The sequence below is a fragment of the Agromyces subbeticus DSM 16689 genome (assembly GCF_000421565.1).
Lineage (GTDB): Bacteria > Actinomycetota > Actinomycetes > Actinomycetales > Microbacteriaceae > Agromyces > Agromyces subbeticus.
In genome coordinates, this window is record NZ_ATXG01000020.1 from 1 (window position 1) to 56815 (window position 56815).

A 56815-nucleotide genomic window follows, 5' to 3' on the forward strand; every position below is an offset into this window, starting at 1 on the left:
CACCCGGTACGACAAGCTCGCCATCACCTACCGCGCCGCCGCCGTCCTCCACGCGGTCATCGCCTGGGCGAAGCACTTGTCAGACACGCCCTAGGTCCGATGCGGCGAACGGACCTCTTCAGGTGTAACTCGGCCTCTGCTCAGAGGTCGAAGCCGGGGTGCTCGGTGATGCGCCTGCGTGGCGGCGTCGGCGCGGTCGCCTTCCTGGCAGTGAGACCGGCGAGTGCGACGAGGAGGTGGGGATCGCCGGGCTCGGCGCCGAACCTGCGCCAGAGATACCGGTCGGTGAAACGTCTGCCGGAGATCGCCCTCGCGCCCGTGGGTCGGTAGAGGGCGAGGTTCAGCCTCGACCTCGCGTTCGAAGGGTGGACGACGAGAAGCGGGGTGTCGAGCGTAGCTTCGACGCCGGACTTCTTCAGCATCGCGGCTACGGCCTTCCTCGCGACGGGGAGGGTCTTCTTGTCGGCGAAGGCGAACTTCTCACGGCCGCGCCTGGTGTGTCCGCCGAAGGTCCAGTAGAGGCCCGGCTTCCATACCTTCGAGTCGATCAGGGTCACGGTCCGCCCGGTGACGACGGCGTGGTCGATGTTCGCGGTGAAGCCTGGAATCGGGATTCGAAGGTCGTGGAGCACCGACGGTCCGTTGGCATGCGCCATGCGGTCGAGCGCGGCAGCGGTTAGCTGCTCCCCGACCTGCCCGATCCGTGCGACGTTCTCATTCGCCGCCCACGAGGCATCGGTGAGGGAGGCCCCGGCGCGGCCGACGATGTGCCCGCGGCTCATGCGGTCGCGCCGGTGATCGTATTCCAGATGATGATGCCGACGATCACCGTGACGACAATGACGACGGTGACCTTCCCAGCTCGGCTGCCGAAGGCGTTCGCGAGCTCTTCGCTGGCCTCCTCACGGTTGCGCTGGAAGACGGACTTGGACTGCTTCGGCTGCTGGTTGCTCATGCTCTCTCCGATGCGGCGAAGGAATCGAGGATGAACGCCGTCTCGTCGAGGATCCGCACCGCCTTGATCTCGATGCGGTCTCGGTGCTCGCGGAAGTGGTGGCCGCAGAACAGGAGCTCGCTCGCGCGGTCCTCGGAATGTGCAGGGCCGGAGCCGGTAGGGAACCAGGCGACAGCGTACGCGCGAGCTTGGCACTGATCGCAGCGATCGGCGGCGGTCAGGGTCGGCATCTGCTCGCCCTGCTCAGTCGCCGGTGCGATGTCGGTGGGTGGTGCTTGGGTCATGCCGCGGATATGCGCGGCAGGTCAGCCTCGGACGTAGCTGTCGAGAGAGAGGCCTGCCCAGTGAGCGAGCGCGGCGAGCGAGTCGATCGATGCGCGCTCTCCCTGTCCGATTCGGGTGAGGAGTGCACCTCCGACGCCGGCTTCGACCGCTGCGCCCTTCCGTGTGATCGCGCGTTCAAGCCGCACCTGGTCGAGGTCAGCGGCGAATGCGGGCATGTCGAACGAGGCCACAGGTTTCAGCGGCATCCGTCACCTCCGGCCTGCTGGCCGTATCGGTGCTGGCATCGTCTCGCCCTCCAGTGCGCACGCCGGTCGTGCGACTCCGCGAGGGATATGCGCGGCAGCTTCAGACGGCTGCGAACTCGAGGATCGCCTGCTCTGCGCCGGCCTGAGCCGACGGGTGCTTCACTGCGAGCTTCCGGAGCTTTCCGACCGTCGATCCAGCCTGCACGGCACGGGCGATCTCGCCGACGGGGTCGTCGCGGTGTCGCTGCCGGCCGAGCCAGGCATCCAGAGAGGTCACCGTCCCATCGTCGCATCCGTCGCGCGGATTCGGAAGCAGCGCCCCCGCGCCGCCATGCCAAAGGCCGTCGAGGGAGCCTTCGTCATGGCGAGAGTTGCCGGGCCGATCAGCTCCCCGCGGCGGCGGGATCGAGGATGCTCGCGTTGCGAAGCTCGATCGCCCGACCGAGCATGTCGTGGAGTAGCTCGAGGTGCTCGGCGTCAACGATGATGGCCTCGTCGCAGTCTTGGTCGGAGATCGTCACCTCGCCGCCGCCATCGTGGTCGAAGGCGACCGTCACTTCCGGCGCGCCGTCCAGGGGTGCGGTCAGCGTCGTCTCGGTGATGTACTTGGCGTCTTCGACGAAGGCACGGTTGCTCATGCCGGGGATATGCGCGGCTGTCAAGGAGGACGTGCTCGCCCCGCCACCACGCCGAGGCGCGCCACCGCACCGGCAACGCAGAGGATCGCGAGGCAGCCGAACGGGAGCCAGTTCGCCGGCCGAACCCGTGATGAATCAGTCGTCTGGCTGAAGCCTCAGGAGTAGAGCCGGCGGATCGTGTTCCGCACCGTGCGGTGCATCGCCCGGAGCATCGCCTGGTGTTCGGGGGAGCCGAACGCCCCAGCCGAAGCGTCGAGCACGGCGTCCGCGCGCCGAGTCATCACCTCACCGCCCGGGTGTTCCCAGGAGCGGAAGGTCAGCGCCGTCGTCGCGATGCCCTCACCGTCGAGCACCGTCGTCGCGCCCGTCCTGTGAAGGTTCAGCCCGACGGTGAAGGAGAGGCGCGCGGAGTCGTCATCCATCTCGAGGATGAAGCCTTGCAAGTCGACCACGCCGGCGACCGTGCGGAGCTCGCCGTGGCGCTGGAGCTCCACGGACGGCGCAGCGTGCTGAATCGACATGCGTCCATCATGCCCGACGACTCCCGGACGAATGAGACCCCCGGCCGCAACTCGAAAGCGGCCGGGGGTCATAGCGGCGCCGGAACTCCCCAGCGACCAGGCCGAATGAAGTGGAATCATCAGGGCCGTACGCCGCGAATCTGGGGTGAAGGGGAGACGTGGCTCCCGATGAGACGTAATAGGGCGGTGGGCCCGCAGACTTTTCGCGTCGCGATCGATCGGCTACCGGAGCGGATGCGGACCTCGACAGCCGAAGCAGTCGGGGTCTGGTGGATCCCGATTCCCAAGAGGAGAGGTGACACCCAGCCGATCAGGCTGAGCGGATCACCCCCGACTTCGGTCTGCGCGGCACCGAGCACTGCTCGTGCGGGCGATGGCGATAACTACTCGACAGGGGGAGTCGGCCCGGCGAGGCACGCCCCGTCGAGCGGGACATCGACGACGGTCGTCAGCCCTCCGACGGCCGCGCCGTTCTGCCCGATCAGGCAATCGCCCTTCCAGAGGACTGAGAACGAGACGGAGTCGGCGGCGAGCCCGGTCGGGGTCTCGTCAGGTGTCACCTGCATCGCGGCGCGATCGAACCCGGCGGTGATGAGCGCGGACGTGAAGTCCCGGCTCGCCGTCGTGCCGGACGCGGAGACTCCGCTCGCGACCTGGGTGAAGAACGGCAGGTTCGCTTCTGCATCGCCGTCAGGCACGAGGACTGCCGGGGCTACGGGAGGGGTTGTCTCGGGAACTGGTGCCGGCTCAGGGTCGGCCGCGCATCCGGTGAGGGCGAGGGCAGCCGCGCCGAGCACGACGGGGACGATGATGTTGGCGGCCCTCATGGGCGACCTCCGATCTCGAGGTGGGAAGTGGACGCGTGTCGCACGCAGGTCGTCCGCTGCAGGGTGAAAGGAGAGGCCCAGGAGGTGCCATGAAAACCCCAGTCCGCCTTCGCCGTGTTGAATGCTGGTCCTCCTGAGTTTCGGCGTTGACGTGCGACACGCATGGTGGTCTCGTCCGGGATCGAACCGGCCGGTTCCGCCTGGATCGGCGGTGTGTTCCGTTGCAGCAACGAGACCAGCGGGTGTCCTCACGGCGGACGGGAATCGAACCCGCCACCCGGGACTCGCTAGCAGTCCCGGCCCGTACCCGTACGGAGTAGCGCCTTGCCACTTCCCCCGTGAGGAACCCTGGCGAGCCGCACTGGAGCAGCTCGCGTAGTGAAAGTCGGGCCTGTCCGGTCAGTTCTAGACCCCGATTCTTGCGACCTCGACCGGGCTTGAACCGGCCCCGCGATCTGGCGGGGGAGCACCATGGCTCCTCAAGGCCTCACCGATCAGATCGGTGAAGAAGATGTGTGTCGTTCCCGTGTGGAGTTCTACGTTCGCCCGGCTTCCCGGGCTCGACCTGCATATGCGCGGCACCGACCGGAGTTCGTGCGGGCAAGCAGCTCATTGAGCTGCGACGGCGAGCAACAGCCAGATTGCGATCGCCGACCAAGCGGCCAGAACACCCACGAGCAGCCCTGCGCGGACGAGCGCGCTCATCAGAACGGCACCTCATCGCAGGCGACTGCACCGGCGGAGAGCTCCGGCGCCGCAGCAGGGGCGAGGACTCTGAGGCTCTTCACGAACGGGTTCCGGTGACCGAGCTCGCCACGGACGACGAACCGGCCCTCTGGCGCATCGACACGGAGGCGGCTGCCGTCGAGGTAGACGAGCCCCGTCACCTCGTACTCCGGCTCGATGACGGAGGCGAAGGTGAACGCGACTCTGTCGCCGGTGCGGATGGCGGCAACGTCGTATCGGCCGTCGGTCAGGTGATCCATGTCTGTGCTCCCTTCACCCGACATATGCGCGGCGATGCCGGCGCGCACCTGGCTGCCCTTTGCGCCGAGATGCAACCGAAGCAGCTGAGCCGGACATCCGTGATTGAGCACGCCGCACAGCGAGCTCCGCAGTTCACCTGCACCGAGACGAAGGAGAATCCCTTGAAGGCTGTCCTCAAGAAGTTGGCGGCCGCAACTGCCATCGGTGCCGCGCTCTCCCTGACGATGATCGCGGCGCCAGCGCAGGCCGTCGTCCCCGTGCTCTCCAGCAACATCCAGCTCTGCCGGTACTTCCCGCACGACGGCTTCGGCGGGCAGCTCCAGTACAGCGACGGCGGCTCGAGGTGCGCCCAGGTGTACACGAACACGAACCTGAACGTCCGGACCGGACCCGGCGCTGGATACTCCTACGCCGGCTACACCCTGACCGCCGGCAAGGTCTACGAGTTCGATTGCTGGTCGACCGGCAGCTACGTCGACGGCGACAACATCTGGCTCAAGGTCTACACCGCTGGTGGCAGCCGTTGGGTCTCCGACCGGTACGTGTACACCGGAGCCAATGTGACGACCACGCTCCAGCCCTGCTGAGCTCCCCGATCACGCGCTCACCCTACGAACAGGGGCCCGGCATGCATTGCCGGGTCCCTGTTCGCTTGCCGCCTGCTGGTCAGCGGTTCATCCGCAGCCGCCGGGGCGCGCGCACGTCACCGGCAGCGCCGGTACCTTCCCCGAACGGCTTGAACGCCGATGACTCCGGTCGAGTCAGCGGCGGCACCGGGATCCGGTCGAATCCAGCCTCCGTGACCGCGATCGGCCACACCTCAGGTGACCTGCCCGCGCCGCGGCGCATCCAGAACGGCACCGAGCGGAGCGCCCCGACCTGGTCGAGCACGGCGGTGAACGCCGCATCGTCAGCCGGTTCGAACGGAACATCGAACACGTCTACGAGGCTTGCCCGCTCCCACGGCTCGATCGCAGGCCCCGATGGTCGATCGCAGGTGAGGGTGAGGAAGTCCTCCGACACCATGCCCTGCGACGGGAACCACTCGCGCCAGTCGGCGACGAACATCCGCGATGCGGTTCGGTCGAACGAGACGCCCGGGTAGTCGCGGACGGCGGAGGCGACGGCCTTCAGCACGCTCGACCGTGCGTCGCGGCCGCCGATCTTCTTGTCCGGGCGCTCGGCGACGACGAACACGACGACGAGGCCCGAGTCCCGCATCCGGCGGGTGTCCAGCAGCTCCGCCCACCGGCGCACCTTCCTGTCGAACGAAGCACCCGCCGAGGCAGTCACCTCCACCGCGATGCGGACACCGTCCGGGCGGATGAACGTCGCGTCGGCTGCGCGCTGCGATCCGATCGCGGGCGGCAGACCGAGACCGGAGTGCCCGAGGAGGTCGACGGAGGAGGTCTTCTCGCCGACGACCATGCCGAGGTCGCACCACTCGGCGGCGCGGAGGGCGAGCTCGGCGGTGAGGATGTTGTGCCGGTCGAACTGCCCGCCCGACTCGAACGGCGAACCGCCGGTGACGGACAGCCACTCCGCGTAGCTCAGCTGCGGCTCGACCCGGTCGCGGAACGCGTTCGTCCGGCTCGGCCGGTAGAGCGACGCGCGGTCGGCGTTCCGCCCGCCGAGTAGCGCGTTCGTGAAGATCCCCACGTCTGCGAGCCCGGTCTGGAAGAGCTCGGCCATGTCGATCGACCGGCCCGAGGCGACCTTCCCGTGCCCGGTGAACGCTGCGATCTGCTCGCTCGTGACCGTCCGCCACGAGTCGAGGACGCCGAGGAGGTCGAGCCTGCGCTCAAGGACGACCGGGTCGAACATCCGAGACCATGCCCGGTCGGCGTCCGCGGCCAGGTGCGCGGGGAGGTGACCGAGCCCGGCGGCGACCTGGCGGCGGGCGATGTCCTCGCTCACCCACGAACCCTGCGCGCCGAGTGACCAGACACCGTCCCAGTACGGGTCGAGGCGGGTGTGCGCGCGGAGCTCGGGCGCCGGGCACGCGCTCGGGAGGCCGGCCATCCGGACATTGCGGCCGGGCGCTGTAGCGTAGGCGACGCTCATGCTGAGCCGAACCCTTCGTAGGCGGCGAACCGGTCTCGGGTGCCCCAGAAGTCGTGCATCTTCAGGGTGAACGGGCTGAGCTTCCTGCCGTCGACGGTCGCCTTCACGATCGCCTCGAACCGGGGGAGCGTCGCGAGGTCGTCGGCAGTCCACTCGTCACCGCCGAGCGAGAGTGCGTGCGCGAGAGCGGAGGCGACGTCGGGGTCCGACTGGCCGAACATCACCTGCGTGCCGTACGAGAGCACCGACCGGCGCACGTCCGGGTGGAGCTGCTCTGGCCACTGCGTCGCCATGAACATTCGAACCCCGTACGACCGGCCCTGCTCGCGGAGCCAGGAGATGACCTCCGGGCTCGTGCCAGCGAGCAGCTTCAGCTCGTCGGCGAAGACGCTCACCCCGCGGCCGGCTTCGAACCATCCGGAGCAGTTCGCCTTGATCGCCTGGTATAGCGTGTACATCAGCATCGACGACATCTGCGTCTTGAGCTCATCGTCGAATTCCTCGTGGTTCCGGGCGATGCCGGTATTCACGATGACGACTCCGTTGTGCTGAAGGATCCGCTCCCACGGGATCCGCGTCGGCCGTGACCACCACTGCTCGGCGCCCATGAACGCGCCGATCTTGTTCCGCGGCGCCTTCGTGAACTGACCGCGTTGTGCGGGGGTGAGCCCGGAGTAGAGCCCCTGAAGCGCCTCGGCCGCCGCCTGGAGGTCCTCGTCACCGGCGCCGGTCGGTGCGACCGCGGCGGAACGGATCGCCCCGGCGAGGGCGACCCCGAGGTCATCGCCGCGCTGGCCGAGGAGGATGTTCACGTAGTAGAAGGGCGACGCGTCGGTCGCGACTCCGGGCACCTGGGAGGCGATCGCGGGGGTGACGACGAACGCGCCTGTGAGGACCTGTGTGAGGGTGTTGAACGACTCGACGCCGACGGAGCCGACCTCGAACGAGTACTTCATCGCGTTCACCGTCCTCCGGGCCCGCTCCCGCGCGGACACGTTCCCGAACGCGAGCACGTCGACCGCTACCGTCGCCGGGTCGGACAGGTCGAGACGGAGGACTGGCAGGCCCGCGACCCGCGCCCACTCCTCGTACGAGTCCGCGCCCTCACCCTTCGACTCGAACGCGATGAGGGTGTTCTGCGCACCGGGCCAGTCGGCGACGGGGGTGCTGACGTCGCGTTGGAACCCGCACCAGGTGAAAAGCGCCTGGATCAGCCGCGACTTCCCCGACCCGGGCAGGCCCCAGATCATCGTCCCCTCCCACTGGTCGGCGGCGGAGAGGTGAATCGGCAGGCCCGTACCGGAGTCGACCCGGCCGATGAACGGGCCGATGCGCTGCTCCATCACCGGCGGGTGCGCGGCGCTCCTCGCGGACTGCGAACCGGACGCGGCGCCGCCGTGCGGTGCGACGAGAGTGGCTGGCAGATGCGCGCCGACGAGGAAGCCGGACCCCGTCAGCGGGTAGTCGCCGTCGAACGCCTGCACCGAAAGCCCGTCCTTGTCCATCCGCTCCCTGCGCGGTCGACGCGGTGCGATGACCCGGTGGCCAGGCGCTGGGAGCCTGCCCGACTTGGCGCCGCGGCGGATGCGGCGAGCGGGCGAAGGGAGCAGTCCGCTCGCGATGCTGACACCTGCGGCCATGACCATCCCGCCTGCGGTGAACGGGACAAGAGTGGGAAGACCGGCCAGGCTCAGCAGCGGCCCGGCGAAACCGCACGCGGCGATGACTGCCCCGGACATCGTGATCGCCGTACCGAGGGGGAGCGCTGTGACGCGCCTGGCCCGTACAGGGACGTCGAAACCGGGGATCGCCGCGGCGACCTGGCGGACGAGGGATGCCGCTTCCGCATGGCTGCCCGCCCCGGCGAAGACACCCATGACGATCGACGTCGACGCGACCGAGTGATGCGTCGGGACGGACCCGCCACCCATCTGCCCGGCGAGCCACGCCTGCCACCGCTTCAGCTCCCAGCGGGTCTTCGGGCGGAGGACTGCAGCGACCCATTGCCCGGTGCTGAGGGTCGACGCGAGGAGCCGCGAGACCTCCGCCGGGTCGGCGCCGGTCTGAGTGTCACGACCCACACGGCCACCGCGCTCGGAGACCATCACCGCAATCGCCCGGCCGGCCATGAGCTCGTCGACGGCGGCGGTGTCGATGACCTCCTCGCCGCGGGCGGCGATGGCCTGTGCGAGGTGGAGCATCGCTGAGTCGGCAGCGCTCGAGTCCGGCGACAAGAGGTAGTGCTCAAGGCCTGCCTCACTGCGGCGGGTGAGGAGGGTCGTACCGTCCGCGATCACCGAGCCGAATGAGCCCGCGCGCTGCACGATCGCGGTCGGGTTCACGTCCATCTGCCCGGCCTTCGTGAGTCGCCAGACCCGCACGTGCGCGCCGCCGCCGAGTCGGTTGAGGGGAGAGTCAGGTGTGCCGATCCGCATACCCTCACCAATGCGGCGAATCCCGGCAGGTCTCGGCGGCCAACTGGCCCGATTTCAGAAATGAGATTCCCCGCAAGGCAGCCCTCGCCGGACGCCCCCGGCCCACCCAGCTGCTCTCAGCCCTCTCTCCGCCCACGGGTACCACCTCGTTCCTCGCCGGTACCCGTGGCCTCCGTTCACGCTTCGCCCTGTCAGCGGGTGTCACCTCAGGCCGGTGTGGCGGCCCCGCGCGGCAGCCTCTTCCTCGTCCCTCACAAGAGTCAGCCTCCAAGCGCGGTGCTGGCACTCCCGTACCGCTTCGCTGGTCGTGCCGCACTCCGCTTCGCTCCGTGCCGCTTCGCGTCTGCCGTGGCGTCCCCGGGAACCTGCGGTCCACCGTGTACTCAGCGTCATCCGTGAAGCCCCCGAACCGTGCACTCCCCGTCGACGATGCGCCACCATGTGCCCCTCTCCGGCAGTGACATGACCTTCAGAATCAGCCACCGCGAAGCAGCCCCCGGCAGGGGTTCACAGTCACCTGGCTTCCCGATGAGGCCGCCCCGGAAACCCCCGTTCCAGAGACGAGACGGTCACACCCAGCCTCCATCGCGAAGCGCCGCCGCAGGCGGGGACCACCCCACCCTGCAGACAACACGACGAACCAGCCACCCCGGACACCCCCACGTCAAGCCGGCATCACGGACGCACCGCCACCACCGCGAAGCGCGCGCCGCAGGTGCGGACACGAACCTGCCGAAGACACCAGACACGATGAAGCCCGCCACCCCGGACACCCCGAACAGACACTCTCCGGAGACACACCCCGAAGGGGTGCAGCAGACACGACGGCCGCGCGCCGCCACGTTCCGTGTCGCCGCCCGAAGGGCGGAAGAGCAGACGGACAGCGGACACACCGACCTCGTGCAGACACCGACCCGATGCGAGCGACCGAAGGGAGCGGGGCGAGGCGCGCCAGCGCCGAGCCTCTTCTAATGGCATCCGTCGCGGCTACCGCCGGGCACGAGCAGCTGGGTGCTCGGACAGTCGCTAGCGCTCGGCTGCAGAGAGGAGTCGGCGGGCAACTCCGAAGGTGGTGTCTTCGTTCATCCAGGTGATCTCAACGACGATCACGGGTGGAGTGTCGACCCGACGCCTCAGGTCGATCGGGATCAGTCCGTGGCGGTCAACGGACGCAATGGGCATTGGCGGCAAGTGGAGCGCAGCTTGATCCGACGCTGACACTCCCGACACGGTGACATTGAATGCCGGACCTCCGGCGTTGAAGAGCGCGAAGTCAGCCTTCTTCCCTGGCCTGGATTCGCCTGTGTCCAGGTCGAGGATCTTGTTGCGGGTGATTCTGACCGCCCACCGGTCGTTGCCAGTCGACTCAGCATCATCGGCGTCACCGAAGAAGATCTTGGGAAGGATCGTGTCTCGGATCTTGCCCGGGATGTCCTCGGCGTTGATCTCGGCGATGTCCGTGCGAGCGGCGCTTACCTGGCGGGTCGCCCTGTAGGTGAAGTATCCGATCACTCCCGTGACGCCCACGCCGACGATGCCGGTGATGGCTGAGATCCAGTCGGTGATGCTCGGTTCGGACATGCGCCGATCGTAGCGGCGGCCGCTTGCTCGTGTCGCGTCTCAGTGTCCTCGTCACGTCCGCACGCTGTCGAGTCCGGAATCAGGGAGCGTGGATGTCCGTGTCCGCAGTGTGTCCGTGTCCGATGTCAGCTGCTTGAGGTGTCAGCCCCGGCGCTGTCCGCTGCTCGTGTCTGAGCTCCATGTCAGGCAACGGTGATGTCCGGGCCGAGACCGAGTGGTGCGACCGCAGTCCGGAAGGAGACGACGAATGCGGCTTGGAAGTTGCCGAGCGGGAACGGGATAGGCCGCTCGTGGAGGAGGGGCGCACCCGCCGCGGTGAGCCCGGGTGCGAGCGCACGGTACGTCAGCGTATGGCAGATGACGACCCCGTCCGGGGTGAGGCTCTCGATGTCGCGGACTCGGGCCGGCGCGTGCTCGACGAGCGTACGTTGGCGCCTTCCTGGTGAGAGGTGATTGACCGGGAACGGTGACAGGTCGATGAGCCAGACACCGTCCGACCGAAGCCGGCCGAGCAGCTCGGCGCGGTCGTCGCCGGTGAGGACCCGCTGACCGTAGAGGGCGATCACGACCGCGCGGAACAGGTTGTCGTGGCGGCTGACCGTCGGTGCGTAGAAGAAGCGGCGGTCGGCGGCTGCCGCACCGGGGGCGGGTGCCGATTCGGCGACGAGGAGCAGACGCACTGGGTTGGGCTTCCACTGCTTGCGGAGCTGCTGGTACCAGGCGTCCTCGGTTCCGGCCAGGTCGTCGGTCTCAGGCATCCGTGCACCTCCGCCATTGCGCGCGCATAGACCTGGCATGCAGACGAACCCGCGCCGAGCCCAAACCTTCCGACTGGCGGACTCCACCGTCATGAAGATCAAGGAGACCCTGTACCTGACAGCGACCAGGTGGCACCTCGCGTGCGACGAGGACCCGCTGCTCGAACCGTCCGTGAACGCTGCCATCGACGCGCTCCTTGGCTGGCCAATCGGCCCGTGGTGAGACCGCGGAGTTGACCGGGCGGCGTGCTGCGTCGATGGCCATGCTGCATCGTATCCACCTGACGATTTCAGAAGTGATATCGCTCCGTGAGCCACGAGGAGTGGTCGCTTACTAGCCGGCGCACCGGCGAAGATCCGTCCGCGCATATCCCCGGCACAACCCGAGGGAGCCCCGACGATGAGCAGCACGGCCGATCAGGACCGGACCCAGTTCAGTAGCGGCAAGCACGAGAAGCTCACGGCCGCATGGTGCGTGTATCTGGTAGCCAAGAACGGGCGCACCCGACAGCAGTACGTGTGGGCAACGACTTGGGACGATGCCATGGTCGCGGCCGAGCGCGCGAACCCGCGGTTTCAGGCACACAGCGCTGGGCCGAGCGTCGACGCTGCCCACGCCCGTCCGCTCCACAACCTCGCCAACCCGATCCTGGTCGAGTTCCGCGAGGCCATCGCATCCGGCGATCCCTACGCGACACCGGGAGACTGGCTCGCGAACCTCGACGCGATGGAGACCGGCTCCGATGCTTGGCGCTGGCGCGACACCCCATACCTCGATCACGCCGAGCGCGTCCTGACGCTCCTCGCCGCCCTCACCCCGAAGGCGTCCACATGAAGACCTGTCCCAACTGCCGCGGTTCGGGCATGGTCGCCTACGGCCCGTGGGCCCCCGCCCGCCGAAGAGGACCTGCCCCACCTGCAACGGCACGCGAACCGTACCCGACAACTATGAGGAGGACCGACCCGTGAAGACCCCCGCCCAGATCGCGCACGCGCTCGTCTGGCCGACGCCGGACACGACCATCCACACGAGCCTCGCGGCAACCGCCCTAAAGGGCTACGACGGCGACCTCTGCGATTTGCTCGTGAAGGCCGTCGAGGTCGACCGCGCCCAGCGCGAGCCTGCCGCCGCCCACGCCGGCGACTGGGAGGTGACCTCATTCGAGGATGGCCCCGACGGTGAAGATGGCAAGTGGATCACCGTCGAGACTTACGATCCTGACCGCGAAGCCGCGAACGATGACGACGGGCCGGTGTGCGCCGCCTCGATCCTCATGTCGGCGATCGAGGCACTCGACCTCTACCGCGCGCTCGGCTCGGCAATCGCCGACCACGCGCCCGCACATCTGCCCGAGTACGACACGTCAGGCAGCGCGAGTCGCCAGCACTACATCGACACCGGCACCTATCTGACGCACGACGAAATCACGAAGGAGGTGGCGCGATGAGCGAGGGAATCCGCGCGGTCACGTACCGTCATTACGTCGTGTGCGTGATCTGCGGCAAGCGTGCCGAGTCCCGTCTCGCCGATGAGCGCGGCGGCGCATTCAAGCTCGAACGCGAGCACGCCGCCCAGCGCCGCGCCGAAGGTTGGCGCGTGTTCGCCAGTTCGTTCTAGGAGCCGAGCTGCGGTCACCTCGAGGCGGTCGCAGACAGGGAGGAGCCTGGCCCACAGGTCGGTGTCGAGCCGGACGTAGAGCACTTCGCCATCTCGGTTCACCGCAGGGCGCGGGGCAGCCGTCGGCTGGCGACGGAGCGCGCGCATCCCGAGGCCCTTCCTGACGATCGTGTCCACGAGCTCGTCGGGGCTCAGGCTCATCCGCTCGCACCTAGTGAGGAACGCGTCACGGACTGGAGCGCGTAGCCGCAGGCCGACGGGCACCTGGCATTCGATCGGTGCCCCAGGGGCGTGGCGCCACCTCTCAACGGTCTCAATCGCGATTGCCATGCCCTTCATATGCGCGGCACCGCGACTGCCTCACGCGGCGAGTTCGCCGCGCATATCCGGGTCAGACACGAAGAGACGACACGACGCACACGAGGACGACACGATGAACCGCACCGCCCGAGCCAGCCTGGCCGCGCTGACCACCCTCCATGAGCTCAACGGTGAAGCGACCCCCGAGCAGCGCGAGATCCTCACCGGATTCACCGGCTGGGGCGCGCTGGCCCCCGCACTCTCGCTCATCCCTTCGGAGGAGTGGCTGCCGACGGCGGACCTCCTCGACACGCTCGTCAGCCCGGACGCGCTCGACATCGCCCGCGACGTCTGCGACACCTCGTTCTTCACGCCGGCGACCGTGACCCGTGCCGTTTTCGACCTCCTCCGCGCGACCGGCTTCACCGGCGGCCGCGTGCTCGAGCCCGGTTGCGGCTCCGGCGCGTTCATTGGCGCTGCACCCGCGGACCTGCTCATCGAATGGACCGGTGTCGATATCGACCCGACCGCGACGGCGATCGCCCGTGCACTGCACCCCGCCGCGAACATCCTGACCGGCGGGCTGCAGACTGCTCGCATCCGCTCCGGCAGCTTCGACGCCGTCGTCGGCAACGTGCCCTTCGCCCGCACGACGGTTCACGACCCGAACCTCCCGTCGAAGTCGCTGCACGAGTACTTCATCCTGCGCGCGCTCGATGCCGTCAAGCCCGGCGGCTACGTCATCGTCGCCACCAGCCGCCACGTCCTCGATGCTGAACGGGCGGACAGCGCCGTCTTCGAGGGCGCCGACCTCATCAGTGCCGTGCGTCTGCCGTCCGGCACGTTCCCCGGCACAGACGTGGTCGCGGACGTACTCGTGCTCCGCCGGCGCGCAAACGACGTGCACCCGGGCTGGGCGCTTCCGACCCGCTCGGTCGAGCGTGCCCTGAGCCACCGGTACGGCACCTACACCAGCGTCGAACCGATCGATCACGAAGTGGCAACAGGGGAGCACCGCACCACGATCTCCGGCCGCTGGACCGGACACGAGGCGTGCATCGCAGGCACACTCGTCGCGACCGGATACGACCCCGCACCTCTCCGCGTGCACGCTGCGGACATCCCGGCCGCGATTTCAGCCGCCACCGCAGCCGCGGCCGCGTACGTCCTCGAAGTCCCGCAGACGCCGACCGTCGGCAGCCTCGACGACGTCATACTCGAAGACGAGCTTGGCCGGAAGGTCGGGTCTTTCCAGATCATCGACGGCACGGTTATGCAGGTCCGCGAGAATGGCATCGTGCCTGTGGCCCGCGCCGGCGCCGAGCTGCGCGCGTTGATCGCACTCCGCGACGCTGCGCTCGAGCTCATCGAGCAGGAGTCGCACCCTGAGCGACCGGATGCCGTGATCGCCCCGGTCCGCGCGGCTGCGCTCGAGCTCTACACCGCGTACGCGGCGAAGTTCGGCGCCTTGAACCGGGGCAACCTCGTCGAAGGCAAGGTCGATCCGGAGACCGGTGAGCCGACGTACTCCTGGCGCCGGCCGCCGATGGGCGGGTTCCGCCGCGATCCCGACTACGTCTCAGTCCTCGCGCTGGAGCAGTTCGACCAGGGCACCGGTGAGGCTGGCCCCGCTCCGATCCTCATCCGCCGAGTCGGCGCGTACCCGCCGCGCGCAACGACCGCGGCATCCGCTGAGGAAGCTCTCGCGATCAGCCTCGCGGAGACCCGGACGGTCGATCTCGCACGTATCGGCGGCCTCCTCAGCTGCGATGAGCCGGAAGCTCGCGGGCGCCTGGGCGGCGCAGTCTTCGCCGACCCGGAGACCGGCGACCTCCTGACTGCCCGCGACTACCTCTCGGGCGACGTCCGCCGGAAGCTGGAGCGTGCCCGCGCGGCCGGCGAGCGGTACGCCGAGAACATCGCGGCGCTGGAAGCGGTCATGCCCGCCGAGCTCACCGCGCTCGACATCCGCCCGCAGCTCGGCGCGACGTGGATCCCCGCCCTCGACGTGGAGAACTTCGCACAGGAGACCTTCGGCTGCCGCGTGACGATTCAGTTCACCCCGGCGATCGCGCTGTGGGAATCGGACTCGCAGAAGTGGGCCCGCGCGTCGGCTGAAGCGCAGCTCGCGTACGGGACGCGCGACAAGTCCCCGATCGACCTGCTCCTCGACGGGTTGAACGGGAAGTCCCCGACCGTCTACGACGAGTTCTACGACGCCGAGCGCGGCACCAATCGGAAGGTCCGCGACCCGCAGCGCACCCTCGCCGCAGAGGAGAAGCTTCGGACGATCCAGGACCGGTTCGCAACGTGGCTGTGGGAGGACAAGGCCCGTGCTGAGCGGATCGTCACCGAGTACAACCGCCGGTTCAACTCGCACGTCGCACGCCGCGGCGACGGCTCCTACCTGACCTTCGACGGCCTCGACGAGCGGGTGTCCCTGTGGGCGCATCAGCGAGACGCCGTTGACCGGGTCGTGTCGAGCGACCGCGTCATCATCGCTCACCCCGTAGGAGCCGGGAAGGCGCAACCGATGGACTCACTTGTTCTCACTCCAACGGGGTTCCGCCGCATGGGCGACTTCATGGTCGGTGATGATGTAATCGCGCCTGACGGTTCAACGACCAAGATCACGGGCGTGTTTCCTCAGGGGCCCCTCGGCCTATACCGGGTGACCTTCAGCGATGGCGCCGTTGTCGAGTGCAACGACGAACACCTATGGAATGTCGCGACGCACGAGATGCGGCGCGCACGAGTGCAAGATAACGGGTGGAAGACCCTCACCCTTCGCGAGATCGTCAAGTCCAGCCTGACCGACGCGAGAGGGCAGCTGAAGTATTGGGTCCCTCAGCAGGTGGCTGCAGACTTCGACGGCGGGGGTGACCGGCCTCTCGACCCGTACTGGCTTGGACTTTTGCTCGGCGACGGCTGCGTGACTACCTCTGCTGTCGACTACACGAGCGCCGACGACGAACTCGTCCAGGCCTTCGAGGCGGGATTGCCCGAGGGGCAGGTGCTCCGCAGGAGCAGCACCCGGCCGCATGACTATCACGTGAGGTCATCGACGAAGGGTGCCAGACAGCCGCTCATCCGCATTCTTCGTGCGATGGGGGTCATGGGTTCAGACGCCCCGAACAAGTCGGTCCCGACGGCCTACCTCAACGCCCCGGTCGCAGATCGTCTCGCGCTCCTGCAAGGGCTGATGGATACCGATGGCGATGTGTCGACGCGCCGTGCTCGTGGGGCGGCAGCGGACGGCGAGGTTGTCGGGTCAGGCTCGACGTTCAACACTTCTTCGATCCGACTCGCTGAAGACGTGGCTTGGATTGTGCGCTCGCTCGGCGGAACGATCGGGCGAGGGATCAATAGCCGCAAGATCGACGGCCGGCTCCACTACCGGGTCACTGTGCGCCTCCCCGAGAACTTCAACCCCTTCCGACTTCAGAGAAAAGCCTCGGCATACGTGCCCGCAAGCAAGATGCCGCCGAAGCGCTTCATTCGCTCGGTGGAACTGATCGGTGCAAAGCCAATGCAGTGCATCTCGGTCGCGCACAAAGACCGGCTATACGTGACGAACGACTTCGTGGTGACGCACAACACCCTCTCGCAGATCGTCTCGGCGATGAAGCTCCGCCAGCTCGGCCTCGCGCGCAAGCCGCTCATCATCGTCCCGAACCATCTCCTCGAGCAGATCTCCCGGGAAGCGCAGCAGGCGTACCCGACCGGCCGATTCCTGATTGCATCGAAGGACGATCTCGCCCGCAACGCCCGCCGCCTTTTTGCGGCCCGATGCGCGACGGGGGATTGGGACGCCGTCGTGATGACGCACCAGGCGTTCACGTCCATCCCCGTCTCCGCCGAGGCAGAGGAGGCGTGGCTGCAGGAGCAGAAGGCGGACCTCCGCTGGTCGCTCGCGACCGAGGGTGGCGGCGCACGCGGGGCGAAGCAGGTCGCCGCGGCGGTCCGGAAGCTGGAGGATCAGATCGCCAAGCTCCGCGGACAGGTCGCCGACGCTGGCACGATCACTTTCGACCAGCTCGGCATCGACCACATCAGCGTCGACGAGATTCACATGTTCCGCCGAGATCACGTCGCCACGCGCGCGGAAGGCTTCAGCCTCGGATCCTCGAAGCGAGCGACGGACCTCCGCGTGAAGGTCTCCGTCCTCGCCGAGCGGCGCCCGGGCATGCCGGTTCTCGCGGGCTACACTGGCACGCTTCTGTCGAACACCCTCGCCGAGTGCTACGTCTGGCAGCGACTTCTCCAGCCCGAACGGCTCGCCGCCGCTGAAGCCACTCAATTCGACGCGTGGGCGGCGACCTTCGTCAAGTACGAGACGAACGTCGAGGTCGCCCCGGACGGCTCAGGGTTCCGGATGCAACGCCGCCCATCCGCGATCCGCAATGTCCCCGAGCTGTCGCAGATGATGGCCGAGTGCTGCGACATTCTCCGCGCGGAGGACCTCGACCTTGATCGTCCCGAAGCCGAATGGGAGACGGTCGTTTGCGAGCCGGGCCTGGCCCAGGCGAGCTTCGTCTCGGGTCTCGCCGAGCGCGCCGATGCCCTCCGCTCGGGAGTGAGGAAGGGCTCGACGAACGACAACATGCTCGTCATCTGCACAGATGGGCGCCGAGTCGCGCTCGACCCGCTGCTGGTCGGTCTCGCCGAGCGGTCGCCGAAGGTCGCCGAGGCCGCTCGCCGGATCGTCGCCCAGTACCGCGCCGACGAGAACCGCACCTTCGGGGCGAGCCGAAACCCCGGCTCCCTGCAGCTCGTCCTCTGCGACATCGGCACCCCGCACCCCAGCGACCCCCAGACGTACGGCCGCCTCCGCGCCGCGCTCGTCGCCGGAGGTATCCCCATGAGCCGGATCCGCTTCATCCACGAGGCAACCACCGACAAGGCTCGCGCCCACCTCTTCGCCCAGTGCCGCGAGGGCGCCGTGTCCGTGCTCATCGGCTCCACCGATAAGGTCGGCGTCGGCACGAACATTCAGACCCGCCTGACGGCACTCCATCACCTGGACGCCCCGTGGCGGCCGTCGGATGTCGAGCAGCGCGAGGGCCGCGCGATTCGCCCCGGCAACCTCTCCGGAAACGTCCGCATCCTCCGCTACGTCACCGAGCGCACTTTCGACGCGTTCATGTGGGAGACGCTGACCCGGAAGGCACGGTTCATCGCCCAGTTCATCGCGAACGATGGCGTCGCGCGGGAGGTCGCAGACATCAGCGACACCGTGCTCTCCTTCAGTGAGGTGAAGGCTCTCGCTGCCGGGAACCCCCTGCTCCTCCGTCAGGCCGAGCTCGCCGCCGACGCGCGCCGCTTGCTCGTGATGCGATCGGTCTGGTCGCAGACTGTGAATGGGCTGAACCGCGATGCCGCCACGCTCCGGGAGCGCGCGGCATCCGCCCGAGCAGCAGCTGAGGTCACAGCCCTGGCCGCGGCCAAGTACGAGGCCGACGGTGCATCGCGCCTCGCTGGCCTCGTCGACGAGGTTCGTCAGGGACGCGGTTCGTACACCCGTTATGAGTGGCGGGGGCTCGATGTCGGAATGCGCCCCAGCGGCTACAACGAGCGCGAGACCGGCCCGCGCGTCGTGCAGGTCTGCGTGAACTACCACACCGCGCACACCTTCGTAGTGCACCCTGGCGTCGCCCGTCGGAGCCTGCGCGCGGTGGAAGAGTTCATTCTCGCGGAGCTGACGGACTGGGCGTCGCGACTTCCCATCGCTGAGGGGCGCCTCCTCGACTCCGCCGGCAGGAACGATCGAGCCGCCGACGAGGCCGCGGATGCCGCGGGTCAGGCCGTCTTCGAGCACGAGCTGGAGCTGCGCGAGGCGGAAGCGCTGCTCGACCAGGTCACCCGCGAGATCGCCGATGAAGCATCCGAGCTGCCCGTCGCTGCATGAGCGAAAGTGCCGCGCATATACCCGACAGCCGGACAAAGCCGGCGAGGAGAGGACGACGATGGACGGGTTCGGGCAGACGGCCGACATTCACGCAAGTGAACGATCGCTGTCCGACTGGCCGACCGCGTATGTCCGTGGCTGCGCTGCGATTGTCAGGAACGCGGCACGCTGCTTCCAAGCAGCACCAACCGAGGCGAACGCTGTCGAGCTTGAGCGTACGACGGCGAACCTCGGCGCCGCGGTCGAAGACTGGAGGTCCGCCTCTCGATCACGCTGACTGAGATCGAACTCCCCGGACGCATTGAGCGGTGAACGGCCGAGTCGCGATTACCGCCGCCCTTATGCGAGTCATGAGTACACTCACGACCACGCCGGCCCGGATCCGTCAGCCGAAGGGGCAGCCCATTGGCGGCCAGTTTGCGGCCGAGACGCACGCCGAGTCGACGGTCAGCCTGAAGGCACCGGAGCCGCAGGCGATCTCGGACTCCGCCATCGTCGAGCAGGCTAAAAGCTCGGCCGGCTACTACGCCCGCCGGTACAACTTCTCCCGGTTCGACGAAGAGGACATTGCGCAGGACGCGATCGCATCCGTGCTCCTCACCCGCAAGAACAAGGGCATCACAGTCCAGAAAGGCCTCGTCCACTCGGCCGCCCGCGCCCTCGCCCAGCGTCTCGTCGACGGCCACCGACGGCATGAGGACTCCACCGCGCTCACCCTGTGGAAGAAGCTCATCGAGGATGACGAGCACCGTCTCGGCCGGCACCTGACAACCGCCGAGAAGGACGAGCTCGCGAAGGAGGTCCGCGAAAGCTGGCACGACCCCCGCCACAAGCCGTCCGATACCTTCCACCGCGACCTTCACCTCGACTCGATCGACGGCATGACCGCGCCTGACCGGATCCTCGGCGCGTCGATCGAGACCGACATGCAGATGAGTCCCGCGTACGAGCTGCTCGACGGGCTTGAGGGCCACGGCGGCAACGCCGCGAAGCTCTCCCTTGCGCAGACCAGGCACCGCCTCTGGAACACGGTCATCGCGAAGAACCACGACACCCCTGAAGCGATCGCCGGATCCGTCGGCGAGTCGCAGGCTCGCAAGCACAAGACCGCGATCGGCGGTCAGATCGCCGCGGTTTGCCGCCGCTACGAGTACGGCGAGGACAACCCTGGAGAGGCGGATGCGCTGTTTGCCCCGTTCGGTGACCTGAGCGAGAAGGAACGCGGCCAAGTCGTCAAGGCACTGCTCTCCGACCCGAAGCGGGCGAACGGCATCTGGCAGTCCGCTCTCGACTACGCGAACCGCCGGAACCTGACCCCGATCGTCGCGAAGTGACCAGTTCGCCGCATTGGACCTAGAGAGAACGAAAGGCAGCTCAGATGACCAACACCATCCCCGCCGCGGTGGGCATCACAGTGCGCGCCGCCGGTGACGTGAACCTCTCCGGGGCGTGGGACACGCTCTGGGGCGCCATCCAGGGCGCGATCGGCAGCGGTATTGGGCTCGCGCTGACAATCATCGGTCTTTGCCTCGTGCTCGCTGCGGTGCTCAAGTGGATCTTCGATCGCCGCCGCGCAGGCGGAACCGGGCAAACCTCGCCGATGTGGTGGGCGATCTTCATCGGCGCGATCCTCGCCGCACCGGGTGCAGTCATTCCGATCCTGCTCACCATCGTCGACGCGCTCGCGAACGCCGCCGTCAACCTGTTCAACGCCGTCTTCTAGTGATCGCTCAGGTGAACGGGAATGAATCGATGACGGCGGAGAGGTACGGGCCGGAGGTGTTCGAGTCGTCAGTACGGGTAATCCGGCTCGGCCACATGGACGCCGACGGCGACCTCACGGTGGGCGCAACAGTCGGCGGGAACCTACGCGGGTACCGTCTCACGCCAGAGTATCGGGAGCTTCTCGAAGATCCGGGAGTCTTGCTCGGTACCGCACGTCTGAGCGCTCGGCAGCGGGCATTGCTTTGGTGGATGGGTAACCACGACATGGTGGCACTAATCCCAGGGCACGCGCCCGAAGAAGTGATGGACCTCGTGCCCGTACTTCGCAAGTCATTCGCCGCCGTTGATCCTCTCGGGGAGGAAGGCTATCGCGTCCATGTGAAGGGTGCGGGCACCTTCGTGGCCGATGAGCTCGAGATGCGGCTCATGCCGTTCATCGACGGTCAGCGACGCTTCAGTGACATCGCCGAACTCGCGACGACCCAACTCCTCGAAGACGAGCAGAACCGCACAGCGATCGCATGTGAGGAGGCCGTTCAAGGTCGCACGCTCCGCGAATCCTTCGCCGACGCTGCACTGCGGCTGGTGGCACACGGGCTTGAAACCAGTGCGATCTCGATCGAGCGGCCAGTGTAGTGCGGCCGCTTTCAACTATCGCCTCCTGAGACGACAACTACCCAGAACGGTCGCCATGTATGCATACGCACTCACCGACCTCACCGGCCGCCGCCGGAACGAGGGGCGCACGGACAGCAAGGCCGGATTCGAATACAACCGCCGGCATGCGATCATCGCCGGCATCGCTGTCGCATGCTCGCTGCCGGTGTCGGCCTTCGTGTTCCTGATCGTCGGCCCTGTCGCGTTTGTCGTCGTGCCGCTGCTCTCCATCGTGGCGGGGTTCCTCGGATTCGAGGCCCGGTCGCGGAAGGGCCTGAAGCAACGGATGTACCGCTCAGCGCTCGACAAGCGCAACGCCGGACTGAATCGCATCTATCTGTGTTGGAGGCCGATCAGCGCCAACACGGCACCGGGACGAATCGTCGTGTCCTCACGGCCCACACGGACTCCAGCGAAGACCGACCTCTTCGACGGCTCACCCATCTCAGCGAGAGGCCCTGTCATCAGTCGTGGCCGCGAGATCGCCGCCGACCCGCTCACCACGATCCTCGGAGGTGAATGACGGTGCGCCGTCGACTCAGCATCCTTATCGGCGCAATCCTCGCTGGCTTCCTCTTGGCCGCCCCGGCTGCCACGGCATTCGCCGCCGATCTCACAGCACCGGCATCCGCCGTGCACGCGGGGATCGACGGCTCCGACGCCAACGTCCCGACGCCGGAACTCCCCTTCGATGAGTGGAAGGACGCGACCGGAAAGCTGCACAGCCGGCTCGACGGTTCCATCCTCGAGAACGCCTACGCCTTCTTGTCGCGGTACGGAACCCAGCAATCGTGGATGGGTTCCGGCAATTCCAGTTACGACATCTCGCTGACCATGGTCGAGTTCGCCACAGGCATGGACATCATGCGGCAGGTCGGTGCGGCTGCGGACAAGGCCGCCGCTTCGATCGGCTCGGCGCTCGTGTCAGGTCCCGGGGCCGTCATTACCGTCGCGTTGGTCGCAGCTGCTATCCTCGCCCTCATCTGGCGACAGGCTCGGTCCGCAGAAAAGCCATGGGGGAGAGCAGCTCAGATGCTCGGCGTCGTCGGCATCCTCGCGGTAATGGCGTTCGGAGCGAACGCCTCCACAGGTACCGGCGACCAATACAAGCCCGGTCCTGGGTCGCCCGGATGGGTGGTCACCACAGTGAACGACGCGATCGGCACCATGGTCGAAGCACCCGCAGCTTCGATCGCAACAGCCATGAACCCCGCGGCTTCCGGCACCGAGGCTGACGCGAACATCAGCTACTGCGCTTCGAGCGTGGCGACCCGAACGACCGCATACATGAACGCGACAACCGGCAACGGGCACGCCCTGCCTGCTGTTCTCGGCAACCAATGGTTGAACACCGGCGGTGAGGCGTGGAAGGCCGCGCAGTTCGGTGCGGCGAACCCATACGCCGACGAGGTCTACTGTCACCTTCTCGACTGGTTCTCGAACAAGCCGGCGAAACAACAGTGGGCCGAGTACAAGGCCGACATGCTCGTACGATACGGGACCGCGCCTTCGTCCGAGAACGGCAACAAGGGCTCCTTGAAGTCCGTGGCCTGGGGCTCCAGCGACAACGTGCAGAACGACCGCTCGCTCATTGCATGGGCCGCATGCGAATGGAACGGCGCCGATTGGACGGTCCGGCCGGGTTGGGACAAGAAGCCGAAGGACGCGGACAGCGACGAGACCGAGTCCTGGATCAAGCCCGCTGATTGCGTGGAGTGGTGGACAGACGACGACCGCAAGATCGGCGACGTGTTCAACGTCGACGGTAAGGGGGAGTCCGTCGATGAGAAGGCCACAACGCCTGAGGTGCGCGACTACCTCCTCTCGCTGCACGGCACTGACACCAGTGGCGGTGTGATGGCGATCCAGGTGTTCGGTGTCGCCTCCGCACTCCAGCTCATCATTTTTGGCGGATTCTCGGTCGCCATCATCCTGGCGAAAGTGTTCGGTGTCGTGCTGACGATATCGATCCTCTTCATCCTCTTGGCCTCGCTCGCGTCCAAGAACGCGCCGCTCGAAAGGCTGGCCGGGCAAGGCAAATTCCTCCTCGGCACGAGCGTGCTCGCCGCCGGAGCGTCCATGTTCCTCGCGGTCATCGTGCTGCTAACCGACCTGCTCGCACGCTTCGGAACGGAAACGGACCTCCTCGGCCCGCCCGGATCTCCCGGACCAATCCTGTGGGCAGGGCTCGCTCCAATCCTCGCCTGCGTCGCGCTTCACCTAATCCTCACCAAGGCCCTGAAACTGCCATCCGTGTTCAAGCCGAGCGCCGCGGCGGCCTGGGGCCAAGCTGCGGGCGCAGCGGGAAGCGCAGCGCTCGGAGGGTTCGCAGGCTCGGCTATCGGCCGTCGGATAGGGAATGGCGGCCGCGCCCTGGGTCGCTCTGCAGTTCGTGCTGCCGGTCAGCGCATCGGCCTCGGAACAGGCGGCCGTGGTCCGGGTGGAAAGGGACGCCGCGGAGCAATGGCACTTGCAGGCGCAGCCGGTGCTGGTGCCGCAGCCGGGACGGACACGGCGAGGACTCGGGCTGAGGCCAAGCGACTTGCCGCTGAAGCGAAGACGTCGCGTCGAACGGAGCTCAGACAGGCCATGGCTCACAAGCGCGGCATCGACCCGGCAGCGGTCACGACCAACCGTGCACGGATGAAGGCGCTGAACACGAGCGAAGGCCGGCGCGCCCTCGCAGCGGCGACCAGGAAGGGCGCGATGACCACCAAGGACGCCTTCGTCGGCGCATTCGAGGATCCGAAGGGTGCGTTGCAGTGGGTCGGCGCTGGATCCGCTGACGCGATCCGGTCCGGACGGGACAAGCTCGCCGCCGCAACCGGAAACGCGATCGCCCGCGGCGGCAAATACATGGTGTCGGGGAAGCCCACTAAGGCGATCGCAGCGACTGCGCTCCTAGGCGGCGCAGCCGCGGTCACCCTCGGGCCCGTTGCCGCTGGCGCGGCTGGAGCCGTCGTCGCCGGCGGGCTCGCTGTGAAGGGCATCCGGCACGTCGCAGGCACCCGCGACCGACACCTGGATCGCCAGAACCAAGTCGTGGACACGTACCGGGCGCATCTCGCTGAGGTGCAGGAGAAGGCCGCGGAAGCGGAGCGGAAGAAGAACGAGCCAGCTGGTCGGGAAACGACTGCGCAATCGGTGGTGAGTCGCAATGCGAGCGCCAGTTAGACAGTTCCCGCGGATAGGATCGGCAACTATGACCGACCACAGGCAGCCTGCCGGACAACCAATCGGAGGTCAGTTCGCTGGAACGAACCGACCGGAATCGTTCGTTCGACTCGGCTCTGACATGCTCTCCGACGACGAGTACAACGCGACCGGCACCTTCCTCTATCCGCCTCGCGCCCGTTCGTTCGAGCAGCACGTCAAGTTCTGGGCGAACGTTCCTGTCTCGGATGGCATCCTCGACAACGTCCGCTACGGCTACGAAGAGTGGAAGATCAGGTGGCACAACGCCACCATCAACAGCTTCCGCTACGAATGGCAGACCAGCAACCGCATAAAGCCCGGCCGAATCACCGACAAGGAGCAGGCGGCGCTCGATGCCGCCTGCGAAGCCGAAAGCGACCGACTTGACGGCGTCCATCCGCCGGCAATCTCGTCGCTGAACACTCGAACGATCGCTCGCGTTGGGATGATGGTTTGGAATCGTACGACGCTTGCTGAGGCCGATCAAGATCGTGTCCTTGAGCTGAAGGTGGACGTGGGCGTTGAGCGCTCCGCTCGTGAGGTGTTCGAGCGGTTCGCGATCGGGAACATCCTCGACTCATTCTCTGAGCCGAACATCGAGGTGCTCCGTTCGCTGAACCATCTCCGACGTGAACAGATGGAGATCGGCCAGTCGACGATCGCGCAACTGGGCGGCTGATCCCCGGCGTGCTTGCCACTGAGCCGCTTTCGGAGCGCGTCCAGGCTGCGTTGGCAGGGCAGCTACCTCTCGCCGAAACGTTACCTTTGCTGATCCTCGAGCGGGTGGTCGAACGAGACTGGATGCTCAACGCAGTAGCTGCAGACGCGTGGCGTGAACTCAATACGGCGGCGCGTGCGCTTGAACAGCGATTTGACGATCTCGATGACTTGTTCGGTGACGATGTTGGCAAGATCCTTCATGCGTGCCTTGACGAAGTGCTTCAGGTTGAGGACTTCCCGATGGCGGTCTGTCGGGTTGTTCGGGAGGCGTTCCAGACGACACGGCCGACGGGCACCGCCGTCGGGCTCGTCTTGAGCTGGTGCGCCGAACGATACTTCCGGAACCGGCGCGGGCTCACCGTGTTCTATCGTGATGAGCCGGATCTCAATACGATCCCGGCCCTCGCCCAGGCCGGCCGAATCTGGGTACGGCTCCCGCACATGGTGGAGCTCCTTGAACTTCTCATGTGGTCGTCGAGTGACGCTCTAAAGCAGCGGGTAGAGGCCACAGGTCGAACGCATGTACGCCTGTTCCGTGGAGTGACACCACCATCTGGGCAACCCGAAGGTTGGCGCCTCGGAAGGCGGGAGATGTCCGGTCCTCGCTACCCGCTGCGCGCACTGAGCTCGTGGTCCGCGCACCGAGACTCCGCGGCTTGGTTCGCGGGGGAGCACGGGGTCGTCGTCGAGGCTGACGTGCCGGCAAGCTGCCTGGCACTCGCGCCAGGGTACGCCGAAGAGGAGGTCGTGATCTTTCCGCTGGCTACTGACGTGAAGGGGAGGACTCGGCGATTCCATGAGCTTCGGATCCGGCGCGTAGCTAGGCCATGAGGTTGTCGGCCACGGTGATCAGGATGCAGACGCCAGACGCTACCGGCACACAGGTTATCGCGCTAACATGTACGGGACGTACTTCAAGTACGTTCGACCGGAGATGAAACGCCATGTCACTCACAGCCGATTACGGCTCCTTCACTGATGCCCGAACGCACCTGAAGGACGTTCTTGACGCAACCGAGCAGGGGCGAACCGTCACGGTGCGCCGAGACGACCACCTCTCCGCCGTGGTGCCCGTCGAGCGTCTCCGCGGCTTCTTCTTCCGTACAGTATCGCCGCGGGTAAAGGTATATCGGGAAGAGGGGCGAACGGTTGCTTTGATGGAGTCTCGGCCGTTCGCGTCCGAGGGTGAAGACGTCGCAAGTGCACTCGCGGATCTCGCTGTTCCACTTCGGGAGTACGCCGCCGACTGGGAGGACCGACTCCAGCATGCTCCGAACCATGCCAACAATTGGGCGCTCGTTCAGCTAATCAAATTGTCAAGCGATGAACAGCTCCTCGAATGGCTTGAGCGCGGCGGTGAGTAAGTACCCAGCCGCAACGCGAGAGCATCACGATGAGTTCTGCGAGAAGGAAGAGTGGAGCCTCGTCCGCGGAGCGACTGGACGCCCGGTTGATCACCATCGGACGTACGAGCTGACTCTCTGGGACGGACGCATCCTTCGGACGCGTATCTCCAAGCCCGCCGACAGGACAACGTACGCGCGGAGCATGTGGTCGCACATCCTCCGCGAACAGCTTGAGGTAACCGCACCCGTGTTCTGGGCCTGTGTCCAGGATGGCCAGCTCCCCGACCGGGGCGGGCCTCTGGCCCGCCCGGTGGAGAATTCGATCCCGCTGTATCTCCTCAGGGCGCTTGGCGACCTCGGCGTCAACGAGAACGAGGTCCTATCGATGACCACGGGTCAAGCCGCTGAACTCCTGGCTCAGAAGCTAACGGAGCAGCACGAGACGACGTAGCTGATCCATCAAGCGCTCAACAGCACGATGACAGGTCCGGCCGAACGGCGATAACGACCTTTGAAGTCGATGGAAGATCGGTACCTTGCCGGACGATGATCCTAGCGATCGCGGGCGGCGGTATCGGCTCACAATCGACCACGCCACCATGCGAGGCGTTTCCACCACGGCTCTCGTCTGAGCGACGGAGTAATCGTCTCCGTGGCTGGCAACTCCGCAGCCGACGCGCTGACCGGATCGATCCTCACGACGCCCGGAGGCACCGACTGGGATGGCGCGACCTGTGTGTCGCTGGCAACCTGGTGTTCGATCTCTTCCGCACCCTCCGCCAATGCAGGATGTTGGTCGACTGTTGTCTCCGGCTCGACTGTCGGCGCCGCGTCGAGTGCTTCAGAACGTCGCCTCAATTCGTCTTGGCGCCGCAGCCAGAGCTCCTGCCGAGCTCTCTCGGCGGACTGATGACGCTCCCAATCAGTCTTCCTGACCCAAGCTCCACCAGCGGTCTCGAAGCCGCCGTACTTTTGCACGGGGACCGACGCGATCCACACTCGGGTTCCGGCCAGCACGTCTCGTAGGAACTGCATGAGATCGGTTCGTGCGGTGAAGAACTCGTCGGCTTCATGCTTGTAGTTGACAACGGTTCCAGACACATAGAGTCGCGCGTATCTGTTCAGCTCCTCGTTCTCCCACGGCCGGAGCGAGGTCCACGGTTCGCCTCGTTTGCGCCGGTTGTCGTAGGCGCCGATCAAGGCTGCCGGGCGTGAATACACTTCGCTCCGGACCTTCTTGGTCGCCGTCCGGCTCCATGCCTCCGGCACGAACCAGATCGTGCTTGTGGCTCCCGCGAGCTTGCGAGCGAACGTTCGAGTGCCGAACTCTGTCGACCAGCGCTGGTATTCGAGCGCGGTCTTCGCATCAGGAACGTACACATCGGCTTTCGTCCGCGGGTCCTCAATAACTGCCTCATATCCGAGGAGACGGCAGATCGTGGCGAGTCGCCCCTTGAACCAGAGATGCTCGTCCGACTCGATACCTCCGCCCCCGGGCGGAATTGCGGGCACGACGCCGTGACTGCATGATGCGCCGCCAGGCTTCGACCTAAGGAATCGCGTCGGTCCACGCTTCACGGCCACGAGCATGGTCGGGCAGGACCGTCTTGGGCAACGAATGTTGATCTTCTGCAGATGTATGAGCTTGAAATCATCAGGATCAAGCACGCTCACCAGGCGGGTCTCGGTGGTCCCGGGGACTCTCTTGCTGGGCAACTCCGCGAGACCTTGAAGTTTCGCCCCCTCGTCACGCCGGTGCGCAACGTGAAGTTTTCGTACTGTGCTCTCGATTCGAGCCAACTCAGAACCCACCTTCTGCTTGATTCCCCCGGTCTGCAGCGTAGGCAGGACCCGCCGACATTTGACCGCAGATCCCACGAGGACGGCTGCCACCCACGAATGTCAGCGGTTGGAGGTCTACTCTTCGTAGAAAGGACTTGGAGGTGAATCGTGGCCCCTGTCATCGAAGTGACTAGCGAAGCGTTGCGAATGCGCCGTTCGGAGATCCTCGAACGTCTCGAGACGAATGAAGAGATGTTCTGGGCTGCCGTTGCGTGCCGGTCATTGTCCGCCGAGGAATGGGAAGCGAAGGAAGAGCTCAGCGAGATCGCGTTCCTCCTCGGCGAAGACTCCGGACACTGAAGTTGCTCGACCTTCACACGAGCTCTGGTGAATTCGCTCAGGAGCTCCAGTCGACGCTCGCGGGGGTGCTTCCTGGCGAGTTCCAGATCGTATCAATCGCGCACCATGATCGATTTGTAGTTCGCCCTGACGGAAAAACGAGCGCAGAGCAGCGAGTTCCGCTGTACGTGGGCGGTGAGCATCTCGCAGACCTCGGAGTGCAGATCTATCTCGGAAGCGACAGCTCAGGCCGGTTTCTGAAGGCCTGGCAATCGAGGCTTGCCGTGCATTCAGTTCTCGACCGAACGCCTTTGTTCCGACAGGAGTTCGACGCGGCGATGTCGCTCAGCGCTCCCATGGCTCATTGGCACGTTCATGCCGACCGCGGAGCGCTGTCCCACCTGCTCGGCCGCTCCCACGCGATAAGGAGCGAGGCCGTGAAGAAGCCGCACGACATGTCGTCGCTTCACATTCCCGTCGGAGGCGAGCGGTTCCGCCCATGCGTGGAAGACTTCCTTGAGTTCCTAGTGCGCGAATTCGGTATCGATCACGAGGAAGACTGGCAGTCCGCAGTCCTCGAAGGGCGAGAGCGCTGGCGGCGTCTCCAATTTCGCTCGACGGTGCGTGACCTTCAGAACGAAGCTGCCGAAGTCCTGGCCGCGCACGGTTGGGAGCTCGTTCCACCAGGCACACCGCCCACGACGGGACCCGGCGTACTCTCCCGCTGGTAAGCGGGCATCAGCTCTGATTTGTCTTCGCCCGCCGCTCCCGAAGGAACTCGGTCGCCTTGCTGAGCTGGGAGTACTTCCGGTCGAATCGGCGGACGGCGTGAATGTAGATGTCCCGCGTCGCCTCGGGGTAGGCGAACGGGCTCGACTTCACGAGCCGCGGGTCGAGAATCGCGGCGAGGCCGGAGTCGGACATCGACCGGATGAGTCGGCCGACGCTCTGCTCGAGGAGGGTTGCGGCGTCGCCCGCGTACACGATCCGGTCTGCGCCCCATTTGCCGCCGTGGTTCGGGGCGAGCGCCTCGACGCGGGCGTTGTCGATCGGGTTCGCGCGGGCGCGCGGTGGTCGGTCGACGATCACGAGCGAGCACGTCTCGCCGGGCGCATCGGTGCCCGTCATGAGCGTCTTCGTCCCGACGAGCACGGCGGTGCGGTCGTCTTCCCAGTCGGCCTTGATCTGGCGGATGTTGGCACCGTCCCACTGTGACAGTACGCGCCACCGGCCACGGGCGGCCTCTCGTAGGCTCTCGGTGTACTTCTTGCCGGCATCGACCGTTGAGGAGAGGACCAGCGCGCTTCCGCCGTTCGCGTCGACGAGGTCGACCATGTAGGGGAGTGCCCATCCGGCGTGCTTCGTGGTGTCGAACTTCGGCTTGCCGCCCCGCGGGCCCGGCGCGGAGAGCGCTGCGACCTCGGCGGGGGAGATCACCCGCGGCGCGAAGAACGCAGAATCGCCGTAGCGGGCGTCGAACGGCGACTCGTACTCGCGCGACTGCGATCGAATCGCGGCGTCTCTGGCGAAGCCGGTGGGCAGGGTCGCTGACATCGCGACCACAGACAGCTGCATCGGTTCGGCGTCCTCCTCGTCGCTCGGCACGACGGTCCACACGTTCCGGTCGATCATGCGCGAGACCTCCACGGGCGCAGCGGTGACGCTCACGCTCTCGCGGCGCCCGTGCCCGCCGCCGAACTTCGCTGGACGCTTCCACCATCGGGCGACGCCGACGAAGTGCTCGCGAACAGCATCCACATCGGAACCCAGCTGGGTGACCTCTGCTCTGGCGCGCTTCGCGGCGATCTTCACCGACTGGCTCTCAGCGTCCGCCGTCGCGTTGGCGAGCAGCCGGTCGCCACGCTTCGCCCACGAGATCACGAGATCGGCAGTGTCGTTCAGCGGGTCGACGTCGCCCGGGACGCTGACCTCGTCACCTGGTTCAAACGGGGCAGCCTTCAACCGGCGCCGGAGCTCGTCATCGACGGCAGTCGCGACGGCGTCGCCATCGTCGATCCAGCGCTTCACCCCAGCATCAGTGTCGGAGAGGACGCGGCGCACGAGCGCGATAACCTTCGTGATCCTGCGCGCGGAGACCTGCGACTGCCCCTGCGACCGGACAGTCCCGGGGAGGGCGTGCGCCTCATCGACGATGATGTTCTGGAAGTCGCCGAGGCCAGAATTGCCGAGCACGACGGGCAGCGCGGTCGCCGCCTGCACGGCGAGCATCGAGTGGTTCGTGACGACGATGTCCGCCTCCGCGACCACGCTTCGCGCAGCGGCCGGCTTGCACAGCTCGAAGACCGGGCACCCGGACTCCCCAAGGCACTCCTGCGTGGAGACGCTGACGAGCGCCCATTCGAGGTTCGACGCCACGCCCGGGTAGGCCGCGCGGTCTGCGCTGAGGCGGGAGTCCTCGTGCTGGCGGAGAGCCCACGCGAGGAGAGGGATGAGCGTCGCCGAGTCGTAGTCATACCCGTCGATGTGAACCGCCGCGCCGAACTTCATCTGCTCGAGCTGATCGGCCAGCGCGCTGTTCGAGACGTGCCCGACGGCGCCGAGGAGCCCCGCGACAGTCTCGCGGGTGCGCTGGAGGCATGAGTAGTTGCTCCATCCCTTGAGCACGGCGAACCGAACGGGCTTGCCATAGACGCGCTCGGCTGCGGCGCTGATCGTGGGGCCGTCCTTGTCGATGATCTGAGCCTGCAGGCTCAACGACTCAGTCGAGTAGATGGTCCGCTCACCGTGCTCGATCGCTCGTACGGCGGCAGGAGCGAGCGCGCTCAAGCTCTTGCCAATGCCAGTGGGGCCACAGAGCAAAGCATGCTCGCCCTGATCCTCGAAGGCGTTCGCGATCGCCTGCGACAGGCGTGCCTGCCCGGGCCGAGGTTCGGCGTGGTCGAGACCGGTCGCAACCTTCACCGCATGGTCGAGCAGACGGTACGACGGGGTCGTGTGCTTTTTCTTGGTCTTCTCGGTCTTCGCCACGGTTCGGATATGCGCGGCTCAGACCGCGTATCTCCATTCGCGCTTGCGGGGAGTGTTTGTGTGCCGGCACTGAGGTGTGTGCTGAGCTCGCATGCGGAGCTTCCCGAAGGCGTTCGATCGGTCCTCGTCGAGCAGCCCATTCCGGTCCAGCTCACACTGTGTGGAGTGCCACTGGTACCAAAAGGCCTCGGTCTTGTTCTCTGTCGTCGGTCGCGGCGCGCAACCACCGTTCTTGACGATCCATGCTTTGAAGCGCTCGAGCCGCGACTCGAAGCTCACGTCGACGCTGTCGCGCCAACCGACGAGAACCTGGTCGAGGCGCTCCTTCCGAGACGCGTCCAGCTGGTCGAGGCTGAACATCCAGCGCTGCCGGCGCAGCCAGCTCGCGAGTCGTCGTTCAGCCTCGGGCGCCTCATCCGAGTCGGTGGGCCACTCCTCGTTGAACTCCACCCACGCGAGGAACTGTCCGATTGATCGCTCCCAGGATCGGAAACCGTTGTCGAGGAGCCCAGACGCATGCTCCCGGAGCAGTGCCACCCGGTCGAGGCGACCATCAACGACTTCGCCGTCGGGCGTCTTCAGCACCTTCCGGCAACGGGTGGCCCAGACCCCGAGGCGTCGCTCGTACGGCGTGGTGCCTGCGCCACTCATCCGGGGGTGTACGCCGTCGGACTCGGCGAGGAACAGCGCGTACTCGCGGAGGGTCTCGAGGAACCGTCGGTCGGCGGGCGAGTCAGCCCAACCCGGGATCCGCCCGACCCGGTCGGAGTCCGTAGCGGGGAGAAGACCTGAAGCGCGCTGGTAGCCGGTGTTCTCCGTCCAGATCGCGAGTTCACGTTCGTGTTCGATCCAGGGACGCGGTCGCCAGTCGGGGCCGTTCGCCGCAGCGAAAGCTCCGTACCGTTCGATCTCGTTCATGGCGGAAATATGCGCGGCAGCTCGCGTATTTTCGCCGCATTGGACGGGGTAGGAGGGAACGCCAAATGAACTTCGAGCCCGTCCGTACTGCTCAACCGCCAGTGCGCCTACTGCCGACGCCAGTGGAGCCGCCTGCGAGCACGCCCGTCACCCGCCGCACACCCGCCAGGAAGAACCCGCGCGCCGCGGTATCGATCACGCCTGCGACCGTCGGCCGAGTGCTCGAGCAGGCCGCGGAGATCGAGGCGATGGACGAGGGAGAGCGCGCACTCGTCGCAGCCGTGCTCGGTGTGCGGGACGACGTCCCGGATCTCATCGCTGCCGCATTGTCGGGTGCGAAGTCGACGGGGCAGCACGCAGTCGACCTCCTTGCCGTCATGGGCGCGGACCCCGCTGAGGCCGGCGTCATCGCGATGCAGGCAGGCCGCGCGCGCATGCGGGCGATGTGGCGCCTCGCGCACCGACTCGGCCTCATCGGTCAGGACGTGCCCGCTTCCGACGCGAAGGCAGCGATCGCCCTTGCGAAGGCTGTGCAAGACGGCCGCGGGCGGGACCGGCTCGCTGAGGTCGTGCGGGGTCTGGGGCTTGCGCGATGAGCCGCTGCAGCTCGTGGCGCTTCGTCGCCGGCGCCGGCCACGACAGCTCGCACCGACCCGGCGGGTGCCGCACCTGCTGGGTCCCTTGCCGTGAGCGGGTCGAGCCCGGCCGCGAGCAGTGCGACGGATGCCTCGCCGCGCTCGTCATGCACCCGGAGGCCGAGATCCGTCTCACCCTCGCCGAGAGCACCGGAGTTGACCGGGCAAGTCTCGAGACCCTCGCCACCGACCTTGACCTGCGGGTGAGCCTCGCCGCGCAGCGTGCGCTCGACGACCTCGATCCGGAAGTCACCAGCGACGAAGACGTGTTCGACGCTGCCAAGCCAGCGCTCCCGTTCAGCGCCCCGACCGCCGAGACCGACTGGCTCACCGAGGAGACCGACCGATGAAGAAGTCCAAGCCCGACAGCTGGCTCACCGACCAGATCGACCAACCGGTGCCAGAGGCCCCCGGCAGCCGAAAGGCCGAGCGCCGCCAACGCATCTACCGATGGCTTCTGCTCGGCTCGTTCGTGCTGTTCCCCGTGGCGCTGCTGTCAGTCGTAGTTCTCGCCGGCCAGGCGGCAGGCGAGGAACCGCCGACTGCCGTAGCTCCGGAGGTTCGGCTTGACGCACCTGGCCGTGCAGCCGCCACGACGACGCTGCAGGCGTGGCTCGCCGCCGAGCCGGCCCCGGTTCCCGGCGGCGGCAGGATGCTCTCCTGGGATGGCGCCGAGACCGTCGTAGCGCCGACCGTTGCCGACGACGAGGCAGTCCCAGATGTGGAGCTGCACCAGTTCACGATCACGGACGAGGCGGGGACCGTCTACACGGTCACCGTCCCAGTGGCCGTCGACGATGTGCTCGGGTCACGAGTACTCTCGGCGCCGTCACTTGTCGCGGTCGCTCCGTCTGCGGGCTCGGGCTGGGCGAAGGACAACGTCTGGGCCGGGACGAAGGCGACCACCACAGCGAAGTCCGTCGACGCTGCCGTGAAGAGCTGGGCAGAGGCGTTCACCTCCGGCGACCCCGACAAGCTGCGCATCACCGTCGCCGACCGCGCCGATGACCACTTCTACGTCCCACTGTCCGGGGTGGCCTCCGTGACCGCGTCCGTCGGGCAGGCGGCGTTCGTCGACACTGGCGACGAGACGTTCAAGAAGGACGGCACGAGCCCTGTGATGCTCGCGAACGTCACGCTCGAGATCGTCTGGGCCGGCGCCGAACCCTCGAAAGAGCAGGAGCCGACAACCGTCACCTACGACGTGCTCATTCACGACGCCGACACGGCAGCGCCTGTGATCGTCTCGTGGGGCCCCACGGGCGCCGGCCTCTCTCTGAAGCCATATGACCAGGCCGTTGTTGGTCGGGAGGTCGTGGCCGCAAGCCCCGCACCCGATGCCGAACCCGAAGACGATTCCAAGGAGGCGGGGGAGTGAAGAGCTCCGAGCTGATGACCGCCCCCGAGTTTCCGACGATGGTCCGCCGCCGCTTCGCCGACGGTCGGATGCTGAACATCGACGGCAACAGTATGTGGCTCTACCGGCGGGTTCCGATGGGCGCCGTCGAGGACGCGAAGACCCCTGAAGACGCGATCCGCACCGGCGGTCCCATCATGGCGGCGATGGACATGCTCGCCGACATGCCGTCGATCCGATCGAAGCGGCGACGCGGCGCGAAGGGCGCGTACCGGGAGGTGCACCTCCTGTGGGTGAACGTCCCTACCGCCTACACGCCGCCGCCTGGCCCGCTCGCACCGCACCTCGCGGCCAAGTTCCACGGAACCGCCGTCATGGACCGCGTCCTCCTCTTCGGTGTACGCCTCAACGCGACCGTCGGCACCGGCGGCTTTCGCGCCGCGCTCGATTCGGTTACCGAGACAATCGTGTCCGGCGGCACCCCGCTAGAGGACTACGACCGCGACTTCAACGCCGTCGACCAGGTGCTCGCCCGGGCGGGGCTCGTGACGCTGTCGCAGGACGGCTACCGCCTAGCGAACGCATGGTGGAACCCGGCTTCTGCGCCAGACATCCCGTACATGCCCCACGCCGACCACATGCACTTCTTCCGCACCGCGGATGCCGGCGCCCGCGCGACTCGCGCCGGCCTCGAAACCTGCGACGACTGGCCTGACTTCCCCGACGCGCACGAGATCACCTTCGCCACAGTGGAGGACGTCTCACTCGAGTTCGTCGAGCACACGAAGCCCGCCTCGAAGTGGTTCCTCCCGTTCGTCGAGATGGGCGCCATCGTCGCCTCGATTCGCGGGACTCTCGAACCACCGCAGGTGACGCGCGCCGAGCTCCGACACCAACGGAAGGAGTACCTCCGCGACATCAGCAAGGCCATGAACGACGGGCTGCTCAGCCGTGACGAGCACGACGCGAAGCTCGGCCAGCTCACGAGCGTCGAAGGCATCTACTCCGAGAACCGGGCGCCCGCCACACTCGTGAACGGGTCGATCATCGTCGGGTTCAACGGACACGTCGAATCGGTCGAGGACCTCTCCACCGAGGAGGTGACACTCAACTCCATGATGTGGCGCCAGCCGGGCGCGTGGGCCGAAACGATGATCGCCTCATCCGCCCGGGCGAACCCGCATGCCGTCGAACTCCCGAGCGTCAGCTTCGGTATCTCCGGGCTCGCATCCCTCTCGACCGTCGGAGACCGATCGGGCGCCCTCGTCGGCTTCACCGAGAAGGACCGGCAGCCCGCCTACTTGTCACCGTCGGCCGCGTCGACTGCGGACGGCTTGCCGATCTGCCTGGTCGCCGGGGCCACAGGGTCAGGCAAGTCATTGCTGATGTTGTCGCTCGCGGACCAGTTCGCCCGCAACAACAACCCGAACGTGGTGATTGATCCAAAACCACAGAGCGATCATTCCGCCGCTGTGCTCCTCTCCGGTGGCCAGGTCGCATCTCTCGACGACATGGTCACCGGCGACGGGATCCTCGACCCTCTCCGGTTCGCCCAGAACCGGGCCTCCGCCGTGCAGGCGGCGTCGTCGATGCTGATGCTAGTGAACCCCTGGGGAGGTGACCGCGACCGCTACGAGGTCGACCTGCTCGCGTCACTGGAGTTCGGAGCTCAGAACGGCGCGACGTGCACCGGCCAGGCCCTGCGTATGGCAGAGGAGGCAGGAGTCGCACCGACCGAGATGGTCGCCGCGGTGATGAAACTGGCGAACTCGTTCCCAATGTTCCGGGCGTGCTTCGGTGTGAACCCCGGGACGAATGCACTTCGTTTCGCGGACGGCATCACCCTCATCAAGGTCGGCTCGACGAACCTCGAACTCCCGAAACCGGGCCAGCAGGCGTCCTCGCTCACCCAGCGCGTCTCCGTCGCGGTCGTCCGCATGATGGTGTTCGGCTCCATGATGGCGCTGACCGGCCGGGGCGGCGTCCTCCACCTCGACGAGGCGTGGGTCGTGCTCGACTCCACGCCCGACGAGGTCGAGCGCGTCGGCCGTCTCGCACGGTCGCAGAATGTCCTCCCGATCCTCTACACCCAGCGGGTCACCGACGCGGTGCGTGCGGGCCTCGCCGGGTACATCTCCCGTGGCCTAATCGGACCGATCAAGGACCCAGAGGAAGCCGCCGCGGCGTGCGAGCTGTTCAAGCTGGAGCCGACCGCCGAGCGCATCTCCAGGATCACGGCGCCGGCGCGCCTGTCGGGTACCGGCGACGACGAAGACGGCGAGCTCAACTGGGCGTCAATGCGCGCCCTCGTTGAGCGAGGCGCGGACGGGACCGTCGATGTGAAGCGCGGCGCGATCTTCACTTACATCGATCTAGCGGACCGGGCCATCCCGACGGAGGTCACGCTGCCGAACGACTTCCTCACAGCTGCATCGACGAATCCCGATGACGTACGCCGTCGGATGATGGAACGCGAGGCGATGGTAGCGCGGTGACCGGATCGTTGCCCAGACCTAGTGCTAAGGGACACACGATATCGGATCTGACGACGGTCCACATACCCGTCGTGATTCGTTCGGTAGAGTTAGGAGGTGCATCGCCTCGCATCGTTCACCACGCATGCGGGGAGCACACCTCTCGTCGCGGGAATCTACATCCTCGGGGTCGGCTGGTCAACCGGTGAGCCGTTGCTGGCGGCAATCGCGGCTGCGATATGCATCGGCATTCCGGCCATAGCGATAGTTGCTGGCATTCGGCGAGGTCGGATCGAGAGTCGGTTCGTACCTGACCGGACAAATCGTGTGCCACTGGCAGGCGCGACAATCGTGGGGATCGCTGGTTCTGTCGGCTTGCTCAGCGTACTCGGCGCGGATACTCACCTGATTCGTGCACTGGTCGCTCTCGGTTGCGTCGTCGTCATCGTGGGTGTGGCTAGCATTTGGTGGAAGATATCGGCTCAGTGTTCGATGGTCGGACTCGTCGTTGGCTCCGTGGCAGCGGTGTCGCCAGTGGGAGCCATAGTCGTATTGCTGGTGGGCGGAGCTGTCGCATGGTCTCGTGTCTACCTTGGGGCGCACACGTGGGCGCAGACGCTGACTGGTCTGGCGCTCGGCAGCGTTGTCGCTGCGGCGGCCTTCACGGTTTAGCCCCACCTACTGAGAGCTGCTTCTGGGGTCGATTCGAGAGCCAAACGATCGTGCTACTTGAGACGATAAGCACGACAAGACACATCTTCAGTAGGTCAGTGAATAAACCCTCAGTGTCGTTGGCCGCTTCGACAGCGCGGGCGACCGGATATGTGAGGCCTACCAGGCATCCCAATGCGCACAGCATGGCAGCCACCTGGCGTATCCGAGAGGTGTGCGGTGTCAGTGCAGCGGGCAGCAGGGCGGAGAGCAGGCAAACAACGACATACGCCGCATAGAGCTGCCACGCCAGTACATATGCAATGCCCGCGGCAGAGTCATACGGATCGTCGGTTGCGAGCGCACCGAATCCGAACGAGGTAGCGGTCACTGTTCCCGCGACGGCCACCGCGATCTTGCCGTACTTGCCCTTGATCAGCCACAACGCAAGCATCGAATTGAATGCCCGGGCCGTCACGACGCCCACGATCAAGATCAGTGCGTATACAAGAGCTCGCATGACCAAATCCGCTATCCGGATACTCCCGAGCGCGGCATCGAGAGCCTTGTATACCTCTTCGATGTCGAGCAGCACGGCGAGCGTGAAAAGCAGGAGCGCCAGGGTGAAGGCCTTCCTCGATGCAAGCGCCGCAGGATTTGCCGTGGGCTCCACAATGAGCTGTCGGAGCCTGGCAGCGAATGCGAGAGCACAGATTACGGCAACGATGGTCTTCAGAACAAGCACTTCAGGAACATAGCTATACCATCCTGAGAGCTTGCAGCGTGTTCACCCGAAATGAGTGTTGAGGGCCTGCTCATCGCCGAGGTGGTGATTTCCTTCGCCAACCATCGGCTCGGGCGACGGTTTCGTAATCGTCATCTGACCTTGGGTGGCGATGGTGTCGCCGGAGGCGCCGCTGGATCCACGTCGGGTGCGCACGGGGCCGGCGTTGCGAAGCTTCGCCTCCTGCTCACTGCGCGCCAAGAAGGCTTCTGGCGACTCTCCAAGCCACGCACAGAACGTCTCAATGTCATTCAGCCCGAAGGCAAATGTGTCGTTCAGGCGTTCGCGAACGTACTTCTCTGAGCGCCCGAGCATACGAGCGAGCTCGCGGCCAGACATTCGCCGGTCGCCCATTTCTCGGCGTATGCCTGCAGCGAGTGAACTCGCAAGGATTCCCGGTGGTTCCTGCGGCTGCCTGCCCATGCACCAATTCTAGCGCGAACCCGGTGCCATCGAGACGCAACGTGCACCAAATCGGCGAGCACAAGGCTCTCAATTTGATAATGCGTCTAACAAGACGCATAGTGCATATATGAGCCTGATGTGGTCAGTTGCTAGCACTGAGAGAGACGCGCGCCCGCGCCGTGGTGGCTTCAATGTGATGGGACATGCCTGTTCGCACTTCGGCGCCGCGCATATGCAGGACGTGGATGATCTGAACAGCATGGTCGGCCGCTCTGCGATCGATGCTGAAATCGCCGACCTCGCTGAAAGCATCCGTGCCAACGAGCTCGATGAACGATCTGGTCGTGTGCTGATCTACTCGAAACTGATGGCCGCCGGTATCGCCCAGTCCGTGGCGCAAAGTCCGTGCAGCGTTCCGGAATGGCAGCGCGTTGATCTCGCTGATCTACTCAACGATGTGATCCTCGAGCGCACGCTGGAGTCGGATGAAGGCGGCTTCGACCTCGACCGCGCCCGGCACGCCTCCGCTGAGGGATGGGCCCGGCAGCTCGCTCGTTCCGCGGTTCAGTCGTGCCTGCGCCGCCTCGCCGCTGACCGGCAGCGGAAGGTTGACGTCAATCCCGTCGTCGACGAGCGGATTCCCATGAGCGAGGCTGTCGCCGCTTACCATCGGCACGAGTCGACCGATGTGCTCCCCGAAGAGGCCGATTTCGAAGCCAGTGTCGAGTCCGCCCACGACGAATTCATCCTGAGTGCCAAGGGGCTGCAGTCCGCGTCGCGGCTAAAGCTCGCGGCCGGTGCGCTGGCCGAGGCGTACAAAGTGCCGATGCCGGTGCGCCCTGCGGACCTCCTCGATCGACTGTGGGTGACCGAGCGCGTCACCAAAGATCCCATGCTCGCCCGCGACTCCGCCCGCGCGTTCCACCAACTCGTGAGCGACCGGATGAGCCCCGAGCAGCAGGAGATCGACGAGCGCCTCCTCGCTCTCTGGGACGATTACACCTTGGACGCGATCGAGCAGATCATCGAACGGGACGCCCGCATCGCGCAGACGCTCGTGCTCGCAACACTGGCCTCGAACCCGCGCCCTCACCGCGACTCCGTTGCCGGGACAATGAGCGTCATGCGGATGGCCTCGACCACGACTCTCTCGTGGATCCGGCTCTGCCGGGCGCTCCTGGAAGGCTGGCTCGCCACCGAATGTGAGCTGGTCAGCACAAAGAACACTCGGCTCACCGCAGACCGTCTCGCCGAGCTCGAAGCGGCGCAGATTGCCGCCGCCGCCGACTGGCCAGCCGCGATCGCCGAGGTCATCGCGATGCCCGACGCGCCGTTCGGGAGCACCGAACAGCAGGTGAAAGAGTGGATCGCCTCGGCCGTCGACTCGTTCCAGATCGCCCGGGCAAGCTGATCGCCGCGCATATCCTCGCCATGCAGAACCGCCAGACCTTCGTCTCGTTGCCCGGCCATGCCGCCGCGATACCGCTGATGCACGCTTGGCTCGACGACGACGGCGTGTTCAATGAACTTACGAGCCCGTCGGATGCAATCGTCGAACGGTATGCCGGGTGCGTCGGCCTCGCGATCGCGGTGATCGACGCGACGCAAGGTCGAGGGTTGTTCGGCGCGCACGCGCAGACAGTCTCCGAAGTGCTCCAGCTTCACATGGAGCAGGGCCTCGTTCTCCGACGCTCGGGACTCGTCACGCCCCACACCGCGAGCGGTCGCCGGCTCATGGCGTTCGAGACTGCGCTGCTCGCCACCCTCCGGGCCGCCGCTGAAGGCCGGACCTCGAGCACCCAGTTTGGGGTCCCGAAGCAACCCGCCCTCCTCCGTGAGACCTTCGCCGCGATCTGCGGGTACCTCGAGGTGCTCCTCTCCGAGCAGGCGAAGGCCCACCGCCTCAGTGGCCCTGCCGAAGCGCTCGCCGTTCATGGTTGAATCGCCTGCGGGCGCCGCCCTTATCCAGGGCATGAGCACGATGAAGCGTCAGCCATCCGGCCAGCCGATCGGCGGCCAGTTCGCCGCTGGGTCACGGCAGGAGTCCCATGTCTCCCTCTCTCAGGCGTCCACCCGCACCGGCCCGCTCGAGCTCACGTTCGATCAACTACAGGTCGGGGACGAGTTCATCGATCATTCGGCGGCTGCCGGCGATCTCCGAGACCACTACCTCAAGGTGATCTCGTCGCGTCAGCACATTGTCGGTGGGAACCGTTACCAGCGGATCGACTACGAGACCCGCGACGGCCGAACAGGTACCGGCGACTTCCTCGTCGCCTACGCTGACAGCGAGAAGGACGAGCGCTGGCCGAGGAAGGCCCCGAAGGCGACCATCTATGGGAAGTGGGTCGACGCCGCCGACCGTGACTACGAGCCGGTGCAGGTGCCGTCCGCACGCGAGGTCGCTGAGGCGGCCGTGGACCGGCTCTTCGCCGAGGACCCTGCTGCTGCGTACCAGCTCTACCGTGGGATGCTCTCGAAGGTCCGCTCTGCGGAGTATCCGCGGCTTCGGTTCGAGTTCAGGCCCGACCCCGATTATCCCGACGAGCCCGAAGCCGTGATTCCGACGTTCATCGACCCGTACACAGGTGAGGAAACAGGCATCCGGATCGTCGACCGTGCCGTCCGCTGGACGGAGAACGACTCGATCGAGCCAGACCCCGAGGAGGAGATGATCTCCGTCGACTACGGCGGCGGTGACGACGGGAACGGTTTCGAGACTCTCGTCTACACGTCCACGATGACTGGTAAGCCAGTCCGCCTTCCTGAAGGTTGGGAGGAGCGGTGAGCGGGCCGCAACGGCAGCCCGCAGGCCAGCCCATCGGCGGTCAGTTCGCCACGAGCCACCGGTCTGAATCAGGACCAGGACTCACCCAGCTCGAAGGCGCCGGCCTCCGCGACCGGTTCGAGTGGGCTGACGACGAGATGATCGCACGGATCGCAGACGACAAACCATCAGCGTGGGTCGCCGAGCCGCCACTTGAGTGGGAAGCAAATTACGACGCCGGTGACCCGATCCCGTGCTCGCGCTGCGGCGGCATCCTGCGAAGCGGGTGGCCCGGCGTCCCGGGGAAGTGGGCACACGACGACGATGACGTGAACTGCTGGGATGTGGTCACGGCAGCGCGCGCTGCCGTCCAGGCGCACCGCGACGTTGAGAGGGCCCTCTCCGCGGATGCAGCCGACGCGGCAGAGCGACTTGCACGACAGATGACCTGCGCCGCTCGTGAGCTCGCGCGGGATCCGAAGGCAGCCGACCGGGTCGGTGGTACCTTCACCGTCCTCAACCAGATGGTGCGCGTCCAAGATGGACGTGTCACCGCCGAGCATCTCGGCAAGCTCATCGAAACCCACAGGGGAATCAACGCTGGAGCGTGGGGTGATCTGAACGAAGGCGCCCGGCGCGAGCTCTGGGTGTCGATCGGCGATCAGGCGGCCGTCGACGCGTCCGAACGAGGCCTCGACAGCAGCGACCTGGACCTCGCCCGCCCGCTTGACGCGATCCTCGACGCGCGATCGGACGAACTCCGTCAGGAGAATCTCGGCGCTGTGCGGACGGACGCGGTCCTGATCTTGCTGGAGGCGGGCAAGGCGGTCGCGAATCGGCACCTCGTCGGCGACCCTCGGTTCCCCCGCTGGACGCAGGAGGCGTACGAGCACATGGTGCGGCCCTACCAGGTCGTCTTCGGCACCGTGCATCCGGCCGACTCACAGCGTCCGTCGAGCTGGGAGAAGCGTCCGGTACTGCTCGCCAGCGCCAAGTAGACGGCTGCAGCGGGCGCTCGCACTGGACGATCCATCTGCGGGCGCCCGCCGCCCTTATCCAGGTCATGAGCACTTTGCACCGCCAGCCTGCCGGACAGCCGACGGGTGGCGAGTTCGCATCTAAGGGGCGCGCCGAATCTGCCGTCTCCCTGACCGCCGGCACCGCTCCCCAGGAGAACGCCGCCGGCCCGAGTGTTCGGGTATTCGCACATCACCTGAGCGCCGTCGAGCGCCGCGTCGATGAGGCCAATCGGAAGCTTGCCCGGGCAGGCATCGAAGAGCGGTTCGCCTTCGAGACCGAGTCGATTGTTGAGCACCGCGACGGCATCGACGTCGAGCTGCTCGAGGTGCGGCTGAACGCTCCGAGGATCAGCTACGGCGGCTGGCAGATCACCGGCGTGCACGAGTTCACGCCGTCCGGCGATGTCATCTCCCACACCTTCGGGCGCGAGGACGCGCCAGCCGTCGAGGACGCGCATTGCGATCAGTGCGGCACGAACCGGCGACGCGAGAAGGTGTACACCCTCAGCCATCACGGTGAGGGAGGCCGCCAAGTCGGAAGCTCCTGCCTCACGCCGTTCCTCGGCGTCCGCCCTGAAGGGCTCTGGGCAATCGGCGACGACCTCGACCTCGACGACTTCGATGCCGGGAATGGGTCCAACCTGAACGCTCGCGTCTTCGACACCAGCGACCTCGTCGTCGCCGCACTCGTAGCATCCGCCGATGGAGAGGAGTACGTCTCCGCCTCGCAGGGGAGCTGGACCGTGCAGCCCACCGCAGCCCGAGCGACAAGGCAGTTCGCCGCGCTCCTCGGATCAGGGGATACACCGGCGCGGAGGAAGCTCGCCAACCGCATCATCCGATGGGTGAAGAAGCAGCCAGACGACGGCGCTGACTCGTACATGGCGAACCTCAAAGCATCGCTCGGCGGCGACTGGGTGAAGACGAAGCACGCCGGCATCGCTGTCTCCGCCGTGTCCGCGTTCCGGCACGCCGAACGGCGCGAACGAGCGACCAAGCAGAAGGCGAAGGAGAAGGCAGCCGAGCAGCGAGCATTCCTCGCACCGAAGGACGCAAAGCTCGCCCAGGTTCCCGCCCGCGTCAGATCGATGCACTCCTTCGAGACGATGTACGGCGACATGACCATCGTGCAGCTGGTCACCGACGACGGATACGTCCTCAAATGGAAGACGCAGAACCCGCAGGACCTCGCAGAGGGGCAGGCCGTCACCATTGACCGGGCCACTGTGAAGGCCCACGAGATCTACCGCGACACCTTCGAGACCGTGATCCTCCGACCGAAGTTCACCGTCGGCTGACTGGAGGAGTCATCGCCAGCCTGGCCGGCCGGTGAGGTGGCGGTTCAGCGCGCTCGTTATGGCGTCACTCTCGATGTGGACGTGTCGCCTACTCGCTGAGAGGGCTGCCTCTGCCGCGCATATACGCACTGCCGATCGAGAGGCAGGAGCAGAGCATGACCGACACACTGGCCGACCCCACTGGGGTCATCTTCGAGAAGGAGCAGATCGCGGTCGAGCACCACAGCGCCTTCGCCGACGCGATGCGAGCTGACTTCCAAGCGGTTCGCAGCGGTATCGGGTGGTTCATGTGGCTCCGCGTCAGCCTCTTCATCATCGTTGTGCTTGCCGCGCTCGTGACTTCGTTCACTTCGGTGTACGCGATGAGCTCGTGGATCGGCATCCCGCCTGAAGTGCAGCTGCTCCCCGCGATCTTCCTCGACGTAGCGATCATCGCCAGCACGTTCGCGATGGTCGAGTTCCGTCGCCGTGACCGATACGTCGGATGGGGGAGAGCCGGGCTCGCCATCACCACCTGCCTCTCCGTCGTCGCGAACGCGACGCACACGCTCGCGTACTGGAAAGGCGACCTCTCCACCTACCAGGCGGTGATCGGCATCGTGTTCAGCGCAGCGATCCCACTCATCACGCTCCTGTTCACCGAGATCCTCATCCGCTTGATCTTCGACCCCGAGGCCCGGTGACCGGCATGAGCAAGAAGAAGTCCGCCCGTCCCTCCGAGCCCGACCATGAGCTTGACCCGCACGCGGTGATCGAGCCTGGCACCGAAATCGCTCGGATGAGCCCGCTGGAGCGCGCCCGACGCCTCCTCACGAACAGCACGCGGTACCGCAACTCGGCGGCCCACCGCACCGCTGGCCTCACCTGGGCACAGCTCGAAGTCGCCGCGGCAACCGACCGGCAGACAGCTGCGCTCCTGCTCGTCCATGGCGAGCTGCAGCGATCGAGTCGGATCGCACTCGCACTGGCGCAGATCGCCCTCTACGGGACACCTGCAGATCGCTTCCCTGAAGGTGTCCTCCCTCAGATCAAGGCGAACCTCGGCATCCTCACCGACGGGGAGTCGACCGCATCCGTGCCAGGCTCCCCGGGCGAATCGGAGCACAGCTGAGTCCGGCATCTTCATCCGTAGGCGACGGCTGACTCCCTGCATCGTCGGCGCTGCGTCGACAGCAAGTTTGACGCTGCGCGATGTACGGGGCGGCCGCGGTCGGACAGCCGAGCACTAAGTTGGCTGCCCGCCGGAAAGCCGCAGCGAGGTCCGCACCAGCCAACTCGTTCTGGCCGTCGTACCCAACGACGACCGTGAGCCGCGCGACATCACGACGATCGTCTCACCGCGATCGCAAGTCTTCCGAAGCTCGGCGAGAACCCCTGCCGCAGCGCGAGTAACGCTGCTGGGTCTAGCTCAGCGTGACGGTTATCGATGGTGAAGGGCCGGCGGAGCGCCCGCGGGCTGTCCGCCGATAGCGGTGTCCCGCGCGTAGATCTGCCGGAGCCGCTCAACCAGACCGTCCGTACAGACGAGGCCATCCACCCCGTCCGAGCTGCCCCGGATGCTGGCCTATCGCCTGTCGTGGCATCTGGGCCACAAATTGGGCCGGAAACACCCCTCAAGGTCCCTAAACAACCCGTAATGTTGGGGAGTGTCACCCGAAGACATCGGCGTGATTACGGGGAAGTAAGGTCCAATCCTTCAATCGGCTGCGGGTCGGTAGGTTCTTGGTTCGAGTCCAAGTGGGGGAGCAAGAAGCCCTGCATTCATCTGAATGCAGGGCTTTTCTGTTGCGCCGGGCGGTTCGAGCCCCGGTCAGCCCTCATCTCCCGATGCCGTCGCGGCGAAGACGAGCCGGATCGTGCCCGCATCGTGGGGCAGGGTCGGATCGAGACCGGTGGCCGCCGAGAATCGGCCCAGCCGGTTCAGGACGGTATTCCGGTGGCAGTACAGCGCCTCCGACGTGCGTGTGATCGAACCGCTGTGGAGGTATTGCTGCACCGCCTCGATCTGCAGGTTCCGTTCTCGATCGGGCACCGATGCGAGCGGCGCGAGCACTTGCCGCGCATGCGAGCGCAGAACCCCGTCGAGGCGGCCGACCATCAGTCGATCCCAGTCTCGATCGAGCGTTGCGGCCCGGTCGAACCGATCGACGAGCGCCGCGAGTTCGCCGGCAGCGCGCCACATCATGCCGAGTTCGTGAATGCCCGATGCGACGGGCGAGAGACCTCCGGGGATGGCGCGCAGCGCGTCGAGCCCTGCATCGTCGACGTCTGCGGTGTCGATGATGGCGAACTCCGCACCGTCGAGACGATCGATGGTCGCGTCGGGAAACGACGTTCGGAGCGCAGCCCGGAACTCGGCCGCGAAGCGCGTGCTTCCGACGGTGACGATGAAGCCGGCATCGGGGTCGAGCGCCAGGGTTTCGGCGGCCTGTGCATACAGCCGCGGATCGTGGGCATCCTCCTGGAGGAGGCGACGCAGCAGGAACGCCCGGGCGAGCTCGAGTTCGCGGTTCATTTCGGCGAGCTCGGCCATGTATCCCGCGTGCACGTTGATGGTGTGCACCTCGACCGCGTCCCAGATGGTGACGACCTCATCGGAGAACGCGGGCATCTCCTCTTCCGCGATGTACGTGCGCATGGCATTCCAGAGGAATCGGAAGTCCATGCGCACGGCTCGCAGCAGCGAATCCAGCGGGATGCCCTGTCGCGCCCGCCGGCGACCGAGTCGATCGGAGTGCGCGATCAATCGCGCATCGAGGTCTGCGCCGGCGATGCGACCGAAGAGCATCTCGAGCGACGCCTGGGCGGCCCGGAGGAGCTCTTCGTCGTCGATCACCGAATCGAGATAGCCCGAGAGCTCACGCACTTCGTGCACGTAGCGCCAGGAGATGTCATCGAGATCTGCGAGGCATCTCGTCGCGATACGCGCCGCGATGCTGTCGGACTGATTATGCATTTGCACATCATAGGCCGCGAACTCGTGCCGTTTCACGGTTGTGCAGGCACATCTTCGTGAATCACGATGGGGGAGCACGTCACTGTGCTCACGCTCGGGCAGTGCCCGCACATTTCAACGGAGAAGCCATGGAAGATCCAGCTCAGACGGAGCGACCCGCGTCGACGATCGAGGTGAGCGGTTCCGACGCCGCTCGGATCGCGTGGGCCGCGTTCGTCGGCACCGCCCTCGAGTGGTACGACTACTTCCTCTTCGGCACGGCTGCCGCACTCGTCTTCAACCGGCTCTTCTTCACCGAGCTCGACGCCACTGCCGCGACGCTCGCCGCGTTCGCGACCTTCGGCGTCGGCTTCGCCGCCCGCCCGCTCGGTGCACTCGTGTTCGGCTACATCGGCGACCGGTACGGGCGCCGACCGGCCTTGCTGATCACGATCGTGATGATCGGCTGTGCGACCGGGCTCATCGGTGTTCTGCCCGACTACCTCGCGATCGGCATCGCAGCGCCGGTCATGCTCGCGGTGCTCCGACTCCTGCAGGGGCTCGCCGTCGGAGGCGAGTGGGGAGGGGCGATGACCCTCGCCGTGGAGCACGCGCCGATCGAACGTCGCGGCCGGTTCGCCGCACTCATCCAGATCGGCTCTCCCGTCGGCACGTTGATCTCGTCCGGCGCATTCGCGCTCGTGCTGCTGCTTCCACCCGACGAGTTCGACTCATGGGGCTGGCGGCTGCCGTTCCTCGGCGCCTTCCCGCTCCTCGCCGTCGCGCTGTACATTCGCCTCAAGGTCGAGGAGTCGCCCATCTTTAAAGACCTCGTCGCGCTCGACGAGCGCGCGAAGGTACCGGCGCTCGACGTGTTCCGTCGATCCGGCGGCCGTCTCCTCGTGGCGATCGCCGCGGCGATGCTCGGCGTCGGAGGCTTCTACATGATGACGACGTTCGTCGTGAGCTACGGAACGAACACGCTCGGGGTCGATCGGGGTGTCATGGTGAACGCGACGCTGATCGCCGCGGTCTTCCAGATCGTCGTCACGGTGTTCGCCGGCAGATTCGCCGAGCGCTTCGGACCCGGCAAGATGACCGTCGTCGGCGGTCTCGCCACGGCCGCGGCGGCCTTCCCGCTGTTCTGGCTCATCGACACCGGGAGCCCGCTCGCGATCATCGCGGCGGTGACGATCGGCATCGCGCTGATCACCATCGCATACGCGGTCACCGGTGCCCTGCTGACCGATCTGTTCCCGCCGCGACTGCGCTACAGCGGAGTGTCGCTCGGGTACAACATCGCCGGCGCACTCAGCGGCTTCCTCCCGCTCATCGCCACGGCATTCCTCGCCGCGACCGGAGGTGCGTCCTGGTCGGCCGCACTGCTGCTCATCGGTATCTCGCTCATCACCGCCGTCGGCGGCGCGATCGGCGAACGCCTCCGCGTTCACGACAAGCCCATCGTGCACCAATCCAGATAAGGACGAACATATGCAACTCCAGCCCGAACACGCGCGACGCATCGTCGACGCCATCGACACGGCCTTCGACGCCCAGCTCGCCTTCACCCAGGAGCTCGTTCGGCACCCATCGCTTCGGACCCAAGAGGCCTCGGCCCAGGATCTGCTGTTCGACGCCATGCGCGACCGCGGACTCGAGATGGATCGCTGGGACCTCGACCCCGAGGAACTGGCGACCCACCCGGGGGCCGGACGTGTCGCGGTCTCGTACGAGAACGTCGGCAATGTGGTCGGCACGTATCGACCCGAGCGCGAGGAGGGCCGGTCGCTGATCCTGAACGGGCACGTCGACGTCGTGCCCGAAGGGCCGCTCGACGAATGGTCGCGATCGCCATGGGACGCGCCCATCCTCGACGGCTGGCTCTACGGCCGAGGCAGCGGCGACATGAAGGCCGGCCTCGTCGCGAATCTCTTCGCCTTCGACGCGATCCGTGCGGCAGGTCTCGAGCCGACCGGGCGCATCCACTTCCAGTCGGTCGTCGAGGAGGAGTGCACCGGCAACGGCTCGCTCTCGGCGCTGCAGCGCGGATATCGGGCCGACGCCGTGCTGATTCCCGAGCCGGAGGAGGACATGCTGGTGCGCGCGAACACCGGGGTCATCTGGTTCACCATGCGTGTCGCGGGTCGGCCGATCCACCCGCGGGAGATGAGTGCCGGGTTCAACGCGATCGATGCCGCCTACCACGTGATGAGTCGGCTCCGGGAACTCGAGGCGCGCTGGAACGCCGACAAGGGGCAGCATCGCTTCTTCGAGGACCTCGAGCATCCGATCAACTTCAACCTCGGCGGCATCCGTGGCGGCGACTGGCCCTCGAGTGTGCCCGCGTGGTGCGAACTCGACGTGCGGGTCGCGCTCTACCCAGGGGTCACGGCGGATGCTGCGTGGGCCGAGATCCAGGAGTGCCTCTCGTCGGTCACCGCCGACGAGGCGGGCAACCCACTCGAAGCGATCGCCACTCGAAACGGCTTCTACGCCGAAGGCTATGTGCTCGAGGAGGGCTCCGACGCGGAGTCGGTGCTTCGGGGCGCTCATCGCGAGGTCTTCAACGACGAGCTGAAGAGCTTCACGACCCCCGGGTACCTCGACGGCCGGGTCTTCGCGCTCTATGCCGACATGCCTGCGCTGGTGTACGGCCCCATCTCTGAGGCGATCCACGGCTACGACGAGCGCGTCGATGTCGAGTCGGTGCGCCGGATCACGAAGTCGATCGCGCTCTTCATCGCGGAGTGGTGCGGCGTTACGCCCATCGAGGCGAGCCCGGGACAGAACGCCCTGGCGGAGAACGGCGCCGTTCAGACGGTCTGACCTCAGGGGCCGTCGAGCTCGGCGAAGCCGCACCCCGACGTCGCCGGGCTCGACGGACCGGTGCGCGTGTCGACCGCCCGAATTGGGCGATCGCCCGCGCGACGTGCGCTTGACCGAAACATGATCGACACACAAGGCGTCCAGATTGTGCATATGCACACAAACGCCGCGAATCCATGTGTGGTTTTCAATTGCCTCGGCCGGCTCGGTCCGGCCAAAGTTGACCAACCCTTTCCACAGACCCCCTGGAGGATCTTGTGACCACCACCCCCTCGTCGGCAGCGCCGCCGACCGAATCCGGTCGCCTCGACCGCGCCAAGATGAAGAAGATCTCGCTCGCAAGCGTCATCGGCACCACGGTCGAGTGGTACGACCTCTTCCTCTTCGGCACCGCGTCGGCGCTCGTCTTCAACCAGGTGTTCTTCCCCGACCTCGATCCCGCCGTGGGAACGATTCTGTCGTTCCTGACCTTCGCCTCGGCGTACCTCGCCCGCATCGTCGGCGCGATCCTCTTTGGTCACTTCGGCGACCGACTCGGCCGCAAGTCGATGCTGCTGATCTCGCTGATCACGATGGGCGCAGCGACGTTCGCGATCGGACTGATCCCCGACTTCGCGACCATCGGCCTCGCCGCACCGTTCATCCTCCTCTCGCTCAGGCTGATCCAGGGCCTCGCGCTCGGCGGCGAGTGGGGCGGAGCCGTGCTGATGACGGTCGAACACGCACCGGCCGCCAAGCGCGGCTGGTACGGATCGCTCGTGCAGGTCGGCGTCCCGGCAGGCACGCTCATCGCCAACCTCGCGTTCCTCATCGTCACGGCGACCGTCGACAACGAGGCGCTCGTCGCGTGGGCGTGGCGGATCCCCTTCCTCGCCTCGGCGATCCTCGTCGGCGTCGGCATCTACATCCGTCTCAACATCGAGGAGACGCCGAGTTTCCGCAAGGTGCGCGAGCGCGGCGCCAAGGCGAAGCTCCCCTTCGCCTACCTGCTCCGTCACTACTGGAAGCAGGTGCTGCTCGGTGGTGTCGCGACGCTGTCGACCGGCTCGACCTTCACCTTGCTCGTCGCCTCCGGAGTGAACTACGGCACCGCTGAGCTCGGCCATTCGAACAACCTCATGCTGTGGGCGGTGCTCGTGTCGTGCATCGTCGCGTTCGTCGCGATCCCGGCCTTCGGCCGCCTCTCGGACCGGGTCGGCCGCAAGCCGGTGATCGCCGCGGGCATCATCGCCGAAGCGGCGTTGGCCTTCCCGTTCTTCTGGATCCTCGACACCGGCAACGAGGCGCTCGTCTTCGTCGCGTACGCGCTCATGATGCTGGCCTTCTCGGCGAACTACGGCCCGATCGCGACCTTCCTCGCCGAGCTGTTCGGCGCGAAGGTCCGTTACTCCGGCCTCTCGGTGTCGTACATGCTGTCGGGCCTTCTCGGCTCCGCCATCACGCCGGCGATCACCGTGGCGCTGCTCGCGGTCACCGGGCAGAGCTCGTCCATCGCGTGGTACGTCGGCGGCGCGGCCGTGCTCTCGCTGATCGCGCTCGTGCTCCTCGCCGAAGGGCGCCACCTCAATATCGACATCGTGGATCAGGGCGATCAGCAGGTCGAGCCCGAGGTCGCCGTCGACGCTCAGGTCGAGGCGACGGCACGATGACGATCCGGAGGGTGCGGACCGTCGACGGACTCGGCGAGCCGGTCGGTGCGTTCTCGCAAGCTGTCGTGGCGAACGGCGTGGTCTACACGTCCGGCCAGATTCCTGCACGGGCCGACGGCACGGTGCCGACGGACTTCGAGGGTCAGCTCGAGACGACGCTGGAGAACCTCCGCACCCTCCTCGACGGCGTGGGGAGCGGCATCGACCGGGTGGTCAAGGTGAACGGGTACCTGACCGATGCCGCCGACCTCGAGTCGTACAACCGCATCTACACCCGCTGGTTCGGCGATCACCTCCCGGCGCGCACCACCGTATGCGTCTCACTCTGGGGCGTCTCGCTCGAACTGGAGTGCGTGGCGCTGCTCCGGGAGGACTCCGATGACTGAGGTCACCTTCTCGTCGACGACGGCGCTCCTCGACGCCCTTGCGAGCGTCGAACTACCCACCCTCGGACACTTCCTCGATGAGGGCTTCTGCGACCCGGGCATCCGCCCCGTCGGTTCGGTCGCACGTATGGCTGGCCCCGCAGTGACGGTCGACCTGACCGAGCCCGACGCGATCGCGGTGAATCAGGCGTTGCTGCGGCTCGAGCCCGGCTCGGTGCTCGTGATCCGCATGCACGGCGGGCGTCATGCATCCGTCGGCGCGGTCACCGCGGCAGCGGCCATCGCTCGCGGTGCGGCGGGCATCGTCGTCGACGGCCCGGTGACGGATGTCGCAACGTTGCGTGAAACCGCGCGGTCGCTGCCGGTCTTCGCCCGAGGCACCACCCCGCTCACCACGAAGCGCCTCGGCACGGCGGTCGACGGCGTCGGCGTCCCGGTGCGGATCGGCGGGGTGACCGTCTCGACTGGCGACATCGTCGCCGGCGACGAGAACGGCGTGGTCGCCATCGCACCCGGCACCGTCGACCCCGCGGTGTTCCGCGAGGCACTCCGCTCCGACCTCGCCGAGCCCGAACTCATCGACCGCATCTGCAGCGGCAGCCCGCTGGAGGAACTCCTCGCCGTCCAGCCCCCGATCTCCCGAAAGGCCGTCTCATGATCACCGCGACCGAACCACGCAGCACGCTCCCGAACGCGCCCGAAGCCGCATCCCCGCGCGGCTCTCGTACCGCAGCCGTTGCGCAATCCGCCGGACACCTGATCGTCGCCCAGCTCGAACGCGAGGGAGTCGAGCGCGTCTACGGAGTGCCGGGCGAGTCGTACCTCGATGTGCTCGACGGACTTCACGACTCGTCGATCGAAACCATCGTCACCCGTCACGAGGGCGGGGCGGCCTTCATGGCGCTCGCTGAGGGGCGCCTCACCGGCAGACCCGGCATCGCGATGGTCACCCGCGGCCCTGGCGCGGCGAACGCGTTCATAGCGGTGCACACTGCCTGGCAGGATGCCACGCCAATGGTGCTCTTCGTCGGACTCATCCCGGTTCCCGACCGGGGCCGTGAGGCGTTCCAGGAGTTCGACCTCACGGGGTGGTTCGGCAGCACGGCGAAGCACGTCACCACGCTCGACGACCCCAGCTCAGCTGCGCGGGTCGTCTCCGATGCGATCCGGATCGCGCGAAGCGGTCGACCCGGACCCGTCGTCATCGGACTTCCCGAAGACGTCATCCGCTGGTCGTCCGAGGGGGCGACGACCCTCGAGCCCACCCCCGCTGCGCGCCCCGAACCAGGTCCGTCGGCCATCGCGGATCTCGTCGACCGGCTCGAGCGCGCAGAGCGTCCGCTCTTCGTCGTCGGGGGTGAGGGGTGGTCGGTGCAGACCGGTCGCGCGCTCGTCGACTGGGCCGGACGGCACCGCATCCCGGTCGTCGCCGACTTCCGTGCGTATGACGCCGTGCCCCACGACGGCGAGCTCGGCGCTTACGTCGGCGCGCTCGGGTACGGCCGGAGTGATCACGTGGCAACACTCCTCGACGACGCCGATCTCCTGGTCTTCGTCGGCACATCCCGCACCGACGTGCTGAGCGATGGCTACCGGCTCGGCCACGACGCCGAGACGGTCGTCGTCGTTCCCGGCGACCCGGTCGGGCACTCTGGCCGGCTCGACCAGATCATCGCCTCGGATGCCGCGGGACTCGTCGCGAACCTGCCGGCGTCGCTCGGTCGCAGCTTCGATGAGGCACGTCTGCGCGCGGCCCGCGACGCGCACATCGTGTACACGACCCCTTCCGCCGGCGCACTGCACGACGCCGGGCCATACGTCGATCTCACGACGGTGATGTCGGTGCTCCGTGAAGAGCTCGCGCCCGATGCCGTGATCACCTTCGGCGCCGGAAACCACGCCATCTGGCCGGCCCGCTACCTCGAGCACCGTGCACCTGCCACGCTCATCGCCCCGCGCAACGGCGCGATGGGCATGGGCATCCCTGCGGCCGTCGCGGCATCCCTCGTCTTTCCCGACCGCGAGGTCGTCTCGGTCGCCGGTGACGGCTGCTTCCTCATGAACGGCCAGGAATTCGCCACCGCCGTCGGATACGGAGCGCCGTTCATCGCCATCGTCGTCGACAACGGCGTGTACGCGACGATCCGCGAGCACCAGGAGGCCCAGTATCCGGGCCGCCCCTCCGGCACGCACCTGACGAATCCCGACTTCGCCGCGTTCGCGCGGTCGTTCGGCGGTTACGGCGAGACGGTCGCCCGCACGGCGGACTTCCGCGACGCCTACCGGCGCGCTCGCGCCAGCGGTCTGCCGGCGGTGCTGCATCTTCGCCAGGACCCCGAAGTGCGGGCTCCCGCCACCGGCGCGTGAGCTTCGCCATCCGTTCTCGCACGAAGGAGCAGTCATGACCACCCACACCGACGCCGGCTTCGACGCCGTGGCAACCACCGCCGAGGCTGCCGCCGATTTCCTCCGCGATTTCGCGACCATGAGCGAGTTCGGTGCCACTCCGAACGGCGGCGTCGATCGGCAGGCGGCGAGCGAAGCGGATGTCGCGCAGCGACGTTGGCTCGCGCAGCTGCTCGAGTCCCGTGGGCTCCGGGTCGAGTACGACCGCATCGGCAACCAGTTCGGGCTGCTCGAACTCAATCCGGGTGCGCCGTACGTGATCGTCGGCTCGCACATGGACTCCCAGCCGACAGCGGGCCGCTTCGATGGCGCGTACGGCGTCTTGGCCGGCGCCCATGCCGCATTTCGCCTGGCCGAAGAGTGGGCCGCCGACGGCATCATTCCGCCCTGCAACGTCGCCGTCGTGAACTGGTTCAACGAGGAGGGCTCCCGATTCGCGCCCTCGATGATGGGATCGAGCGTGTACACCGGGGCGCTCCCGCTCGAGCAGGCATTCGCGACGACCGATCGCGCCGGAGTGTCCGTCGCCGAAGCGCTCGCGCCCACGGGCTTCCTGGGTCACGGCGACGGACCGCGCGCAGCGTCCTGCGCGGAGATCCACATCGAGCAGGGGCGCCTGCTCGAGAACGCCGGCACGACGATCGGCCTCGTCTCGGCGAGCTGGGCCGCGAGCAAGTACGTCGTGACCGTCGAGGGTGCACAGGCGCACTCCGGAGCGACCGTGATGGAAGATCGGCAGGATGCCCTCTACGGTGCGGCGTTGCTCGTGGTGTTCGCTCGTGAGCTCGCCGATCGGTTCCCGGGCGTGCTCCACACGGCCGTGGGCCAGCTCGACGTGTATCCGAATTCCCCGGTCGTCGTGGCATCCGAGGTGAAGCTCCTGCTCGATCTGCGCTGCGCCGATGAGACGATCCTCGCCGAGGCGAACGCGCTCCTGCGCGAACGGTTCATCGAGATCGAACGCCAGGCGCGGGTGGGCATCCGCCAATCGCTGTCGCACGCCTGGGGAATCAATCCGTACCAGCCGGAGGGAGTTGAACTCGCACGCGCGTCCGCCGCGAAGTTGGGGCACGCGCACGGCGACATCCTCACGGTCGCCGGACACGACTCGATCAACATGAAGGAGATCGTGCCCACGGTGATGCTCTTCGTGCCGTCGGTGGATGGCATCTCGCACAACGAGGGGGAGTACACGCGCGACGACGACCTGCTCGCCGGCCTCGAGGTGCTGACCGACGTCGTGCGCCGCCTCGCCCATGGTGAGCTGCCCGCGACGGACGGGACAGTGCGGCGATGACCGAGTACCGCGTCACAGATCCGACGACGAACGACGTGCTGCGCAGAGTCGCCATCGCGAGTGACGATCAGGTCGACGCTGCCGTCGCGCGAGCCGATTCCGCCTACCGCGACTGGCGTCGTCGGCCGATCGGCGAGCGCGCCGAGTACCTTTCGGCAGTGGCCGCCGAATATCGCGCCGACCGCGTCCGTCTCGCGGCGATCATCACTCGCGAGATGGGCAAGACGACGGCCGAGGCGCTCGGCGAGGTCGACCTGGTCGCCGACATCTTCGACTACTACGCGCAGAACGGACCCTCCTTCGTCGCCGAACGGCGGTTGGAGACCCCAACCGGCGAGGCCGTCGTGCGTTCGTCGCCGATCGGTGTGCTGCTGGGCATTATGCCGTGGAACTACCCCTACTACCAGGTCGCTCGATTCGCAGCGCCGAACCTCGTGCTGGGCAACACGGTCGTGCTGAAGCACGCCCCGAATTGCCCGGAATCGGCGGCGGCGATCTCCGAGCTCTTCGATCGGATCGGACTCCCGATCGGCGTCTACGAGAACGTCTACGCCTCCGAAGCCCAGGTTGCGCGAATGATCGAGGCGCCGGCGGTGCAGGGCATCTCGCTCACCGGATCGGAACGCGCGGGGCGCGCGGTCGGCGAACTCGCCGGGCGCGCCATGAAGAAGGTCGTGCTCGAGCTCGGCGGATCCGATCCGTTCATCGTGCTGCCCGATGCCGATCTCGACGCCGCCGCGGATGCCGCGGTCGCGGGCCGCATGGGGAACGCGGGTCAGGCGTGCACCGCTTCGAAACGGTTCATCGTGCTCGACGAGGTGCATGACGAGTTCGTCGATCGCTTCGTACGCCGAGTGCAGGCACTGCGCGTGGGGAGTCCGACGGATCCGAACGTGGCATTCGGTCCGCTCTCCTCCGAGACGGCCGCGGCGACCGTGATCGAGCAGGTGAACGATGCTCTCGCACACGGAGCGAGGGCTCTCGCCGGCGGTCGTCGACCGAGCGGCGCCGGTGCGTTCGTCGAACCGACCGTCCTCACCGACGTTCCGGCGTCTGCACGCGCGTACCACGAGGAGATCTTCGGGCCGGTCGCCGTCGTATACCGGGTGACATCCGTCGACGAGGCCGTTCGCC

Annotated in this window: 55 protein-coding genes and 1 tRNA gene (1 of these 56 cut by a window edge); 34 read left to right on the top strand and 22 right to left on the bottom strand. The window is 66.8% G+C overall.

The window, feature by feature from the left end; genetic code table 11:
• Positions 1–140: 140 nt before the first annotated feature.
• From H521_RS0118740 to H521_RS0118785, 10 genes are all read right to left on the bottom strand, one after another.
• Positions 141–782 (bottom strand): nuclease-related domain-containing protein, encoded by a 642-nt coding sequence (locus H521_RS0118740; protein ID WP_022894546.1) that lies wholly within the window; start codon positions 780–782, stop codon positions 141–143.
• Entirely contained in the window at positions 779–955 is a 177-nt protein-coding gene (locus tag H521_RS25985; RefSeq protein WP_022894547.1) for a hypothetical protein, read from the bottom strand. The genes H521_RS0118740 and H521_RS25985 overlap by 4 nt, the downstream gene beginning before the upstream one ends.
• Entirely contained in the window at positions 952–1185 is a 234-nt protein-coding gene (locus H521_RS0118750; protein ID WP_040425042.1) for a DUF7455 domain-containing protein, read from the bottom strand. Before H521_RS0118750 ends, H521_RS25985 begins: the two co-directional genes overlap by 4 nt.
• 75 nt (positions 1186–1260) lie before the next feature.
• On the bottom strand, positions 1261–1485 hold the full coding sequence (locus tag H521_RS24360) for a hypothetical protein (RefSeq protein ID WP_022894549.1): 225 nt from the start codon (positions 1483–1485) through the stop codon (positions 1261–1263).
• A 100-nt stretch (positions 1486–1585) separates the two neighbouring features.
• Positions 1586–1762: a hypothetical protein gene (locus tag H521_RS25990; protein WP_022894550.1), complete on the bottom strand. Its 177-nt coding sequence runs from the start codon at positions 1760–1762 to the stop codon at positions 1586–1588.
• A gap of 106 nt (positions 1763–1868) precedes the next feature.
• Positions 1869–2123, bottom strand: a complete 255-nt coding sequence (locus tag H521_RS0118765) for a hypothetical protein (RefSeq protein WP_022894551.1) — start codon at positions 2121–2123, stop codon at positions 1869–1871.
• Between the two features lie 155 nt (positions 2124–2278).
• Complete coding sequence (locus H521_RS0118770) at positions 2279–2644, bottom strand: hypothetical protein (protein WP_022894552.1); 366 nt, start codon at positions 2642–2644, stop codon at positions 2279–2281.
• 383 nt (positions 2645–3027) lie between these two features.
• The gene (locus H521_RS0118775) at positions 3028–3471 is read right to left on the bottom strand and encodes a DUF6993 domain-containing protein (protein ID WP_022894553.1); all 444 of its coding nucleotides are present in this window, start codon (positions 3469–3471) and stop codon (positions 3028–3030) included.
• A gap of 248 nt (positions 3472–3719) precedes the next feature.
• A tRNA-OTHER gene (locus H521_RS25995) sits at positions 3720–3798 on the bottom strand.
• A 377-nt stretch (positions 3799–4175) separates the two neighbouring features.
• The gene (locus tag H521_RS0118785; RefSeq protein ID WP_022894554.1) at positions 4176–4457 is read right to left on the bottom strand and encodes a hypothetical protein; all 282 of its coding nucleotides are present in this window, start codon (positions 4455–4457) and stop codon (positions 4176–4178) included.
• A gap of 162 nt (positions 4458–4619) precedes the next feature.
• Between H521_RS0118785 and H521_RS25230 the strand changes: the two genes are divergently transcribed.
• A complete protein-coding gene (locus tag H521_RS25230) occupies positions 4620–5045 on the top strand; it encodes an SH3 domain-containing protein (RefSeq protein WP_156891559.1) in 426 nt (141 codons plus the stop codon).
• 79 nt (positions 5046–5124) lie between these two features.
• On the opposite strand, the gene H521_RS24370 is transcribed toward H521_RS25230, so the two are convergent.
• The 4 genes from H521_RS24370 to H521_RS24375 form a co-directional block, all read right to left on the bottom strand.
• On the bottom strand, positions 5125–6522 hold the full coding sequence (locus H521_RS24370; protein WP_156891561.1) for a hypothetical protein: 1398 nt from the start codon (positions 6520–6522) through the stop codon (positions 5125–5127).
• On the bottom strand, positions 6519–8957 hold the full coding sequence (locus H521_RS0118800; RefSeq protein WP_022894557.1) for an ATP-binding protein: 2439 nt from the start codon (positions 8955–8957) through the stop codon (positions 6519–6521). Before H521_RS0118800 ends, H521_RS24370 begins: the two co-directional genes overlap by 4 nt.
• Before the next feature lie 1026 nt (positions 8958–9983).
• Positions 9984–10538 (bottom strand): hypothetical protein, encoded by a 555-nt coding sequence (locus H521_RS0118805; RefSeq protein ID WP_022894558.1) that lies wholly within the window; start codon positions 10536–10538, stop codon positions 9984–9986.
• A 182-nt stretch (positions 10539–10720) separates the two neighbouring features.
• On the bottom strand, positions 10721–11296 hold the full coding sequence (locus H521_RS24375) for a hypothetical protein (RefSeq protein ID WP_022894559.1): 576 nt from the start codon (positions 11294–11296) through the stop codon (positions 10721–10723).
• Positions 11297–11333: 37 nt separating this feature from the next.
• Between H521_RS24375 and H521_RS0118815 the strand changes: the two genes are divergently transcribed.
• The 3 genes from H521_RS0118815 to H521_RS0118825 all read left to right on the top strand — a co-directional run bounded on the left by H521_RS0118815 (position 11334) and on the right by H521_RS0118825 (position 12744).
• Positions 11334–11519 (top strand): hypothetical protein, encoded by a 186-nt coding sequence (locus tag H521_RS0118815; RefSeq protein WP_022894560.1) that lies wholly within the window; start codon positions 11334–11336, stop codon positions 11517–11519.
• Between the two features lie 177 nt (positions 11520–11696).
• The gene (locus tag H521_RS0118820) at positions 11697–12131 is read left to right on the top strand and encodes a hypothetical protein (RefSeq protein WP_156891563.1); all 435 of its coding nucleotides are present in this window, start codon (positions 11697–11699) and stop codon (positions 12129–12131) included.
• Positions 12132–12261: 130 nt separating this feature from the next.
• The gene (locus tag H521_RS0118825; RefSeq protein ID WP_022894562.1) at positions 12262–12744 is read left to right on the top strand and encodes a hypothetical protein; all 483 of its coding nucleotides are present in this window, start codon (positions 12262–12264) and stop codon (positions 12742–12744) included.
• Here the strand turns inward: H521_RS0118825 and H521_RS26000 are convergent.
• Positions 12702–13115, bottom strand: a complete 414-nt coding sequence (locus H521_RS26000; RefSeq protein WP_156891565.1) for a hypothetical protein — start codon at positions 13113–13115, stop codon at positions 12702–12704. The two genes, H521_RS0118825 and H521_RS26000, sit on opposite strands and share 43 nt — an antisense overlap.
• A 232-nt stretch (positions 13116–13347) precedes the next feature.
• Here H521_RS26000 and H521_RS25235 point away from each other — a divergent pair, with 232 nt between their 5' ends.
• The 7 genes from H521_RS25235 to H521_RS0118865 all read left to right on the top strand — a co-directional run bounded on the left by H521_RS25235 (position 13348) and on the right by H521_RS0118865 (position 25378).
• Complete coding sequence (locus H521_RS25235) at positions 13348–19122, top strand: helicase-related protein (protein WP_022894564.1); 5775 nt, start codon at positions 13348–13350, stop codon at positions 19120–19122.
• 350 nt (positions 19123–19472) lie between these two features.
• Positions 19473–20456, top strand: a complete 984-nt coding sequence (locus H521_RS0118840) for a hypothetical protein (protein WP_169514020.1) — start codon at positions 19473–19475, stop codon at positions 20454–20456.
• 44 nt (positions 20457–20500) lie between these two features.
• Entirely contained in the window at positions 20501–20845 is a 345-nt protein-coding gene (locus H521_RS0118845; RefSeq protein ID WP_022894566.1) for a hypothetical protein, read from the top strand.
• Positions 20846–20940: 95 nt separating this feature from the next.
• On the top strand, positions 20941–21483 hold the full coding sequence (locus tag H521_RS26005) for a hypothetical protein (protein WP_156891569.1): 543 nt from the start codon (positions 20941–20943) through the stop codon (positions 21481–21483).
• A gap of 55 nt (positions 21484–21538) precedes the next feature.
• Positions 21539–22027, top strand: coding sequence for a hypothetical protein (locus H521_RS0118855; RefSeq protein ID WP_022894568.1), 489 nt, complete (start codon positions 21539–21541; stop codon positions 22025–22027).
• Positions 22024–24678, top strand: coding sequence for a hypothetical protein (locus H521_RS0118860; protein ID WP_022894569.1), 2655 nt, complete (start codon positions 22024–22026; stop codon positions 24676–24678). The genes H521_RS0118855 and H521_RS0118860 overlap by 4 nt, the downstream gene beginning before the upstream one ends.
• A gap of 121 nt (positions 24679–24799) precedes the next feature.
• Entirely contained in the window at positions 24800–25378 is a 579-nt protein-coding gene (locus H521_RS0118865) for a hypothetical protein (RefSeq protein ID WP_022894570.1), read from the top strand.
• Between the two features lie 80 nt (positions 25379–25458).
• Here the strand turns inward: H521_RS0118865 and H521_RS26010 are convergent, their stop codons facing one another.
• Positions 25459–25860, bottom strand: coding sequence for a hypothetical protein (locus tag H521_RS26010; RefSeq protein ID WP_156891570.1), 402 nt, complete (start codon positions 25858–25860; stop codon positions 25459–25461).
• A 503-nt stretch (positions 25861–26363) separates the two neighbouring features.
• On the opposite strand from H521_RS26010, the gene H521_RS0118875 reads away from it, so the two are divergent.
• Both H521_RS0118875 and H521_RS0118880 read left to right on the top strand, forming a co-directional pair.
• On the top strand, positions 26364–26783 hold the full coding sequence (locus H521_RS0118875; protein WP_022894572.1) for a prevent-host-death protein: 420 nt from the start codon (positions 26364–26366) through the stop codon (positions 26781–26783).
• Positions 26743–27216: a hypothetical protein gene (locus tag H521_RS0118880; protein WP_051159355.1), complete on the top strand. Its 474-nt coding sequence runs from the start codon at positions 26743–26745 to the stop codon at positions 27214–27216. Before H521_RS0118875 ends, H521_RS0118880 begins: the two co-directional genes overlap by 41 nt.
• 128 nt (positions 27217–27344) lie before the next feature.
• Here the strand turns inward: H521_RS0118880 and H521_RS0118885 are convergent, their stop codons facing one another.
• The gene (locus H521_RS0118885; RefSeq protein WP_156891571.1) at positions 27345–28439 is read right to left on the bottom strand and encodes a hypothetical protein; all 1095 of its coding nucleotides are present in this window, start codon (positions 28437–28439) and stop codon (positions 27345–27347) included.
• Positions 28440–28715: 276 nt separating this feature from the next.
• Between H521_RS0118885 and H521_RS26015 the strand changes: the two genes are divergently transcribed.
• Together H521_RS26015 and H521_RS24390 are read left to right on the top strand one after the other, a co-directional pair.
• Positions 28716–28907, top strand: a complete 192-nt coding sequence (locus H521_RS26015) for a hypothetical protein (protein ID WP_156891572.1) — start codon at positions 28716–28718, stop codon at positions 28905–28907.
• A 2-nt stretch (positions 28908–28909) separates the two neighbouring features.
• Positions 28910–29617: a hypothetical protein gene (locus H521_RS24390; protein ID WP_022894576.1), complete on the top strand. Its 708-nt coding sequence runs from the start codon at positions 28910–28912 to the stop codon at positions 29615–29617.
• A 7-nt stretch (positions 29618–29624) separates the two neighbouring features.
• Here the strand turns inward: H521_RS24390 and H521_RS0118895 are convergent, their stop codons facing one another.
• Both H521_RS0118895 and H521_RS0118900 read right to left on the bottom strand, forming a co-directional pair.
• Positions 29625–31601: an ATP-dependent DNA helicase gene (locus H521_RS0118895; protein ID WP_156891576.1), complete on the bottom strand. Its 1977-nt coding sequence runs from the start codon at positions 31599–31601 to the stop codon at positions 29625–29627.
• A 291-nt stretch (positions 31602–31892) separates the two neighbouring features.
• Positions 31893–32792 (bottom strand): hypothetical protein, encoded by a 900-nt coding sequence (locus H521_RS0118900; protein ID WP_022894578.1) that lies wholly within the window; start codon positions 32790–32792, stop codon positions 31893–31895.
• A gap of 65 nt (positions 32793–32857) precedes the next feature.
• Between H521_RS0118900 and H521_RS0118905 the strand changes: the two genes are divergently transcribed.
• Genes H521_RS0118905 through H521_RS0118920 form a run of 4 tightly spaced genes read left to right on the top strand, consistent with a single transcriptional unit; the run spans position 32858 to position 37279 of the window.
• Entirely contained in the window at positions 32858–33388 is a 531-nt protein-coding gene (locus H521_RS0118905; protein WP_156891578.1) for a hypothetical protein, read from the top strand.
• Positions 33385–33777 carry a hypothetical protein gene (locus H521_RS0118910; protein WP_022894580.1) on the top strand — a complete coding sequence of 131 codons (393 nt, stop codon included), beginning with the start codon at positions 33385–33387 and terminating at the stop codon, positions 33775–33777. The genes H521_RS0118905 and H521_RS0118910 overlap by 4 nt, the downstream gene beginning before the upstream one ends.
• Complete coding sequence (locus H521_RS0118915) at positions 33774–34805, top strand: hypothetical protein (RefSeq protein WP_022894581.1); 1032 nt, start codon at positions 33774–33776, stop codon at positions 34803–34805. Before H521_RS0118910 ends, H521_RS0118915 begins: the two co-directional genes overlap by 4 nt.
• Positions 34802–37279, top strand: a complete 2478-nt coding sequence (locus H521_RS0118920) for an ATP-binding protein (protein ID WP_022894582.1) — start codon at positions 34802–34804, stop codon at positions 37277–37279. Before H521_RS0118915 ends, H521_RS0118920 begins: the two co-directional genes overlap by 4 nt.
• Before the next feature lie 640 nt (positions 37280–37919).
• Here H521_RS0118920 and H521_RS0118925 read toward each other — a convergent pair.
• Both H521_RS0118925 and H521_RS0118930 read right to left on the bottom strand, forming a co-directional pair.
• Entirely contained in the window at positions 37920–38654 is a 735-nt protein-coding gene (locus tag H521_RS0118925) for a hypothetical protein (protein WP_022894583.1), read from the bottom strand.
• A gap of 42 nt (positions 38655–38696) precedes the next feature.
• The gene (locus tag H521_RS0118930) at positions 38697–39116 is read right to left on the bottom strand and encodes a helix-turn-helix domain-containing protein (protein WP_022894584.1); all 420 of its coding nucleotides are present in this window, start codon (positions 39114–39116) and stop codon (positions 38697–38699) included.
• A gap of 109 nt (positions 39117–39225) precedes the next feature.
• Here H521_RS0118930 and H521_RS0118935 point away from each other — a divergent pair, with 109 nt between their 5' ends.
• From H521_RS0118935 to H521_RS0118965, 7 genes are all read left to right on the top strand, one after another.
• A complete protein-coding gene (locus H521_RS0118935) occupies positions 39226–40509 on the top strand; it encodes a hypothetical protein (protein WP_156891580.1) in 1284 nt (427 codons plus the stop codon).
• Between the two features lie 20 nt (positions 40510–40529).
• Positions 40530–41039 (top strand): hypothetical protein, encoded by a 510-nt coding sequence (locus H521_RS0118940; RefSeq protein WP_156891582.1) that lies wholly within the window; start codon positions 40530–40532, stop codon positions 41037–41039.
• Positions 41040–41070: 31 nt separating this feature from the next.
• On the top strand, positions 41071–41886 hold the full coding sequence (locus tag H521_RS0118945; RefSeq protein ID WP_156891584.1) for a hypothetical protein: 816 nt from the start codon (positions 41071–41073) through the stop codon (positions 41884–41886).
• The gene (locus H521_RS0118950; protein ID WP_022894588.1) at positions 41883–42863 is read left to right on the top strand and encodes a hypothetical protein; all 981 of its coding nucleotides are present in this window, start codon (positions 41883–41885) and stop codon (positions 42861–42863) included. The genes H521_RS0118945 and H521_RS0118950 overlap by 4 nt, the downstream gene beginning before the upstream one ends.
• A 65-nt stretch (positions 42864–42928) precedes the next feature.
• Positions 42929–44182: a hypothetical protein gene (locus H521_RS0118955; protein WP_022894589.1), complete on the top strand. Its 1254-nt coding sequence runs from the start codon at positions 42929–42931 to the stop codon at positions 44180–44182.
• Between the two features lie 155 nt (positions 44183–44337).
• Entirely contained in the window at positions 44338–44865 is a 528-nt protein-coding gene (locus tag H521_RS0118960; RefSeq protein WP_022894590.1) for a hypothetical protein, read from the top strand.
• A gap of 5 nt (positions 44866–44870) precedes the next feature.
• Positions 44871–45293, top strand: a complete 423-nt coding sequence (locus H521_RS0118965) for a hypothetical protein (RefSeq protein WP_156891586.1) — start codon at positions 44871–44873, stop codon at positions 45291–45293.
• Positions 45294–45992: 699 nt separating this feature from the next.
• Here H521_RS0118965 and H521_RS24395 read toward each other — a convergent pair.
• Positions 45993–47138 (bottom strand): PucR family transcriptional regulator, encoded by a 1146-nt coding sequence (locus tag H521_RS24395; RefSeq protein ID WP_051159357.1) that lies wholly within the window; start codon positions 47136–47138, stop codon positions 45993–45995.
• Between the two features lie 128 nt (positions 47139–47266).
• Between H521_RS24395 and H521_RS0118975 the strand changes: the two genes are divergently transcribed.
• The 8 genes from H521_RS0118975 to H521_RS0119010 form a co-directional block, all read left to right on the top strand.
• Positions 47267–48598, top strand: a complete 1332-nt coding sequence (locus H521_RS0118975) for an MFS transporter (RefSeq protein ID WP_022894593.1) — start codon at positions 47267–47269, stop codon at positions 48596–48598.
• A 10-nt stretch (positions 48599–48608) separates the two neighbouring features.
• Positions 48609–49943: an ArgE/DapE family deacylase gene (locus H521_RS24400; RefSeq protein ID WP_022894594.1), complete on the top strand. Its 1335-nt coding sequence runs from the start codon at positions 48609–48611 to the stop codon at positions 49941–49943.
• A 257-nt stretch (positions 49944–50200) separates the two neighbouring features.
• Positions 50201–51592: an MFS transporter gene (locus tag H521_RS24405; RefSeq protein WP_022894595.1), complete on the top strand. Its 1392-nt coding sequence runs from the start codon at positions 50201–50203 to the stop codon at positions 51590–51592.
• Positions 51589–51978 (top strand): RidA family protein, encoded by a 390-nt coding sequence (locus H521_RS0118990; RefSeq protein ID WP_022894596.1) that lies wholly within the window; start codon positions 51589–51591, stop codon positions 51976–51978. The genes H521_RS24405 and H521_RS0118990 overlap by 4 nt, the downstream gene beginning before the upstream one ends.
• A complete protein-coding gene (locus H521_RS0118995) occupies positions 51971–52636 on the top strand; it encodes an RraA family protein (RefSeq protein ID WP_022894597.1) in 666 nt (221 codons plus the stop codon). The genes H521_RS0118990 and H521_RS0118995 overlap by 8 nt, the downstream gene beginning before the upstream one ends.
• Complete coding sequence (locus H521_RS0119000; RefSeq protein WP_022894598.1) at positions 52633–54345, top strand: thiamine pyrophosphate-dependent enzyme; 1713 nt, start codon at positions 52633–52635, stop codon at positions 54343–54345. The genes H521_RS0118995 and H521_RS0119000 overlap by 4 nt, the downstream gene beginning before the upstream one ends.
• 34 nt (positions 54346–54379) lie before the next feature.
• Positions 54380–55681, top strand: coding sequence for a M20 family metallo-hydrolase (locus tag H521_RS0119005; RefSeq protein ID WP_022894599.1), 1302 nt, complete (start codon positions 54380–54382; stop codon positions 55679–55681).
• A protein-coding gene (locus H521_RS0119010; RefSeq protein WP_022894600.1) for an NAD-dependent succinate-semialdehyde dehydrogenase crosses the window boundary here: on the top strand, positions 55678–56815 show its 5' portion. It continues 239 nt past the right edge of the window; only the first 1138 of its 1377 coding nucleotides appear in the window; its start codon is at positions 55678–55680; its stop codon lies off the right edge, out of view. The genes H521_RS0119005 and H521_RS0119010 overlap by 4 nt, the downstream gene beginning before the upstream one ends.

What these genes read in the sequence shown, in the direction of transcription:
- H521_RS0118945 (WP_156891584.1), top strand. Translation starts at nt 41,071, where the DNA reads ATGAGCACGATGAAGCGTCAGCCATCCGGCCAGCCGATCGGCGGCCAG.
- H521_RS0118860 (WP_022894569.1), top strand. Translation starts at nt 22,024, where the DNA reads ATGACGGTGCGCCGTCGACTCAGCATCCTTATCGGCGCAATCCTCGCT.
- H521_RS0118740 (WP_022894546.1), bottom strand. Translation starts at nt 782, where the DNA reads ATGAGCCGCGGGCACATCGTCGGCCGCGCCGGGGCCTCCCTCACCGAT.
- H521_RS24360 (WP_022894549.1), bottom strand. Translation starts at nt 1,485, where the DNA reads ATGCCGCTGAAACCTGTGGCCTCGTTCGACATGCCCGCATTCGCCGCT.
- H521_RS24375 (WP_022894559.1), bottom strand. Translation starts at nt 11,296, where the DNA reads ATGCCTGAGACCGACGACCTGGCCGGAACCGAGGACGCCTGGTACCAG.
- H521_RS0118800 (WP_022894557.1), bottom strand. Translation starts at nt 8,957, where the DNA reads ATGCGGATCGGCACACCTGACTCTCCCCTCAACCGACTCGGCGGCGGC.
- H521_RS0118765 (WP_022894551.1), bottom strand. Translation starts at nt 2,123, where the DNA reads ATGAGCAACCGTGCCTTCGTCGAAGACGCCAAGTACATCACCGAGACG.
- H521_RS0118880 (WP_051159355.1), top strand. Translation starts at nt 26,743, where the DNA reads ATGAACAGCTCCTCGAATGGCTTGAGCGCGGCGGTGAGTAAGTACCCA.
- H521_RS0118820 (WP_156891563.1), top strand. Translation starts at nt 11,697, where the DNA reads ATGAGCAGCACGGCCGATCAGGACCGGACCCAGTTCAGTAGCGGCAAG.
- H521_RS0118900 (WP_022894578.1), bottom strand. Translation starts at nt 32,792, where the DNA reads ATGAACGAGATCGAACGGTACGGAGCTTTCGCTGCGGCGAACGGCCCC.
- H521_RS0118960 (WP_022894590.1), top strand. Translation starts at nt 44,338, where the DNA reads ATGACCGACACACTGGCCGACCCCACTGGGGTCATCTTCGAGAAGGAG.
- H521_RS0118930 (WP_022894584.1), bottom strand. Translation starts at nt 39,116, where the DNA reads ATGGGCAGGCAGCCGCAGGAACCACCGGGAATCCTTGCGAGTTCACTC.
- H521_RS0118955 (WP_022894589.1), top strand. Translation starts at nt 42,929, where the DNA reads ATGAGCACTTTGCACCGCCAGCCTGCCGGACAGCCGACGGGTGGCGAG.
- H521_RS0118845 (WP_022894566.1), top strand. Translation starts at nt 20,501, where the DNA reads ATGACCAACACCATCCCCGCCGCGGTGGGCATCACAGTGCGCGCCGCC.
- H521_RS0118855 (WP_022894568.1), top strand. Translation starts at nt 21,539, where the DNA reads ATGTATGCATACGCACTCACCGACCTCACCGGCCGCCGCCGGAACGAG.
- H521_RS0118995 (WP_022894597.1), top strand. Translation starts at nt 51,971, where the DNA reads ATGACTGAGGTCACCTTCTCGTCGACGACGGCGCTCCTCGACGCCCTT.
- H521_RS0119000 (WP_022894598.1), top strand. Translation starts at nt 52,633, where the DNA reads ATGATCACCGCGACCGAACCACGCAGCACGCTCCCGAACGCGCCCGAA.
- H521_RS0118990 (WP_022894596.1), top strand. Translation starts at nt 51,589, where the DNA reads ATGACGATCCGGAGGGTGCGGACCGTCGACGGACTCGGCGAGCCGGTC.
- H521_RS0118785 (WP_022894554.1), bottom strand. Translation starts at nt 4,457, where the DNA reads ATGGATCACCTGACCGACGGCCGATACGACGTTGCCGCCATCCGCACC.
- H521_RS0119005 (WP_022894599.1), top strand. Translation starts at nt 54,380, where the DNA reads ATGACCACCCACACCGACGCCGGCTTCGACGCCGTGGCAACCACCGCC.
- H521_RS0118865 (WP_022894570.1), top strand. Translation starts at nt 24,800, where the DNA reads ATGCTCTCCGACGACGAGTACAACGCGACCGGCACCTTCCTCTATCCG.
- H521_RS0118815 (WP_022894560.1), top strand. Translation starts at nt 11,334, where the DNA reads ATGCAGACGAACCCGCGCCGAGCCCAAACCTTCCGACTGGCGGACTCC.
- H521_RS0118770 (WP_022894552.1), bottom strand. Translation starts at nt 2,644, where the DNA reads ATGTCGATTCAGCACGCTGCGCCGTCCGTGGAGCTCCAGCGCCACGGC.
- H521_RS24395 (WP_051159357.1), bottom strand. Translation starts at nt 47,138, where the DNA reads ATGCATAATCAGTCCGACAGCATCGCGGCGCGTATCGCGACGAGATGC.
- H521_RS0118805 (WP_022894558.1), bottom strand. Translation starts at nt 10,538, where the DNA reads ATGTCCGAACCGAGCATCACCGACTGGATCTCAGCCATCACCGGCATC.
- H521_RS0118905 (WP_156891578.1), top strand. Translation starts at nt 32,858, where the DNA reads ATGAACTTCGAGCCCGTCCGTACTGCTCAACCGCCAGTGCGCCTACTG.
- H521_RS0118750 (WP_040425042.1), bottom strand. Translation starts at nt 1,185, where the DNA reads ATGCCGACCCTGACCGCCGCCGATCGCTGCGATCAGTGCCAAGCTCGC.
- H521_RS0118940 (WP_156891582.1), top strand. Translation starts at nt 40,530, where the DNA reads ATGCAGAACCGCCAGACCTTCGTCTCGTTGCCCGGCCATGCCGCCGCG.
- H521_RS26000 (WP_156891565.1), bottom strand. Translation starts at nt 13,115, where the DNA reads ATGAGCCTGAGCCCCGACGAGCTCGTGGACACGATCGTCAGGAAGGGC.
- H521_RS0118875 (WP_022894572.1), top strand. Translation starts at nt 26,364, where the DNA reads ATGTCACTCACAGCCGATTACGGCTCCTTCACTGATGCCCGAACGCAC.
- H521_RS25235 (WP_022894564.1), top strand. Translation starts at nt 13,348, where the DNA reads ATGAACCGCACCGCCCGAGCCAGCCTGGCCGCGCTGACCACCCTCCAT.
- H521_RS26005 (WP_156891569.1), top strand. Translation starts at nt 20,941, where the DNA reads ATGGACGCCGACGGCGACCTCACGGTGGGCGCAACAGTCGGCGGGAAC.
- H521_RS25985 (WP_022894547.1), bottom strand. Translation starts at nt 955, where the DNA reads ATGAGCAACCAGCAGCCGAAGCAGTCCAAGTCCGTCTTCCAGCGCAAC.
- H521_RS24370 (WP_156891561.1), bottom strand. Translation starts at nt 6,522, where the DNA reads ATGAGCGTCGCCTACGCTACAGCGCCCGGCCGCAATGTCCGGATGGCC.
- H521_RS0118975 (WP_022894593.1), top strand. Translation starts at nt 47,267, where the DNA reads ATGGAAGATCCAGCTCAGACGGAGCGACCCGCGTCGACGATCGAGGTG.
- H521_RS0118915 (WP_022894581.1), top strand. Translation starts at nt 33,774, where the DNA reads ATGAAGAAGTCCAAGCCCGACAGCTGGCTCACCGACCAGATCGACCAA.
- H521_RS0118965 (WP_156891586.1), top strand. Translation starts at nt 44,871, where the DNA reads ATGAGCAAGAAGAAGTCCGCCCGTCCCTCCGAGCCCGACCATGAGCTT.
- H521_RS0118935 (WP_156891580.1), top strand. Translation starts at nt 39,226, where the DNA reads ATGAGCCTGATGTGGTCAGTTGCTAGCACTGAGAGAGACGCGCGCCCG.
- H521_RS0118775 (WP_022894553.1), bottom strand. Translation starts at nt 3,471, where the DNA reads ATGAGGGCCGCCAACATCATCGTCCCCGTCGTGCTCGGCGCGGCTGCC.
- H521_RS24400 (WP_022894594.1), top strand. Translation starts at nt 48,609, where the DNA reads ATGCAACTCCAGCCCGAACACGCGCGACGCATCGTCGACGCCATCGAC.
- H521_RS0118910 (WP_022894580.1), top strand. Translation starts at nt 33,385, where the DNA reads ATGAGCCGCTGCAGCTCGTGGCGCTTCGTCGCCGGCGCCGGCCACGAC.
- H521_RS0118840 (WP_169514020.1), top strand. Translation starts at nt 19,473, where the DNA reads ATGAGTACACTCACGACCACGCCGGCCCGGATCCGTCAGCCGAAGGGG.